This is a genomic window from Bacteroides muris (ex Afrizal et al. 2022) (assembly GCF_004793475.1).
Taxonomy (GTDB): domain Bacteria; phylum Bacteroidota; class Bacteroidia; order Bacteroidales; family Bacteroidaceae; genus Bacteroides; species Bacteroides muris.
In genome coordinates this window covers 57,672-115,239 of record NZ_SRYZ01000008.1, presented here as the reverse complement: position 1 = coordinate 115,239, position 57,568 = coordinate 57,672, and the positions used below count along the sequence as shown (strand labels likewise).

Annotated in this window: 55 protein-coding genes, 1 tRNA gene and 1 pseudogene (1 of these 57 running past the window's edge); 42 read left to right on the top strand and 15 right to left on the bottom strand. The window is 45.4% G+C overall.

All coding sequences use genetic code 11. The annotated features are described in order from the left end of the window. Positions 1–152: 152 nt before the first annotated feature. Positions 153–542: a MerR family transcriptional regulator gene (locus tag E5355_RS06025; protein WP_136009586.1), complete on the bottom strand. Its 390-nt coding sequence runs from the start codon at positions 540–542 to the stop codon at positions 153–155. A gap of 170 nt (positions 543–712) precedes the next feature. Between E5355_RS06025 and E5355_RS06020 the strand changes: the two genes are divergently transcribed. The 5 genes from E5355_RS06020 to E5355_RS06000 all read left to right on the top strand — a co-directional run bounded on the left by E5355_RS06020 (position 713) and on the right by E5355_RS06000 (position 4,612). Beyond that, entirely contained in the window at positions 713–1,624 is a 912-nt protein-coding gene (locus tag E5355_RS06020) for a helix-turn-helix transcriptional regulator (protein ID WP_136009585.1), read from the top strand. A 46-nt stretch (positions 1,625–1,670) separates the two neighbouring features. Continuing rightward, positions 1,671–2,072, top strand: a complete 402-nt coding sequence (locus E5355_RS06015; RefSeq protein WP_136009584.1) for a hypothetical protein — start codon at positions 1,671–1,673, stop codon at positions 2,070–2,072. 356 nt (positions 2,073–2,428) lie between these two features. Beyond that, positions 2,429–3,856, top strand: a complete 1,428-nt coding sequence (locus E5355_RS06010) for a leucine-rich repeat protein (RefSeq protein WP_136009583.1) — start codon at positions 2,429–2,431, stop codon at positions 3,854–3,856. Positions 3,857–3,876: 20 nt separating this feature from the next. After that, positions 3,877–4,365, top strand: coding sequence for a DNA-deoxyinosine glycosylase (locus E5355_RS06005; RefSeq protein ID WP_136009582.1), 489 nt, complete (start codon positions 3,877–3,879; stop codon positions 4,363–4,365). A gap of 16 nt (positions 4,366–4,381) precedes the next feature. Then, complete coding sequence (locus tag E5355_RS06000; RefSeq protein ID WP_136009581.1) at positions 4,382–4,612, top strand: hypothetical protein; 231 nt, start codon at positions 4,382–4,384, stop codon at positions 4,610–4,612. 264 nt (positions 4,613–4,876) lie between these two features. Here E5355_RS06000 and E5355_RS19365 read toward each other — a convergent pair whose 3' ends face one another. Beyond that, positions 4,877–5,086, bottom strand: coding sequence for a hypothetical protein (locus tag E5355_RS19365; protein ID WP_168354287.1), 210 nt, complete (start codon positions 5,084–5,086; stop codon positions 4,877–4,879). Positions 5,087–5,129: 43 nt separating this feature from the next. Here E5355_RS19365 and E5355_RS05995 point away from each other — a divergent pair. Beyond that, positions 5,130–6,086: pseudogene (locus tag E5355_RS05995) on the top strand (AAA family ATPase); the annotation flags it as partial. Here E5355_RS05995 and E5355_RS05990 read toward each other — a convergent pair. Further along, the gene (locus tag E5355_RS05990) at positions 6,083–7,051 is read right to left on the bottom strand and encodes a M23 family metallopeptidase (RefSeq protein ID WP_136009580.1); all 969 of its coding nucleotides are present in this window, start codon (positions 7,049–7,051) and stop codon (positions 6,083–6,085) included. The pseudogene E5355_RS05995 and the gene E5355_RS05990 overlap by 4 nt on opposite strands. Before the next feature lie 213 nt (positions 7,052–7,264). On the opposite strand from E5355_RS05990, the gene alaS reads away from it, so the two are divergent. Next, complete coding sequence (gene alaS / locus E5355_RS05985) at positions 7,265–9,883, top strand: alanine--tRNA ligase (protein WP_136009579.1); 2,619 nt, start codon at positions 7,265–7,267, stop codon at positions 9,881–9,883. A 452-nt stretch (positions 9,884–10,335) separates the two neighbouring features. Here alaS and E5355_RS05980 read toward each other — a convergent pair whose 3' ends face one another. Together E5355_RS05980 and E5355_RS05975 are read right to left on the bottom strand one after the other, a co-directional pair. Beyond that, the gene (locus tag E5355_RS05980; protein WP_136009578.1) at positions 10,336–11,145 is read right to left on the bottom strand and encodes a hypothetical protein; all 810 of its coding nucleotides are present in this window, start codon (positions 11,143–11,145) and stop codon (positions 10,336–10,338) included. Positions 11,146–11,225: 80 nt separating this feature from the next. Continuing rightward, complete coding sequence (locus E5355_RS05975; protein WP_136009577.1) at positions 11,226–12,644, bottom strand: ATP-dependent DNA helicase; 1,419 nt, start codon at positions 12,642–12,644, stop codon at positions 11,226–11,228. A 95-nt stretch (positions 12,645–12,739) separates the two neighbouring features. Between E5355_RS05975 and E5355_RS05970 the strand changes: the two genes are divergently transcribed. The 3 genes from E5355_RS05970 to rsmD are packed head-to-tail and all read left to right on the top strand — an operon-like array spanning position 12,740 to position 14,748. Continuing rightward, positions 12,740–13,426: a hypothetical protein gene (locus E5355_RS05970; protein ID WP_136009576.1), complete on the top strand. Its 687-nt coding sequence runs from the start codon at positions 12,740–12,742 to the stop codon at positions 13,424–13,426. Between the two features lie 18 nt (positions 13,427–13,444). After that, a complete protein-coding gene (locus E5355_RS05965; protein WP_136009575.1) occupies positions 13,445–14,224 on the top strand; it encodes a DUF3822 family protein in 780 nt (259 codons plus the stop codon). Then, on the top strand, positions 14,215–14,748 hold the full coding sequence (gene rsmD, locus E5355_RS05960) for a 16S rRNA (guanine(966)-N(2))-methyltransferase RsmD (protein WP_136009574.1): 534 nt from the start codon (positions 14,215–14,217) through the stop codon (positions 14,746–14,748). The genes E5355_RS05965 and rsmD overlap by 10 nt, the downstream gene beginning before the upstream one ends. A 70-nt stretch (positions 14,749–14,818) precedes the next feature. Here rsmD and cls read toward each other — a convergent pair whose 3' ends face one another. Next, positions 14,819–16,258, bottom strand: a complete 1,440-nt coding sequence (cls, locus tag E5355_RS05955) for a cardiolipin synthase (RefSeq protein ID WP_136009573.1) — start codon at positions 16,256–16,258, stop codon at positions 14,819–14,821. Between the two features lie 61 nt (positions 16,259–16,319). Between cls and E5355_RS20120 the strand changes: the two genes are divergently transcribed. Continuing rightward, positions 16,320–16,445, top strand: a complete 126-nt coding sequence (locus E5355_RS20120) for a hypothetical protein (RefSeq protein ID WP_256371988.1) — start codon at positions 16,320–16,322, stop codon at positions 16,443–16,445. Positions 16,446–16,697: 252 nt separating this feature from the next. Here the strand turns inward: E5355_RS20120 and E5355_RS05950 are convergent, their stop codons facing one another. Continuing rightward, a complete protein-coding gene (locus tag E5355_RS05950) occupies positions 16,698–19,622 on the bottom strand; it encodes a TonB-dependent receptor (protein ID WP_136009572.1) in 2,925 nt (974 codons plus the stop codon). A 109-nt stretch (positions 19,623–19,731) separates the two neighbouring features. Continuing rightward, positions 19,732–20,145, bottom strand: coding sequence for a hypothetical protein (locus tag E5355_RS05945; protein WP_136009571.1), 414 nt, complete (start codon positions 20,143–20,145; stop codon positions 19,732–19,734). 200 nt (positions 20,146–20,345) lie between these two features. On the opposite strand from E5355_RS05945, the gene aroB reads away from it, so the two are divergent. Continuing rightward, complete coding sequence (gene aroB / locus E5355_RS05940) at positions 20,346–21,407, top strand: 3-dehydroquinate synthase (protein WP_136009570.1); 1,062 nt, start codon at positions 20,346–20,348, stop codon at positions 21,405–21,407. Here aroB and E5355_RS05935 read toward each other — a convergent pair. Then, the gene (locus tag E5355_RS05935) at positions 21,383–21,766 is read right to left on the bottom strand and encodes an MmcQ/YjbR family DNA-binding protein (RefSeq protein WP_136009569.1); all 384 of its coding nucleotides are present in this window, start codon (positions 21,764–21,766) and stop codon (positions 21,383–21,385) included. The genes aroB and E5355_RS05935 overlap by 25 nt on opposite strands. A gap of 3 nt (positions 21,767–21,769) precedes the next feature. Next, positions 21,770–22,300, bottom strand: coding sequence for an HU family DNA-binding protein (locus tag E5355_RS05930; RefSeq protein ID WP_136009568.1), 531 nt, complete (start codon positions 22,298–22,300; stop codon positions 21,770–21,772). Between the two features lie 410 nt (positions 22,301–22,710). Here E5355_RS05930 and E5355_RS05920 point away from each other — a divergent pair, with 410 nt between their 5' ends. The 22 genes from E5355_RS05920 to E5355_RS05805 all read left to right on the top strand — a co-directional run bounded on the left by E5355_RS05920 (position 22,711) and on the right by E5355_RS05805 (position 45,910). Beyond that, entirely contained in the window at positions 22,711–23,460 is a 750-nt protein-coding gene (locus E5355_RS05920) for a NigD-like protein (protein ID WP_168354286.1), read from the top strand. Between the two features lie 183 nt (positions 23,461–23,643). Further along, positions 23,644–23,717, top strand: a tRNA-Pro gene (locus tag E5355_RS05915). A 140-nt stretch (positions 23,718–23,857) separates the two neighbouring features. Next, positions 23,858–25,078, top strand: coding sequence for a site-specific integrase (locus E5355_RS05910; protein ID WP_118223420.1), 1,221 nt, complete (start codon positions 23,858–23,860; stop codon positions 25,076–25,078). A gap of 76 nt (positions 25,079–25,154) precedes the next feature. Next, the gene (locus E5355_RS05905; RefSeq protein ID WP_136009566.1) at positions 25,155–26,156 is read left to right on the top strand and encodes a hypothetical protein; all 1,002 of its coding nucleotides are present in this window, start codon (positions 25,155–25,157) and stop codon (positions 26,154–26,156) included. A gap of 246 nt (positions 26,157–26,402) precedes the next feature. Then, positions 26,403–26,963: a hypothetical protein gene (locus tag E5355_RS05900; protein WP_136009565.1), complete on the top strand. Its 561-nt coding sequence runs from the start codon at positions 26,403–26,405 to the stop codon at positions 26,961–26,963. A gap of 68 nt (positions 26,964–27,031) precedes the next feature. After that, positions 27,032–27,463 carry a hypothetical protein gene (locus E5355_RS05895; RefSeq protein ID WP_136009564.1) on the top strand — a complete coding sequence of 144 codons (432 nt, stop codon included), beginning with the start codon at positions 27,032–27,034 and terminating at the stop codon, positions 27,461–27,463. After that, the gene (locus tag E5355_RS05890) at positions 27,460–29,190 is read left to right on the top strand and encodes a DEAD/DEAH box helicase family protein (protein WP_057088742.1); all 1,731 of its coding nucleotides are present in this window, start codon (positions 27,460–27,462) and stop codon (positions 29,188–29,190) included. The genes E5355_RS05895 and E5355_RS05890 overlap by 4 nt, the downstream gene beginning before the upstream one ends. 484 nt (positions 29,191–29,674) lie before the next feature. Then, positions 29,675–30,688: a DUF3871 family protein gene (locus tag E5355_RS05885; RefSeq protein ID WP_057088744.1), complete on the top strand. Its 1,014-nt coding sequence runs from the start codon at positions 29,675–29,677 to the stop codon at positions 30,686–30,688. Positions 30,689–30,746: 58 nt separating this feature from the next. Continuing rightward, positions 30,747–31,019, top strand: coding sequence for a hypothetical protein (locus E5355_RS05880; protein WP_057088745.1), 273 nt, complete (start codon positions 30,747–30,749; stop codon positions 31,017–31,019). Positions 31,020–31,532: 513 nt separating this feature from the next. Beyond that, entirely contained in the window at positions 31,533–31,805 is a 273-nt protein-coding gene (locus tag E5355_RS05875) for a hypothetical protein (RefSeq protein ID WP_057088747.1), read from the top strand. Between the two features lie 696 nt (positions 31,806–32,501). Then, positions 32,502–33,242, top strand: coding sequence for a DUF4595 domain-containing protein (locus E5355_RS05865; RefSeq protein WP_136009562.1), 741 nt, complete (start codon positions 32,502–32,504; stop codon positions 33,240–33,242). Positions 33,243–33,293: 51 nt separating this feature from the next. Continuing rightward, positions 33,294–33,710, top strand: a complete 417-nt coding sequence (locus tag E5355_RS05860) for a lipocalin family protein (protein WP_057088751.1) — start codon at positions 33,294–33,296, stop codon at positions 33,708–33,710. Between the two features lie 885 nt (positions 33,711–34,595). Then, on the top strand, positions 34,596–35,375 hold the full coding sequence (locus tag E5355_RS05855; RefSeq protein WP_136009561.1) for a DnaJ domain-containing protein: 780 nt from the start codon (positions 34,596–34,598) through the stop codon (positions 35,373–35,375). 76 nt (positions 35,376–35,451) lie between these two features. Continuing rightward, a complete protein-coding gene (locus tag E5355_RS05850) occupies positions 35,452–38,724 on the top strand; it encodes a S41 family peptidase (protein WP_136009560.1) in 3,273 nt (1,090 codons plus the stop codon). A gap of 170 nt (positions 38,725–38,894) precedes the next feature. Further along, positions 38,895–40,493, top strand: a complete 1,599-nt coding sequence (locus tag E5355_RS05845; protein WP_136009559.1) for an aspartate:alanine exchanger family transporter — start codon at positions 38,895–38,897, stop codon at positions 40,491–40,493. 3 nt (positions 40,494–40,496) lie between these two features. Continuing rightward, positions 40,497–41,504, top strand: coding sequence for an aminodeoxychorismate synthase component I (locus E5355_RS05840; protein ID WP_136009558.1), 1,008 nt, complete (start codon positions 40,497–40,499; stop codon positions 41,502–41,504). Further along, complete coding sequence (locus E5355_RS05835) at positions 41,488–42,081, top strand: aminotransferase class IV family protein (protein ID WP_136009557.1); 594 nt, start codon at positions 41,488–41,490, stop codon at positions 42,079–42,081. Before E5355_RS05840 ends, E5355_RS05835 begins: the two co-directional genes overlap by 17 nt. Positions 42,082–42,500: 419 nt before the next feature. Continuing rightward, entirely contained in the window at positions 42,501–43,805 is a 1,305-nt protein-coding gene (locus tag E5355_RS05825; RefSeq protein WP_136009556.1) for a 3-phosphoshikimate 1-carboxyvinyltransferase, read from the top strand. A 124-nt stretch (positions 43,806–43,929) separates the two neighbouring features. Further along, on the top strand, positions 43,930–44,358 hold the full coding sequence (locus tag E5355_RS05820) for a phospholipase (protein ID WP_136009555.1): 429 nt from the start codon (positions 43,930–43,932) through the stop codon (positions 44,356–44,358). 36 nt (positions 44,359–44,394) lie between these two features. Continuing rightward, entirely contained in the window at positions 44,395–45,207 is an 813-nt protein-coding gene (locus tag E5355_RS05815) for a metal ABC transporter permease (RefSeq protein ID WP_136009554.1), read from the top strand. A gap of 17 nt (positions 45,208–45,224) precedes the next feature. Beyond that, entirely contained in the window at positions 45,225–45,650 is a 426-nt protein-coding gene (tsaE, locus tag E5355_RS05810; protein ID WP_136009553.1) for a tRNA (adenosine(37)-N6)-threonylcarbamoyltransferase complex ATPase subunit type 1 TsaE, read from the top strand. 41 nt (positions 45,651–45,691) lie between these two features. Continuing rightward, entirely contained in the window at positions 45,692–45,910 is a 219-nt protein-coding gene (locus E5355_RS05805; RefSeq protein WP_136009552.1) for an immunity 17 family protein, read from the top strand. Positions 45,911–45,970: 60 nt separating this feature from the next. On the opposite strand, the gene E5355_RS05800 is transcribed toward E5355_RS05805, so the two are convergent. The 3 genes from E5355_RS05800 to dnaE all read right to left on the bottom strand — a co-directional run bounded on the left by E5355_RS05800 (position 45,971) and on the right by dnaE (position 50,693). After that, a complete protein-coding gene (locus E5355_RS05800; protein ID WP_136009551.1) occupies positions 45,971–46,303 on the bottom strand; it encodes a hypothetical protein in 333 nt (110 codons plus the stop codon). 111 nt (positions 46,304–46,414) lie between these two features. After that, positions 46,415–46,729 carry a thioredoxin gene (trxA, locus tag E5355_RS05795; protein ID WP_136009550.1) on the bottom strand — a complete coding sequence of 105 codons (315 nt, stop codon included), beginning with the start codon at positions 46,727–46,729 and terminating at the stop codon, positions 46,415–46,417. A 166-nt stretch (positions 46,730–46,895) separates the two neighbouring features. Further along, a complete protein-coding gene (dnaE, locus tag E5355_RS05790) occupies positions 46,896–50,693 on the bottom strand; it encodes a DNA polymerase III subunit alpha (RefSeq protein ID WP_136009549.1) in 3,798 nt (1,265 codons plus the stop codon). Between the two features lie 171 nt (positions 50,694–50,864). Between dnaE and E5355_RS05785 the strand changes: the two genes are divergently transcribed. From E5355_RS05785 to E5355_RS05775, 3 genes are all read left to right on the top strand, one after another. Beyond that, positions 50,865–51,551 (top strand): phosphatidylserine decarboxylase family protein, encoded by a 687-nt coding sequence (locus E5355_RS05785; RefSeq protein WP_136009548.1) that lies wholly within the window; start codon positions 50,865–50,867, stop codon positions 51,549–51,551. A 13-nt stretch (positions 51,552–51,564) separates the two neighbouring features. Beyond that, positions 51,565–52,272, top strand: coding sequence for a CDP-diacylglycerol--serine O-phosphatidyltransferase (gene pssA / locus E5355_RS05780; RefSeq protein WP_136009547.1), 708 nt, complete (start codon positions 51,565–51,567; stop codon positions 52,270–52,272). Between the two features lie 67 nt (positions 52,273–52,339). Next, positions 52,340–52,639, top strand: coding sequence for a DUF4834 family protein (locus E5355_RS05775; RefSeq protein ID WP_136009546.1), 300 nt, complete (start codon positions 52,340–52,342; stop codon positions 52,637–52,639). Between the two features lie 17 nt (positions 52,640–52,656). On the opposite strand, the gene E5355_RS05770 is transcribed toward E5355_RS05775, so the two are convergent. Both E5355_RS05770 and E5355_RS05765 read right to left on the bottom strand, forming a co-directional pair. Then, positions 52,657–53,091 carry a nucleoside deaminase gene (locus E5355_RS05770; RefSeq protein ID WP_136009589.1) on the bottom strand — a complete coding sequence of 145 codons (435 nt, stop codon included), beginning with the start codon at positions 53,089–53,091 and terminating at the stop codon, positions 52,657–52,659. A gap of 33 nt (positions 53,092–53,124) precedes the next feature. Then, positions 53,125–53,358 carry a hypothetical protein gene (locus E5355_RS05765; protein WP_136009545.1) on the bottom strand — a complete coding sequence of 78 codons (234 nt, stop codon included), beginning with the start codon at positions 53,356–53,358 and terminating at the stop codon, positions 53,125–53,127. Positions 53,359–53,655: 297 nt separating this feature from the next. On the opposite strand from E5355_RS05765, the gene E5355_RS05760 reads away from it, so the two are divergent. From E5355_RS05760 to E5355_RS05740, 5 genes are all read left to right on the top strand, one after another. Next, positions 53,656–55,479: a S41 family peptidase gene (locus tag E5355_RS05760; protein WP_136009544.1), complete on the top strand. Its 1,824-nt coding sequence runs from the start codon at positions 53,656–53,658 to the stop codon at positions 55,477–55,479. Further along, the gene (locus tag E5355_RS05755) at positions 55,479–55,844 is read left to right on the top strand and encodes a YraN family protein (RefSeq protein ID WP_136009543.1); all 366 of its coding nucleotides are present in this window, start codon (positions 55,479–55,481) and stop codon (positions 55,842–55,844) included. Before E5355_RS05760 ends, E5355_RS05755 begins: the two co-directional genes overlap by 1 nt. Before the next feature lie 61 nt (positions 55,845–55,905). Beyond that, positions 55,906–56,262 carry an MmcQ/YjbR family DNA-binding protein gene (locus tag E5355_RS05750; RefSeq protein WP_136009542.1) on the top strand — a complete coding sequence of 119 codons (357 nt, stop codon included), beginning with the start codon at positions 55,906–55,908 and terminating at the stop codon, positions 56,260–56,262. Continuing rightward, positions 56,246–57,019 carry a biotin--[acetyl-CoA-carboxylase] ligase gene (locus E5355_RS05745; protein WP_136009541.1) on the top strand — a complete coding sequence of 258 codons (774 nt, stop codon included), beginning with the start codon at positions 56,246–56,248 and terminating at the stop codon, positions 57,017–57,019. The genes E5355_RS05750 and E5355_RS05745 overlap by 17 nt, the downstream gene beginning before the upstream one ends. Before the next feature lie 533 nt (positions 57,020–57,552). Continuing rightward, a protein-coding gene (locus tag E5355_RS05740; protein ID WP_136009540.1) for a tetratricopeptide repeat protein crosses the window boundary here: on the top strand, positions 57,553–57,568 show its 5' end (the start). The gene runs 1,739 nt beyond the window's last position; the window shows 16 of its 1,755 coding nt (coding positions 1–16); its start codon is at positions 57,553–57,555; its stop codon lies beyond the right edge, outside the window.

The window sequence follows — 57,568 nt, the reverse complement described above, 5'->3', positions numbered from 1 at the left end:
CGTCTAAACTGACGGGCTAATTCTTCGTATCCTTTGTTCTCGCTGAATAGTTACCGTATTCAAATTAATTGCAAAATTTAGCTGCAAAATGAATAACAGTTCTGATATTGATTTTCCCAAATAGACACGCGCGGATTAGTCGAAGTAGATACTTACTTCATATTCTGAATATTTTCCTTCAGATTCTCCACATCGTCGTAGGTGAACGCGTCCAGCGCCAGCTTCATGCCCACCAGCTCTTCGCGGATAGCCTTCAGACGATCCACAATCTCGAAGTTACGGAGCGTGTTCTCTTTATTGTCCTTCATCCGCTGGCGGGCGCCGGGCAACGTCATGCCACGCTCCTTCACCAGATGGTAAATGAGCTTCACTGTCTCCACATCTTCCTTGCGGTATTGCCGCACGCCCCGTCCCGCCTTCTTCGGATTGAGTTGCGGAAACTCCTTTTCCCAGAAGCGGAGCAGCGATTCGTTGACACCAAACATGGTAGCCACCTCACTGATGGAGTAATATAACTTCAAATTCTTATCTGTATTCAGCATAGAGTACTTTTTAAAAGCACAAAAATATACCTCTTTTTTCAAACCTCCGTTCTTTTCCGGATTAAAATCTCTAAACCGGCGGTTTTAACCGTCACTTTTTTCTGCAGGCGACACGTTTTGTCGTCCAACCCTGTTATCTTTGTTCGCAAGAACGAAACAAGAAAAGATATATGGGCAGAAAGTTAGAAGGATTGCAGCGGATGCTGATTATTATCAACAAGCTGAAAGGATTGCAGCACTATGTATCGCGGGAGGAATTGGAAAATTATGTCGCGCTCCGCATGGAGGAACGCGACGGCACTCCCGTAGATTTGCGAACGCTGCAACGTGACTTCAATGAAATAGAGAGCCTCTTCGGCATACGCATCTGTTTTGACAAGAAACGGAACGGCTATTACATCAATGAGGAAGATGACTTGAAAAAAGAACAATATGAGCGCCTGCTGCTGAACTTCGACTTGCTGAACGCCATCGACAGTACCTCCAACCTGCATACATACGTACTGGCGGAACACCACCGCCCGATGGATTGCGAGTGTCTTCCACTATTGATAAAAGCTATCAAATTCTCCCATCCGGTGATTTTCAACTACATCTATGTACGCGAAGGAGGAAAAATACGTGAAAAGAAAGTCCTTCCCCATTACCTGAAAGAAGACCAGCAAAGATGGTATCTCCTCGCCTACGACAAAGGAATGCTGAAAACCTTCAGTGTAGATTGCATCCGAAACCTGAGCATTCTTTACGAAGAGACTTTCAAACGCAACATGAATATCAACGTGGAAGAACTGTTCAAAGACAGCTACGGCATCTGGAACCAGACCGACATCCCTGTGGAAGAAATCGAACTAAGTTACGATGCACTGGACGGCAGTTTCCTGAAATCCGTACCGCTGCACCATTCACAAGAAGTGCTGGTTGACAATGAAGAGGAATTCCGCATCCGCTTGCACCTGCGCATCACCAACGATTTTGTAATGGCACTGCTGGCACGTAGCCGTTCGCTGACAGTTGTCAAGCCGATGCACCTGCGCGAACGGGTGCGGAAGGTGTATGAAGAGGCGCTGAAAAGGAATGGATAATAGTCTATCGTCTTTCCAACATAATAAACGTCTAAAACAGAAAATCATGAGCAACCAGTCTTACCAAAGCAGAAAGAATATCCTGAAAGGAATAGGCGTACTTTGTTTCCTTAGTATCTTTGGATATTATTCTTATCAAGACAGTATGAACAAAATAATGTTAGAAAAGAGCCTGAATGAAAACGCCGCGCGACAACGTGCCTTCAGAAACAAATTTCACGATTCACATTCTTCCCCCTCCGAAAACGGGAACATAACTTATAAAAAAATATCGGAAGAAACATATCGCCTATCCCCCGAAAAACAAAGCGAAAGCGACATCTTCAACGAAAATTTAGATGAATATCTTGCAAATCCGGAAGATGAACTTACCTATCCGCCCGAAATCTATGATGCACAGATAGATGACGAAGAAGATGATTTGATAAAAAATAGAGTTTATTACTAAAAAACAGATGACAATATCCCCTTCTTTGAGTTTGATAATCAATAAACTTTTTGTAGTTTTGCAAAGTCCAAACATAACTGGTTAGGACATACATAGTTTATTGATGAAAGTGTAGCTTTTATCCTTCGTTAGAAAGTCTGGTAAATTTTCAATGAATGTAAGGAATAGCAATCACGCTCATCACTTGTTTGTATATGCTTACCTAAGCGATATACATTACAAGTGTGGGGGATATTGTCTATTTACATTCGGGTTTACCAGAGCCTCTAACGAGATAGATGATGTGACTCCACACTTTCTTTTATAGTAATAAGGCTATGATTCGGAGTCCACTATAGCCATAAGTTATTCTAATCATGAAAAAAATCAATCTGCAAATTTCCTTATGGTTTATCGCCATTTCATGTGTGCTTATTGTTTCATGCAGCAAAGAAGACGAACCACAACTCATTCTTTCACCGGAAAGTGAAATGCTATTTACTAATGGCATAATTTTCCCTGCAGAAGGAGGCGAACAATCCATGTCTTTTACTATCATGAACCAAACATGGTGGCATAGTCAGATAACCCCCACCAATAAGTGGTGCACAGTAGAGTATAAATATAATTTTGAACAATCAAATGAAGTCACAGCCTACATTCATGTTGCAGAAAATGCAGAACACAATGAAAGGAATGCACAGTTTGTAATAAAGGTGGGAGACACACAAAAGGAACTGAATATCAAGCAAAAATCGGTAAATTTTATCCAGCTTCCAGAAAAAAGGTATGAAATTCGTCATGTTAGTACAACATTTCAAATAGAAGTTCTGTCAAATTGTAACTATGCAATTGAAATTGACCCAGAGGGCCAATCATGGATTTACAACAAAGAAGGCAATCTTCAATATCAGCCTGGAAAACAAATCATTACATTTATTTCATCAGAGAATGAAAAAACATCTCCTCGCGAATGTAAAATTACATTTAAAGGTGAAAGCAACTCGGAACAAATAGAAATATACCAAGCTGCAAAACCTGCATTAACATTATCAGAGAATGGAACTAAAGCACGGATAGATATTCAAGAGCCAGGCAAATTACCTGAAATATTATCTACAACAGACTTAACTAAAATAAAAGATTTGACTCTTATAGGCTATATAAATGGGACTGATTTTGTTATCATGGAGAAAATGACCAATCTTATTCATTTAGATTTATCACATGCAAATATTAGATCTGGAGGAGATTCATATCAACGCATAAACAATGACATGGACTATTTCACGAAAGACAATGAAATTACTGATTATCTATTTCTCAATTGGGAAAAATTGGAACATATACTTTTACCAGAACAAGCTAAATCCATTGGTGAATGCGCTTTTAATCATTGTAAAAATCTAAAAAACATAAACATTCCCAATAGAGTAAAAACCATAGGAGCTTATGCGTTCTTAGGTTGTATCGCACTTGAAGATATTCATTTGCCTGAAACCTTAACAAAAATAGAGGATAGCACATTTGGACTTTGTAAAAATTTATCCATTATAACTATTCCTCAAAACGTAACATATATAGGACGTTGGGCATTTGGAAACTGTTCCAGATTACAAAACGTTATCATTAAAGGAAAAATAACGCCGACAATAACTCCAACTAGTTTTGTTGAAGAAACGGGAGCTTCTATAGAAGATATAGCTCCTTTACGCTTCGTTTTATATATTCCCAAAGGCTGTAAAGAAGATTATCAAAACAATTCTATATGGATGGCACATGCTATTGCAATTTTTGAAGAATAACATTAACATATCACAGAACGATGAAAAAAGATGAATTACTAAACAACAGGGTACAATCATTACCGCCTATTATTGATGAAAGTTCCGAAATCCTAATATTGGGAACCATGCCCGGTAAAGAATCACTGAGAAGCAAAGAATACTACGCTTCACCCAATAATAGTTTCTGGAAAATAATGAAGAGATTGTTCAATTCCAATATGGAATTCAAAGATTACGAGGAAAAAATTTCGTGTTTAAAGAAACACCACATTGCATTATGGGATACGTTACAGTCTTGTGAACGTGAAAGCAGCCTGGATAGCAATATAAAAGAAGAAGAATATAATGACATTGACGGCTTGCTGAATCGTTACCCAAAAATAAAAAAAGTTGTATTTAATGGAAAGAAAGCTGCCAACTATTACAAAACTCGATTGCCGTCCAGTATAGCTTATTCTACCAGTAATGCTTGTGCTAAAAAGATAGGAGAAAAGATAAAAAATTGGGAAAATGCCCTAACATACTAAACATTAAAGAATAATTATGAAAGGTAAGAAAATATTCACTTCAGAAGAAGTTTTCAAAATTAAAGAGTTAATCAGACTGAAACTGCAATCTTCCAATAATGAACAAAAAGGCATCAGAGCCAAGATCCGAAGAATTGGCTTCTATTGGGAAGATTTTCATCAAAAAACAGAGATACCTAAAGTGGAGTATAATATTGAAAACTTTGAAGAGTTGATAAGAAACAGAAATATCACCATTCAAAATTAATGTTTATTCAGTACAAATCTATAAACCTCTTATTACCCAATATTCTTTTATGATACTGGCATTAGCTGACGAACCGAATTAATTTTTCCACATGATTACTTGTATAGAGAATTCACACAGAAAGTCGATTTCTACGGATAACGGTTACCAGGGGTAGATAGAACTCATTTCTGAAAAAGAGGGTGATAAATTTTAGAAAAGCGGCGGCAGATTCTGAAAACTACGTGATGTTTTCAGAATCTGCCGCCGCTTTTTTATGACCTCTCAGAAAAAACATCCGTGAATAATGGTGCCGCAATACGTTGATGCCGTTTCATGAGCATAGTCCGATTGACAGTCTGCTTGTTCTGCGGCAAAGTCATCTGTATTGTCACTAGCTTCAAGTTTGGCGTAATTGATGGATACTTTAACGCCACCCTCCATTTTAAGGAGCTTATAAATGACCTGCAAAAGCAGAAAAAGTACTCTTCTCATTCCGAACTCTTTGCACTATATTTGTGTTGACAAAAGGAAAAGGATGGATGACCTGACAAGCGGCTTCAATATCGGAACCAATTACTCGCTGTCTGCCGAGTTCAATGAACTAACCGGATTTACGGAAGAGGATGTGCGCCAAATGTTAAACTATTATGCCACTACCTGCGAGTTCCACCATACTACGGATGAATTAGCAGTATTGATGAAACCATGATACGACAACTACCGCTTTTCAGAAGACAGCTATGGGCGCACCACGATGTACAACTCCAATATGGTGCTTTACTTTGTGGATAACTACGTACGCAATGGAGGCAAACCGCCGAAGAACATGGTGGAAGAGAATATCCGCGTGGACTACAACAAACTACGTATGCTTATCCGCAAAGACAAGGAGTTTGCCCACGACGCTTCGGTCATACAGAAACCGGTGGAACAAGGATTCGTGACAGGAGAACTGAAAGCGGGATTCCCAGCCGAGAAGATTACCCATCCTGACAATTTCATCAGTTTGTTGTTTCATTTCAGCATGCTCACCATTGGCGGCACGCACAAAGGTGCTACAAAGCTAACCATCCCCAACCAAGTAGTGCGTGAACAGCTGTACAACTGCCTGCACCGCTACTCCTCCCAGCGCGACAAGCAGAAGGGCGAAGCCTACGTGCACGGCTTCACTCTCGCCATGACGTCGCAGAACCGCTTCTACCATCCGATTTTGGAACAGGACACACAAGCAGGCTATGCAGACATCTTCCTTCTTCCGCTGACCGAAATCTACAAGGACATGGAGCACAGCTACATCATCGAACTGAAATATGCCAAAGGAAAAGACAGCAACGAACGGGTGGAACAACTACGCTGTGAAGCCATTAAGCAAGACAATCGCTATGCTGCCAGCAAAACTGTCCGAAACAACATAGGTAATACTACGCTACAACGGATAGTAGTGGTATACCGAGGCACGGAAATGGCAGTCTGCGAAGAAGTGATAGATTAGTCAAGCACCTTCCCGTGGTTTGCCGCAATCTGTATCATGCGGTCATAATCCTCGGCACTCAAATCCATGAAGTAGTAATTCACCGGATTCACGACTTTCCCTTTAACGTGCACCTCGTAGTGCAAATGCGGACCGGTGCTCTTGCCCGTACTGCCTACTCCGCCGATGACTTCACCACGCACCACCTTCTTACCCGGTTTTGTACGGAAATCGCGCAGGTGGGCATACCATGTCTGATAGCCGAAACCATGGTCGATAATGACCGTATTACCATACCCGGTTTCCCATCCCATCTTGATAACCGTGCCGTCTCCTGTGGCATAGACATCAGTACCCGGATTGGCAGAGAAGTCCATACCGGCATGGAATTTCGGAGTGCCATAGATGGGGTCTATACGCGTACCGTAGCCTGAAGCAGTCTTCTTGAGGTCTTTATTCGAAATCGGTTGGATGGCCGGAATGCAACGCAACATCTCGTCGTGGCTTTTGCACATATCCACCACGTCATCAAAAGAGTTCGACTGGATATAAAGCTGCTTACTGAGCATGTCCATCTTTTGAGTGGTATTGATAACCAAATCGGAGTTTGCCATATCCATCAGATGTTCATAGCGGTTGGTGCCGCCATATCCTGCCTGACGAATGGCAGTAGGAATAGGGTCGGCCATGAAAATCACCCGGTACAGGTTGTCGTCACGCTGCCGTATGTCCTGCAACACTCCCATCGCCTCGTCCAGTCGGCGAGAGAGCACGTTGTACTGCGCCTGGAGTTGGCTGTTTTCTTTCCGCAACTCTTTCTCTGACGGGGAGCCGAAGATTAACAGCAGCACGATGAAACTGCCCGCACCCAGCCCCATACCGATGAACAAACGGCGGAGAATACTCAGCGCCCGCTGCCTCACGGTAGGATAAATACGGTCGTACGTCTGCGTCTGTGGATTATAAATGTAGTAAACTTTGCGCATCTTAGGAAATATTTCGCTTGTCAATGCGGCAAAAGTAATAAAAACAAGCTATCTTTGCACGGTTTTTTCAAGAATTATAAGATTTATGATTTATAAGAGTGATAATAGTGGGGAATTACCTACAAGGCTGATAGCTTTTTCCTTTAAAATCATAAATTGTACAAGTCATGAGTCGCAAGCTATAAATAAAAATCATAAATCATAAATAGACGTATGTTGACTGCAAACGAAATCAGAGACTCTTTCAAGAGTTTCTTCGAAAGTAAAGGTCACCAGATAGTGCCTTCGGCTCCGATGGTGATTAAGGATGACCCCACGTTGATGTTCACCAACGCAGGAATGAACCAGTTCAAAGATATTATTCTGGGCAACCACCCGGCGAAATACAAAAGAGTTGCGGACTCACAGAAATGCCTTCGCGTAAGCGGAAAGCATAATGACTTGGAAGAAGTGGGGCACGATACCTACCACCACACCATGTTTGAGATGCTGGGCAACTGGTCATTCGGTGATTACTTCAAGAAAGAAGCTATCTCCTGGGCATGGGAGTATCTGGTGGATGTGCTGAAGATAGACCCGAAAGACCTCTATGCCACTGTGTTCGAAGGTAACGCTGAAGAAGGTTTGGAACGCGACAACGAAGCTGCCTCCTACTGGGAACAGTTCTTGCCGAAAGACCATATCCTGAACGGAAACAAGCACGACAACTTCTGGGAAATGGGTGATACGGGTCCCTGCGGTCCGTGTTCCGAAATACACATCGACTCACGTCCCGAAGAAGAAAAGGCACAGATTCCGGGCAGCCAACTGGTGAACAAAGACCATCCGCAGGTGATTGAAATCTGGAACCTCGTGTTCATGCAATTCAACCGCAAGGCAGACGGCAGTCTGGAGGGGCTTCCTGCCAAAGTTATCGATACCGGTATGGGCTTCGAGCGACTGGTGCGCACGCTGCAGGGAAAGACTTCCAACTACGATACGGACGTGTTCCAACCGATACTGAAAGCCATCGGCGACATGGCAGGCAAGAAGTACGGCGAAGATGAGAAATCGGACATCGCCATGCGCGTGATTGCCGACCATATCCGTACCATAGCTTTCTCCATCACCGACGGACAGCTACCGAGCAATGCCAAAGCAGGTTATGTCATCCGCCGTATCCTGCGACGTGCCGTACGCTACGGTTATACGTTCCTCGGACAGAAGCAGGCATTCATGTACAAGCTGCTTCCCGTGCTCATCGAGAATATGGGTGGCGCTTACCCCGAACTGAATGCACAGAAGGACTTGATTGCAAAAGTTATCAAAGAAGAAGAAGACTCTTTCCTCCGCACATTGGAGACGGGTATCCGCCTGCTGGAAAAGACCATGACAGACGCCAAAGCCGCGGGCAAGAACGAAATCAGCGGAAAGGATGCCTTCACCTTATATGATACTTTCGGTTTCCCGCTCGACCTGACGGAGCTGATTCTCCGCGAAAACGGCATGACTGCCGACATCAAGGAATTCGATGCCGAAATGCAACAGCAGAAACAGCGTGCCCGCAATGCCGCTGCCATAGAAACCGGTGACTGGATTACGCTAAAAGAAGGTACTACCGAATTCGTGGGATATGACTATACGGAATATGAAACATCCATTCTGCGCTACCGCCAAGTGAAGCAAAAGAACCAGACCTTGTATCAGATTGTGCTGGACAAGACTCCATTCTACGCTGAAAGCGGCGGTCAGGTAGGTGATACCGGTGTATTGGTGAACGAGTTCGAAACCATCGAAGTAATAGACACCAAGAAGGAAAACAACTTGCCCATCCACATCGCCAAGAAGCTGCCCCAACACCTGGAAGCTCCAATGATGGCATGCGTGGATACCGACAAGCGTGCCGCTTGTGCCGCCAACCACTCTGCCACCCACTTGCTGGATGCCGCACTGCGCGAAGTGCTTGGTGAGCATGTTGAGCAGAAGGGTTCTTTGGTTACACCGGACTCCCTGCGTTTCGACTTCTCACACTTCCAGAAGGTGACGGACGAGGAAATCCGCAAGGTAGAACACATCGTTAATGCAAAGATTCGGGCCAACATACCTTTGAAGGAATACCGCAACATTCCTATCGAAGAAGCTAAGGAGCTGGGGGCCATCGCTCTGTTCGGTGAGAAGTACGGCGACCATGTACGCGTCATTCAGTTCGGTTCTTCCGTAGAGTTCTGTGGCGGTACGCACGTAGCCGCTACCGGCAACATCGGTATGGTGAAGATTGTTTCCGAAAGCTCCGTAGCTGCCGGTGTACGCCGTATCGAAGCCTACACAGGTGCACGCGTGGAAGAAATGCTGAATACCATCGAGGACACGCTACGCGACTTGAAGGCGCTCTTCAACAATGCTCCCGACCTTGCCGGAACCATCCGTAAGTATATCGACGAGAATGCCGGACTGAAGAAACAGGTAGAAGACTTCATGAAGGAGAAGGAAGCACAGTTGAAAGAAAAGCTTTTGAAGAACGTGCAGGAAGTCAATGGCGTTAAAGTTATCAAGTTCTGTGCTCCGCTACCGGCGGAAACGGTGAAAAACATCGCCTTCCAGCTACGCGGCCAGATTACAGAGAACCTGTTCTTCGTGGCCGGAACTGAAGCCGAAGGCAAGCCGATGCTGACCGTCATGCTGAGCGACAACCTCGTGGCAGGCGGACTGAAAGCCGGAAACCTGGTGAAAGAAGCTGCCAAACTTATCCAAGGCGGTGGCGGTGGCCAGCCCCACTTTGCAACTGCCGGCGGTAAGAATGCTGACGGACTGAACGCTGCCATTGACAAAGTATTGGAATTGGCAGGATTATAATCGAAAATGATTGGCGAAACACTTGACATCGCCTCTGCGATGTTGTATATTTGTAACGTCATTTTTTAGATATTTCAAAATTAAACTACCGGGAAAGGAGGAGCATTGCTTCTCCTTTTCTTTTTACCTTCCACGGTATTCCATTTGAAATGCCACATGCCGGCTCCCAAAACTCTACACCTTACCATCCTAAATGCCACACCTTAGCAAGTAAAATGGCTGGCATTTACCCTCCAAAGCCCTGGGGTTTCCGTGAAAAACCCTGAGGTTTGGGACAGTGAAGTGAAGGGACGGATGATTAGTCCAGAACAAACAGACAATACATTCGAAGCAAACGAATGATGCATACAGAACAGACAGATGATGCGCAACAGAAACAAAAACGGGAAGCCCAAGCCTCCCGTCTGTTAATCTTTCGTAAATCTGCTCTTGACAAGATTTCTACTAAAACCTCATTCCATCCGAAGTAGAAACATTTCGCGATAAACCACCAGTGCACCTTCGGGCAACAAACCGAAAGGACAGAAAGGAGTTACATTTTCCGCAAGAACACATTTACCATTTCCCGAAACCGTCCGCGTAAAGAGCCTCTTCTCTCCATTATAAGTAAACTGCCACAGTGCATATGTATCCCCGCTCTCATCTTCCACTGGAACTGTCTCGTATATTCCCATTAGCGGTTCCTCCTCTTTCCCCGTTGGATAGATTTCCAATATACCTTTCCACATACTATTGGAGAAATCTTCGGGCACCAGCACATAATACCCACCATCCTTCACCCAAGGACGCTCGGCAAGTTCCTTAGAAACATCCCCCAGCAGTTCCGTCGGTGCACCACTACTGATACCATACTCGAAGCCCATCTTCGTCAACGTATATTGCCTACGACCTTTCACCGTGATGCGCAGTTGTGTTTCCTCACCGGAACCATCCATCACCTTCACAATCGTCTCCCCCTCTGCCAACGGATGAATCTTGATACGCTGATACCCGTTGACATCATCGGTAAAAGTCACGGAAGCCACTGATTCATGCTCGTTAATCACATTATAGGAACCGTCGCCACCGTCAATGCCCAGCACTGTATCTTCATTTGTTTCAGAAAGATAATAAGAAAGGTTAGACACCAGATTATTACATGTCCCAATCTGATAAATAGGCTCCACACCTTCGAAAAGCACCATGCTCCGATAATCGTCCTGGCAACCGGAAGCGATAAACAGCACCACTATGAAAGCAAAGAAAGAGTATAACTTCTTCATAATATTATTCAGTTATAGTTGTTCTATCTACAAAAATAAAAAAAATACCGGAATACTGCGTCAGTACCCCTCTCTATTTTTCAAACAATTTGTTCTATCGGATAGTTCACTAAATAAAGCGTTCCTGTGGCACGGGTAAAGGCCGTATAGAGCCAACGGAAATAATCGGGTGTCAGATACTCGTCCGTCATATAGCCCTGGTCAAGGAATACATTCTTCCACTGCCCTCCCTGCGCCTTGTGGCAAGTCACGGCGTAGGCATACTTCACCTGCAGAGCGTTATAGTACGGGTCTGCTTTCATCTTCTTCATCCGCTCGCGCTTCACGGTAATGTCGGCATAGTCCTCAAGGACGGAATAGAAAAGCCGGTCATGCTCCGCCTTTGGCAGTGCGGGAGAGTCGGTATGCAAGGTATCGAGCAGCATGTTCACCTCCAATTCGAAGTCGTCGTAATCGGGAAAAGACAGCGTCACGTCCGCAAAACGGAAGCCATACAGTTCACGCGTATGGCGCACGCGACGCACCACGGCAATCTCACCGTTGGCAATGAAGTCCATCTCCTTCTCTTTTTCCGTCCAAAAGTAGTTATTTTTCGCCACCATCAACAAATCACCGGTGTTCAGCTCATCCTCACGCCAGAGAATCTGTGCACGGATGCCCTTGTTGTAGATGTTCGCCCGCTTGTTGGAACGGCACACCACGATGGTTTCATCCAGCCCGTCATGGTCGTAGCAAGAGCTCAACGTCTCTATCAGCTCATTGCCGGGCAGCACCTTGATGTCGGCAAATCCCGAGACTTTTATCTTGGGCAGACTATAGCAATCATCTTCCGCTATCAACCGCCGCAGGAGGGTAGCATTCCACAAAATACCCGACTGTTGTTCCTGACGTACTACCTGCGTCAAATCCACTTCCAATACCTCCAGACCATAGCCTTTCAAAGCATCGGCAAAGAGGGCGGGACTCTGTTCCTCTCCCACCGGCGGAAGCTGCGCCGTATCGCCCATCAGCAACAAACGGCACCCCTGACCGGAATAGACAAACTGCACCAAGTCATCCAGCAGCCTGCCCGTACCAAACATGGAACCGGACAGTCCCTCATTGGAAATCATCGAAGCCTCATCCACTATATAGAGAGTGTGAGTTGTCAAATTATCGTTCACAGAGAAATTACTCAACTCATTAGAGAAAGATTGCTGTCTATAGATTTTTTTATGAATTGTAAATGCCGGATGTCCCGCATAGGCCGAAAAAACCTTTGCTGCCCGCCCGGTCGGTGCCAGCAATACCGACTTCTGTTTCAGCTTATCCAACGTCCTCACCAAAGCACCGACCAGCGAAGTTTTGCCCGTTCCAGCATAACCACGAAGCATAAAAACCACCTTGTTACGGGATGAGAGAAGGAACTCCGATAAATATTTCACAGCAATTTCTTGCTCTGGAGTTGGTTGATAAGGAAAATTTTCCTTAATTTGCCTTTCTAAATAGTTATTTATCATTTTTGTAACAGAAAAAAGTAAGGGGAACTATCGTTTTTAAATTAATTTCTTTTATTTTTGCGGTGCGAATATAACAACTAAAAAACATATTTATCATGAAAACAGTATTTAATGTCATTTTAGGCTTATGTGCTTTGGTGCTAATTTATATTTGTTACGCCAGCATTATGGGTCCTATCAACTTTGAAAAAGCAAAGAAGCACAGAGACGCAGCTGTCATCGCACGTCTGATTGACATCCGTAAAGCACAATTGGAATATCGTACTTTACACAACCAGCAATATACTGAAAGCTTCGACTCTCTGATTGACTTTGTCAAGCATCAGAAACTTCCGTTCATCTTCAAGCAAGGTGAATTGGATGACAAACAGTTGGAAGACGGTCTGACTGAAAAGAAAGCCATCAACATTATCAATAAAGCCAAGAAGACAGGCAACTATGCCGATGTCAAGAAATGGGGATTGGAAAACTTCAAGCGTGATACTCTGTGGGTAGCCGTATTGGACACTATCTTCCCGAAAGGTTTTAATGCTGACTCCATGAGATATGTTCCCTTCGGAAACGGCGCACAGTTCGAAATGGCTATCAAGAATGATACAGCTAAATCCGGTGCTCCTTTCTGTCTGCTCGAAGTGAAGACTCCGTACGAGGTTTATTTGAATGGTCTGGATCAGCAGGAAATTGCCAACATCAAGGACGTACAAACCAAACTTGGCAAGTACTGCGGTCTGATGATTGGTAGTCTGGAAACAGCCAACAACAATGCCGGTAACTGGGAATAATCTCATCCCGATAAACGTATGATAGAAACGACTGATTTTAATAAATCGGAACAATATACATTATCCATCCGTCTCAGTACGGATGGATTTTCTTTTTCTGTGTTCAACCCTCTGGCGAACGATGAATTTTCTTACTACAATAGGAAAGTGGACGAGTCCCTCTCCCTCACTGCCAATCTGAAACAGACCTTCCGCGAACTGGAATGGCTGGAGCTCCCCTTCCACCGTGTCAATGTACTCATGGCAGACAAGCGCTTCACGTTCATTCCCCTGGAGTTCTTCGAGGACGAACAAACGGAAATTATCTTCTATCACAACCACCCTAAACGGGAAAACGAAACCGTACTATACAACATACTGCATAAAAACAACACTGTCGTACTGTTTGGCATGGACAAAAGCGCCTACTCCTTTCTCCGCGAACGGCATCCCGATATAAAATTCTATTCCCAAGCCAGCCCTTTCATCGAGTTCTTCTCCTCGAAGAGCCGCCTGGGCAACAATCGGAAAATGTATGTATACTTGCAAAAAGATGCCGTAGACGTATACAGCTACGAACGCGGGCACCTGCTTCTTGCCAATTCCTTTAAATGCAAAAGTACATCCGACTGCGTCTATTACCTATTATATATATGGAAACAACTTGGCTTCGAGCAGGAGCGCGATGAGTTACACCTCACCGGTGACCTGAACGACAAAGAGCTATTGTTGTCCGAACTGCGAAAATTCATCCGGCAGGTGTTCATCATGAATCCCGCCACTAATCTTGACCTGCAAGCCATAACCCTATGCGAATAATCAGCGGAATATACAAAAGAAGACGTTTCGACGTCCCCCACTCATTCAAGGCACGCCCTACTACCGACTTTGCCAAAGAGAATCTATTCAATGTGCTTTCCAACTACATGGACTTTGAGGACGGTGTACATGCCCTCGACCTTTTTGCTGGTACGGGCAGCATCAGCATCGAGCTGGTATCCAGAGGCTGCAACCAAGTAATCAGCGTGGAAAAAGACCGTGACCACTACGCCTTCATCTGCAAAATTCTGCAAGAACTAAAGACAGACAAGTGCCTGCCCATACGGGGTGACGTATTCAAATACATCAAGAGCGGACGCGAGCAGTTCGACTTTATCTTTGCCGATCCTCCCTACGAGCTTGCCGGGCTGGAAACCCTGCCCGACCTCATCTTCGAAAACAATCTGCTGAAAAAAGACGGCCTCTTTGTTCTGGAACACGGAAAGAAAAACAGTTTCGAGGGACATCCGCACTTTGTGGAGAGAAGGGTGTACGGTAGCGTGAACTTCACGTTCTTTAATTGAGAATAGATAATAGATAATTGACTGCATAACAAACACGGTCAATTATCCATTATCAATTATCAATCATCAATTACAAAAGCGGCGCCATCAGCCTCACCACGCTCTCTGCCGCCTTACAATACCAAGGGCGCTTCACCCAGTTTTTCAGAAATACCTGTACGCAGTCACGCTGGTCTTGAAGGAAGATTTCGCGCATCTGAAGCGCTGTTTCCGTGTCATAGATGAAGGCATTCACCTCAAAGTTATGTTCAAAACTACGGAAATCCACATTCGTGGAGCCTACCGTAGACAGTTCATCATCCGAAACCATCAGTTTAGAGTGCAAGAATCCTTTCTTATAGAAATAGACCTTGACTCCCGAATAGAGCACATCTGCCAGATAAGAGCAGGAACCCAGATGCGTCAAGCGGTTATCAGCACGCATAGGCAGCATCAGACGCACATCGACACCTGACAAGGCGGCGGTCTGCATGGCAACAAGTACGGCTTCGGTGGGCAGGAAGTAGGGAGTCTGGATATAGAAGTATTTCTTTGCGCTGGAAATGGACATGACGAGACCCTGCATAATGTCTTTCCACGGGCCTACAGGCTCACTCGTTACAATCTGCGCCAAGGAAGTGCCGCAATTTTCTATTCTTGGGAAATAGCGGGTAGAAGTAATCAGAGTGCGGTCCACAAAGTACCAATCGAGCAGGAAGGCGGTCTGCAGTCCGTGAACAGCCTTGCCCTCCAGCAGCAGATGTGTGTCTCGCCAGATGCCCCATGAGAATCCGCGCATATAGCGTTCGGCAAGATTCATGCCCCCCACAAAGCCGATACGTCCGTCAATGACAACTATTTTCCGATGATTACGATAGTTCACCTTACTGGTGAAAAGCGGAAAACGTACCTTCAGGAAACTGCGTACCTCAATACCGGCCTCACGCATCTCTTCAAAAAAACTATTGGGAACGTGCCAGCAACCCACATCATCATAAATCACACGTACCTCTACCCCGGCACGCGCCTTTTCCATCAAGACATCGCGCACCAAGCGTCCGATGGCATCATCCTCGAAGATATAGAATTCCATGTGGATATGCTTCGTTGCTTTCCCCAGTTCGCGTAGCAGGGATTGCAGCATGAAAAGCCCCAGGGTATAGGCTTCCACCCGGTTTCCATCGAAGGGAAAAGCCTGGTTGATATTGCGGAACAAGGATATGAGACGGCTGTAATTGATGGGAAGTACACATGAATTCTGGGCCAGATATTCCGCCATAGGTTTCTTCAACAAGCGGCTGTAACTCTTCTTCCCTATCATACGCATGCGGCGCTGACTACGCCCGAAGAAGAAGTAAAACACCAGTCCCACGATGGGAAGAAACATCAATATCAGTATCCATGCCATGGTTTTCACCGGATTGCGGTTGTCGAGGATAATAACGACAATCGTTCCGATAATGGCCCCGAAATAAACAACGTCGAAGGCAATCGCAGCAATCTGGCTGGCTATGAAGTTCCAATCAAGCATGTTCACAGACGATTAAGTGCGAAACAAATGTAGGAAAAAGAAATGAAGTACGAAAAATGAAATGAAAGAAAAAGAAAAACACAGAGACACAGAGGACACAACTCTTTCATTTAAAGCAGCCAGAGGGAGTCGGAGGAGGTTAAGGGAAGGGGTAGAGAGAGCTAAAAGGAAGCCCAAAGAAGACTAAAAGGAAGCCAAAGAGAGCTGAAAGGAAGCCAAAGAGGGCTGAAAGGAAGCCAAAGAGAGCAAAAAAGCCAGAGGAGGGGTAAAGGAAGCCAAAGAGAGCAAAAAAGCCAGAGGAGGGGTAAAGGAAGCTAAAGCCGACAGTATCGCTCTGCATCCACAGGGCTATCGGCTTTAACTCCTAAGCCCGAAGGGCGATAACTCCCTTCCCCCCCTCTGACTCCCTCCAATGAGAGAGCCGTGGCAGAGAGGTATTTTAGAACGGCCTGCGTCCTCCGAAACCGCCAGGACCACCCGGACCAAATCCCGGACCGCCGAAGCCGCGTCTGCCCTGCATTCTCTCGCGGGCAGCCTTGCTGCCGAAAATATTCAGACGATAGATGAAGTGAAGCATGCAGTAGCTGTTCACGCCATTATATTCGTACACCGAACGACCGCTTGCAGTCAGCGAACGGCTGATGTTACTCTGCTTCTTCAAAATGTCGTACATCTCAAAGCTGACAGTAGCATTCCCTTTCAGGAAAGTCTGCGACAACTGTGCATTCCAGATAAGCTCGTTACGGTTCATGCTGCTGTCCGTATATCCGCGGCGGCTCTGGTTGGCTATGTTGGTAGAGAGCGTCATGTTCCATGGCATGGAAATCTGCGTGTTGGCACCGTAGGAGAAGGTATAAGGCTCCTGGTTATTGTCAGGCGTCAGTTTATCTTTTTCTATTGAATAGGAGATGCTTCCGTTCAAACCGAATTCAAACCAGTCGTTACGATAGGCGGCATTCAGACGTTCGCCCAGTGTCAGGTTGGTGGTCGTATTCTTCCGTTCCACGGCATCTGCTCCCTTACCGGACGTCAGATAAGCCACATAGTTCTGATAGTTGGCATTGGAGAAGGAATTGATGGTATACTTCTTATTGGGTAGTGCCGTATTGAAACCGAACATGCCGAACGCATTCCAATTACCGTTGATATTCTTCGGGGTCGTGGTCCATCCGCCGGTCTCCGAATTGTACACACGACTGTTGCTGATGCTATTCTGCGTTGCCGAGAAATTGACGTGCGACATAATGCCGCGCTGCTTTTCGGCATTATACGTATTATAGAAGAATCGCATGTTGTGCGTGAAGGAAGGCTTCAAGCCCGGATTACCGATACGTACATTCTGCGGATTGGAGTTATCCACAATCGGCAACAGATTCTCCATGCTGGGCTGACTGCTGCGGCCGCGATATGTCATACGCAGCTGGCTCACCTTGGAGAAACGGATGCGCAAGTCCAGATTCGGAGCGAAGTTGAACACATTGCGGGTGGTATCAATCATATAGTCGCCGCGCTTATAGGACAACACGGAATGCTGCGGCTGGAACGACATGCCTGCGCTCAGCTGATACTTCTCGCGGATGAAGCGCAAGGACACGGATGCATCGTGGTTGTAGTAGCGGTATTCTGCATACTTGCCCAGACTGTCCACCACATGCTCTTCATATCCCGTGGGAAGCAGGGTTGACAATCCCCAATCCGGAAAGCCTTGCAAATCGTACGTCGTCTTGTCGCTCTCGCTATACTTGTACTGAAACTGATAACTGAATTGCAGGAAAGTGGCACGGGCTATCGGTTCGCTGTAAGTCAGCTGTGCACTGTAATTGTAGTTCTTGGTCGGAGTGGCTATATATTGGTTACGAATCAGTACGGAGTCTCCCGTCTGCAAGTAGTTCATCAATTTGAAGTAATGCGTTTCCGACTCCGTATACTGGTTGTTGTCATTATTGGTATAACCGAACCTTCCACGGAACGTGACATTACGTCCTTTGTCATTCAGCTTTCTGTTCAACTGCAAGGTTGCATCCGTAGACACACTCTTGTTGTCGCTCAGCGAACCGCTGTTGGTGGCATTTATACGGACACTCCTCAACAGGTCATCGTCCGGATTGAGAATCTTCTCCAGATTCAGCCAGTTATTGGGGTCGGTCACCAGACTGTAAGGGTCGGCATTGAACGTGCCGCTCTCCGAACCGGAAAGATTGTCCGTCTTGCCATACGAGAAGTTGGGACGGAAGATGATGTTCGTCATTGAGTCCGGCTTCCACTCCATACGGAAATCGGCATTGAAATTCTTGTTTTTGTTGCGTTGTTTGCTGTTCGAGTTGGAGTAAGAATTGCCGTCCGGCAGAAAGTCCTCGGTAGAACCGATACTTGCAATATCCCCATCCTGATAGTTGTAGCGTGCACTACCACCCAGTTCCAGCTTATCGGTCTGGGTAGCGAAGTTCACACCCAGCATTTTCGCCGCGGTAAGTCCGTTGTTTCTGCGCCAGCGCGGACCGCCGCCACCGCCTGAAAAGCCTTGGTTGTTCACGTTATTGGCAGAGCCCACTATCGACACCTGGGTTTTGTCCACGAAGCGGTTCAGCATGAAGCGGCCCATATAGCGGTCTTCCGTACCTCCGGCAAGGTCGGCATTACCGAACCACCCTTGGTTCATGCCTTTCTTTACGGTCAGGTCGAGCACCGTCTCCTCCTCACCGTCGTCAATACCGGTGATACGTGCCAAATCGGACTTCTTGTCGTAGGTTTTCAGCTTCTCTATCATATCTACCGGCAGGTTCTTCAGACCGGTCTTTACGTCTCCACCGAAGAACTCCTTTCCGTCGACCATAATCTTCGACAAGTCCTTACCGTTGATTTTCACATTACCCTCGTCGTCAATCTCCGCACCGGGCAGCTTCTTCACCAACTCCTCGAGCATGGCTCCCTCGGGGGTACGATAGGCGGATGAGTTGTAGACCAGCGTGTCTTCCACCACCTGCACCTGCGGCGCTTCGGCCGTGACCACAGCCTCGACCAGCATCACGGCGTCCGTCTCCAGCGTCAGGGTACCCACGTTCTTGGCTGTCGTCGTGGCATAGAGATGCATGGGCAGGTACTGGTTCTTGAATCCGATATAGGAAACCTTCAGCACGTATTTGCCCGCACTGACTTTGGGAAGAGTGAAATAACCTTGTGCCGTAGTGGCCGTACCCGATGCCTGGGCACTGTCCGGCAATGAAAGCAACTGCACGGTAGCTTGTATCGCAGGCTCCTTGGTGTCCTCCACGACACGGCCCGATACCGTAATGTTTTTGGTCTGTGAGAATGCAGACAGCGTTGTTACCAACAGCAACGCCATCCCCGTGATAATTTTCTTCATGTGTCTATTCTTTGTCTATTCTTTAAATGAACAATGCCTTTTATTCACTGTTCCATTTGACAGACTTCCGGGCAAAAGGTTTAATGCCCCACATGACGATTTGCTTCATTTATCGACCATTCCGCTTAAATAATCTATCAACCGTCGCTTTCTTTATACCAAATTCCAGGCAAAGTACGTCCAATATGAGAAATATGAGAAAAGAAGAAGAATCGACCGAAAGGAGGTCACCCTGCGCCACCCGGTAGAGCATACCGCCGAAGATAAAAAGAACGGTCAGAAAGATGGCATTGCGCGTGGCCTTGTTACGCACCTGCTCTATCTCCTTATTCTCGTTCTTCGACAAGGCAAAGATTATCATCAACGCTCCCATCATCATCAGGAGTTTGGAGCATTCCTTGTAAAACAACAAGTTGGCATCTGTCACTTTTCCCCACAATAGGAATATGAAAGGAAGGAACAACGCCAGAGCTATGATGAAATAGCCCAGCGGACGGCAATAAACGGGAAGTAATGCTCTCATTTCTATCAATCAATTACAAATTACTAATTACAAACAGCAGGAGGCAGATGGCGGAAACGCCTTGCTCCCATAGAATTTCACGGGACAAAGATAACGTTTTATTGCCAAAAGAGCTATCTTTGCACCATAATATAATGAAGAAGGCCCCCCTTTCCTTCATAATCCGTAACATCAGTAATTGGTAATTTGTAATTAACAAGATGAGTAAACAAGAAGTAATCCTTTGCGAAGGACTGGCAAACAGCCTGACGCATGCCATAGAGAAGTGCCCCCACGACAAGCTTTTCATCCTTACCGACGAGCATACCCACCGCCTCTGCCGCCCGCATCTGGACGGCATCCCCGCGCTGGAAGGAGCGGAAGAGATTGTTATCGGGGCGGAAGACGTGCACAAGAATCTGGAAACTCTGGCTGCCGTATGGCAAGCCTTGAGTGAGAAAGGGGCCAGCCGCCACTCCCTGCTCATCAACCTGGGCGGGGGCATGGTGACCGACCTCGGCGGTTTTGCCGCTTCCACCTTCAAGCGGGGAATCGCCTACATCAACGTTCCCACTACGCTGCTCGCCATGGTCGACGCTTCCGTGGGAGGCAAGACGGGCATCAACTTCAACGGTCTGAAGAATGAAATCGGCGTCTTTGCTCCCGCCGCCTGCGTTCTGCTGGAAACCGAATTCCTGCGCAGCCTCGATGCCCATAACTTCTTCTCCGGCTATGCCGAGATGCTGAAGCACGGCCTCATCAGTACTCCGAAACATCTGGCGGAACTGCTGGCCTTTGATACGGAGAAGACAGACTACGCCCTGCTGAAATCCATGGTAGGACGTTCCGTGCAGGTAAAGGAACACATCGTAGAAGAAGACCCGCTGGAACACGGCATCCGCAAAGCCTTGAACCTGGGGCACACCGTGGGACACGCCTTCGAAAGCCTTGCCCTTGCCGAAAGCCGTCCGGTGCTGCACGGTTATGCAGTGGCATGGGGGCTGGTCTGCGAACTATACCTTTCTTATATAAAGACCGGATTTCCGAAGGACAAGATGCGCCAGACCATCCAGTTCGTCAAAGAGAATTATGGCAGCTTCGCCTTCAACTGCAAACAGTATGACCAGCTCTACGAACTGATGAAGCATGACAAGAAGAATACCGCCGGAGTCATCAACTTCACCTTATTGAAAGAAGTGGGCGACATCTGCCTCAACCAGACGGCAGACAAGGAGACAATCTTCGAGATGTTCGACTTTTATAGAGAGTGTATGGGAGTATAGCGCTCCCTGTCTCTCTTCGGCAGGCTCTCCACAACCAGCCGATAGGAGCGTTCCACCAGTTCCCGGATAATGCCGTCCGGTACATCGTAGTTGAAATACACACTGTTCCAATACTTCTTGTTCATGTGCCACCCCGGCTTCACTCCCTCGTACCTCACCCGCAGTTCCGCCGATTCCTCCGGACGGCACTTGAGGCAGCAAAAATCGAACACTTCGATATTGACAAAGCAAAACCACTTGTCGCCCACATAAAAGCAAAGCACATCACGACTGTATCTGTCGGCCACATTAAGGAAAGGCATCTTCTCGCTCACTCCCGGCAAGGAGAGACAGTATTCTCTGAATTCTTCCACATTCATCGCTCACTCCTCCCCCGAAAAGTCCGCCGCATCATTTTCCATCCCAACCAAACCCTCATCCGGAATTCCCGTCTTTCCCTCGGCCCGCTCCTTTCTCAGTGTTTCCGGCCGCAACATATCGTGAGGGAAATATCGGCTAAGTGGATAACGGTAGAAATCCATCCCGCTGTTCAGCCTCGCCACCAGCGACCTGTCCGGACGAAAATAGACGCGGGATAAGCGTACCTTGCCCGGCATCACATCGTCGGGATGCTCAAACCCGTCACTCGTCACCGCCACATGGAAGGAACCCAGCCCCTTAATGGTCACCGACTCTCCCTCCATCAGCGCTTCCTCTACAAATTTCGGCAAATCTATCAATACACCCTGCACATCTCCCGGGCTCATGCCTTTTCTGGATGCCATACGCTGCGCCAGCAACTCCGCCGTCACACCTCCACGCTGTTGCAGCACACGCTGCACTGCATAATAAAGTTGCTTCACCCCTTCCGCCGTGCGGAAAACCTTCTTTCGAACCAAATAGACTATACTCATACTCTTTTCACAATAAACATAATGTTTCTTACTGCAACCAGGCTGTAAGCAATCCGCCCGAAGGTTACTTCCTCTCAACAGAAAGACAGCTTCCGCACGGCAGGAAGACTATTCCCCAAGATGCACGAGATGTACATCTCATGCTGTTCGAGATGCACATCACAATACACACGAGATGTACATCTCATACAGCAAAGGTAGTCATATTCCGGCTGATATACAAATATCTTTCATGTATCGGGGAATAATGTTCTGCACAGCCTGCAGAGACACTCAAAAAGAGAATACCCGACAACGGGCCTCCACTGCTTTTATCATTAATTAACAATGATACATGCAGGGTTTTCGCAAATATGCTATTCTTACAAGAGTAAGACCTATTCCGAATGTTTAATTTTAAAGAGCACCCTATGAAAATGAAGTCAATCTTTAACAAGAAAACTCTAATCGCCATTGCAACCATCGGCACCTTGAGCTTCCAATCATGCCTGGACGATGGTGACAATTATGCCGTGAGATTCCCCAATGCCCTGGTAACGGTAAAGACCGATGCAGACCAGACAGTCTTTCTGCAACTGGACGACAAGACCACTCTGCTGCCCACCAACATGCCGAAATCTCCCTATGGCGAGAAGGAAGTCCGCGCCCTGATAAACTACAAGGAAGTGGACGAGCCCGGCGATATCTACACCCAAGCTGTATATATAAACTGGATAGACAGTATCCTTACCAAGCCCGTCGCCCCGGATTTGGGCGAAGAGAACGATGCCGTATACGGTACCGATCCGGTGGAAATAGTAAACGATTGGGTGACCATTGCAGAAGACGGTTATCTGACCCTCCGCTTCAGAACCCGACGAGGAGACTATCACACCAAGCACTTTGTCAATCTGCTGCTGAGCCAGAATCCGGAAAACCCGTATGAAGCAGAGTTCCGCCACAATGCCAAGGGCGATATTTACGGCAAGTATGCGGACGGATTGGTTGCTTTCAAGCTGGATGCCCTGCCCGATACAGAAGGCAAGACCGTCAAATTGAAACTGAAATGGAAATCATACAGCGGCGAAAAGTCTGTGGAATTCGACTATTGTACCCGGAAATCCGTAACGCCCGAGAGTCCGGCTGTCACTTCCGTAAGAAATAGCCTAAACTTGCAATAACTTCATTCAAAGTATGCCTGCCCGCTCAAGGCCATTGCCTGTCAAGGCAGGCATACGAGTAAAAAAAGAGCAGGACACGTTGGCCGAAAGCCTTGAAACTGCAAAATATAGGTTCATTCAATAAAAAAAGCACTATAAATATTTGCTATTTTAAAATAAAGCCGTACATTTGCACCCGCAATTCGGGATGTAGCTCAGCCCGGTAGAGTACGCGTCTGGGGGGCGTGTGGTCGCAAGTTCGAATCTTGTCATCCCGACTACCGATAAAGCATTGATAATCGCAAGGTTATCGATGCTTTTTTCTTTTAATGGCAATACCCTGTTTACCTTAGTTTAATGGTCGAAATTAAACCAGCAATTAAACCAGCAATTAAACCAAGAATTAAACCAAATTCTTATGGATGCTATAATTTCGGTTATCTGCTACAAAAGTAAAACCTTAGCAAATGGAGAACATCCTTTAATGCTAAGAATTGCACAAAATGGAAAAAGCACATATAAAAGCCTTAAAATTTCCGTTGCTGCAAAGCATTGGGATTTTGATAAGAATGTGCCCAAACCAAACAATCCACATAAAGACTTAATTCAAAAAATCATTCTAAAAACAAAATTAGATTACCAACAACGGATTTTAGAAAAGAAAGCCAACAAAGAAGAATTTACGGCTTCTTCATTGATAAATGAACAGAAAGAAATAACAAAGACGCAAACAGTGGAAGAGTTCTATCTATTCATTATTGAAGAACTGAAACAAAAAGGGCAAATCGGGACAAGTTATGCTTACCTAAATTCTTATAATACGCTTAGGAACTTCAATAAAGGTAAGAAGCTGAATTACACTTTCAGTCATATTGATGTGTCTTTTTGCAAAAAGTACGAAGATTGGATGCGCAGTAAAGGCAACAAAGATACCACACTTAGTTATCAGTTCCGTACTTTGCGTGCTGCATACAATCGTGCCATTGATGCAAAAATAGTATGCAGAGAAAAGAACCCTTTCATTGAATACAAATTAAGCCATCTCAATACGAAAACCATGAAAAGAGCATTATCTAAAGCGGACATTCTAAAAATCATCAATGCTGATTGCAACGGTCAAAGTAATCTTCGGAAACTGACACATGACATATTTACTTTCTCTTATCTATGCGGAGGAATATCTTTTGTGGATATAGCTAATCTGACACCTAACAATATTATAGAGAATAGACTTATATACCAAAGGCAAAAGACACATGGCAGCATCAATCTTGTCTTATCCGAACAAGCCAAGCAGATAATATATCAATATTCAGACTACCAACAAGAAGCAGAATATTTATTTCCTATTCTACATTGCAAACGTCATATAACACCCATGCAAAAAAGTAATCGGGTACATAAAATCTGCCATCAAGTCAATACAGAACTTAGAGTATTCGCACAAGAGTTAGGAATAACAGCCGAAGTAACGACATACGTTGCCCGACATTCATTCGCAACGATTCTAAAGAAATCGGGAGTGAACATAGGCATCATATCGCAAGCATTGGGACACCAAGACATAAAAACCACGCAGATATATTTAAGTAAATTCGATAATGAGCAAGTGGATGAAGCCATGAAGAACCTACTATAACCAAAAGAAGTCTGTAATCCGGCAAAGATTGCAGACTTTTCTTTTATTTTGCAGTATAACTAATATGAATATACTTATGTATCAGATAGAAGAACTGCCCGATTTAAAAGTGGCTTGGCATGAAAGCTACAAATGTCTAAATGAACCACTTTTAGAATATGTATGGGAAGTAGCCAACCACTTCCTGCCCGATTATGCAGAAACAGATATGGGAATGATACCCGTAGAATCTTCCGCACCTGCCATATTCGCCAACAGATATTTTGAGAGAAACTTATCCGTTGAAGAAAGATACGAGAGAAGCAAAGAAATGAAAACATTCAAAGGAACTTTGGAAGAATACAAGAAACGGGAATACAGAAAGCTGGATGATTCTTTCAAAGAGAAGTTTCTAACTAATGAAGACTTACAGAATACCATTGAAGCGTATAAGTTAGACATTAGCAAGTTTTGGTATCTACTTCTATTCGTATATGACTTTATAGAGGATATTGGTACAAACGCACCTACATTGAACAAGTCCGTATTGGAGGACTTTAGCCATTTTCATGCTACCCTATTGGAAGCTACCAGTATCACCTTAAAGAAGAACAACAAGAAAAGCTATATTGTTGAAAGAGAGGACACAATCAGAATCATTCAAGCAGCCTTGCAGCATTTTGTCAATACATATAGCGATATTATACATAGCGAACAAGATAGAGAAACTATGATTAAACAATTAAAGGACATAGGTTTGGAGGGGTTTATCAGAAACGACTTATCGTCAAAAATCAGCTTTACGGACAAGTTCAGTCTTGACATATCTTATAAGAAGTGGAAGTTTACGGATATGTTTCTGTTCTTCATTGAAAGAAGAAAGGCTACCACCATACCCAATAAAAAGGTAAAGGTATCTAAAGACAAGATGATGCTTGTTTCAAGGCTTATCTATACAGTGGGCTATGATGGCAAAAGGTATAATGAAGAATACGATTCGGAGGGCAACAAGAACAGAATGTTATCCAATCTCCTTAGGAGATACAAGAACGAGAAATTTCCGTCTGTTATAGCTAATAACTACATGGTAGTTTCATAAACGACATACATAAAAACAATAGCAGAAATGCGTACTGAAAGGCTTATTCTTTTCGGTACGCATTTTTTTTGCGTACTGGAATGGACACGTTTTCTACACACATGGGCATTAGGCAAAATGCTTTGTTACCCCTTATTTCTGCCCTAATTTTGCAATGTCAAAAGGAACAAATAAGCAAGTGCGCATAGCTTTAGTAGTGACCGATTGAACTGATAATTAATGTGTAAAACTTTAAAATTTAGATTTATGAAATCAATAGATTTTGCTGTTAGTGAAAACATAGTAGAGAATACCAAAGTGAGTGCAACTTTCGTTCAAGAACTGCAAGAAGCATTCTCCATGTCTCCCACCCAAACAGATATGCGTTTCAAACAATCTTCAAAAGGTCAACTGATTATTTCTGTTACATTCGCTTACGATACTGGTATGAAACAACATCTTGAGGGTGCAGGAGATTCAGACCTTATTACTGCAATAAATTTCTGTATGGCAAAAATTACAAAGCTCTTGGATGGTTACAAAGCGGAAGAACATGAGGTAGATACTGCCAAAGAGGGCGAAAACTTGGTAATGGAACTATTCAAACAGCATATAAATTCTCCCATATATGGGTATGTTGAAAAGGATTGGTATAACAATTATGGAGAGCGTTACCGTTGTGTGAGATTTTCTCCCACCCCCAAAGGAAATGTAAAGTTTTGTATAAAAGCAACGCTTGAAGTGAACAACCTTATCAGCGAAGCCTGCAAGCCCGAATCAACAAGGAGAGACAAATTACAAGTTCCCGAACAGAATGAAGTAGCCTAAACAGTCAGCTTGGAAGAAAGTCGAGGGAACAACCTCTCTCGGCTTTCTTTTTAATCGGAACAGAGAAAATGAAACAGATACAGTTTGCCCAAACATATAACAATGAAGCCGCACACAGACAAGTGAAGCTACTGATGAAGCAGCACAAGCAGCTTTATATCCAAGTGAACGGTGAAGCATGGATAAGCAGTCAAGGAGTAACGGGTATAAGATACCAACTCAACGCACAAGGCTGGCAGTGGATTCTTAACTATCTGCAAACGGGAGATTATGAGGATTTTGGAGTATTCCCGTCCAGACTATCCAAGCTATGCAGCGAGTTCCAAGAGGATGTGGTAAAAGGACTGATAGAACAGAAATACAATATTGCAAGAATCCCTTTTTTACGGGAAACCGAAGCCTATATAAAACTCAGGGGACTGTTCCGTTTCGGAAAACTCTTTTTCAGCATAAGGAGAAGCGATGAATTTATAGATTATCTAAACAGCAAAGGATTATGATTACTCTAAATAAAGGTCAATACCTGTCTGACGTAATGAATGAGATTCCGTCAAACTGCATACTTTCCAAAAGAATACCCGGTTGCGGTGCTACCACTTTGGAGCTTGAAACCCAAAGGAATTCCATTATCGTAGTTCCCAATGTGCCCGTTATCAAAAGCAAGTGCGGCAAATACAGCAATCTGTTAGGCGTTTATGAAGATGTCACAACAGATAAGATTCGCAATTATCTGACTAATAACAGACTACATAAGATAATGACTACTCCCGAAAGTTTCGGTAAGGTAAAAACAGCTTGCAGCGGCATTGACATTTATAATCATTTCTTCCTGTTGATGGATGAATGCCACCAATTAATCAAGGATGTGGATTACAGAACAGACATAGTGCTGCCCATGAATGACTTTTTCCGCTTCAAAGGCAAGGCACTTGTTTCCGCCACTCCTATCGGATTCAGTGACCCAAGATTTAAAGAGTTTGAAACAGTGGAAGTAAGTGCCGATTATGACTACAGACAAGAAATTACGGCTACACATACTTATAATACCAACAAGGCAATAAGTGAATATTTAGAAAAGCACAAGGAGGGAACTGTCTGTTTTTTCGTCAATTCTGTGGTAATGATTTACTCCATAATGAAACAGTTTGACATATTGGAGGATTCTACCGTTTACTGTGCGCCAAAAAGCCGTTTGAAACTGAAAAATGAATGCTCCTTTGATAATGCTTATAATGATTGGAGCGCAGATACCATGAAGAAATATAATTTCTTCACTGGCAGATTCTTTACGGCATTCGACTTGGACTTGCCTTATCAGCCCGATTTGGTAATGGTTACAGACCCTTATATTTCCGAATATACCATACTTGACATAGATACGGACTGCATACAGATTTGCGGAAGATTCCGTAATGGCATAAAATCGGCAACACATATCTATAGGGTGAATCCCGAAATGGTAATTCAATCCAAAGAGCAAATAGAAAAGCAAATTTCAGAACAAGAATTTGCCTACAACTTAATTCAGACATTATATAATAGTGCTGATTACAAAGAATACAGAAATGCTTTCGGTGAGATTCTTGAAACTGCACCGTTCCGCAAATACCTATATCCCGACTTTACAAAGAACTGGTTTGCCATAGACAATGAGATTAATTCCATATTGGTGAACAACAGATACCAATCAAGACAAGAAATAAAGAACTGGTACAATGACTGCCATTTCTTCAATCCCACATTTGAGAATTGCGAATATAATGAGAATGACGATAAATTAAAGATTATCAAGGCTGCACGCTCGGTAAAGGACAAGCGCAGAAAAATAGTACAGCAACTTGGTGAAATGGAAACTCCCTATTCAGAATATGCCTTAGACTATATCAATGATATGCGGAAGATTGACCCGTTCATTGTGGAAGCGTTTGAAACTTTAGGTAAAGAGAGAATAGAAGAACTTAATTATATTGATAGGAAAATCAGAGAGGAAATGATTCTCACACAGCGTAAAGGAAATAAGGTTATCAAACTGATTAAGAATATATTCAAGGTTGGCAATAGATATTCCAATGAGAAAATAGTTAATGAATTAACGAGAATATTCGAGATGTTGAATATTCACCCCGAAGAAGATATAGAACCTAAACTTATCAGTCTCTATTACCAAGCTATCCCTTGTTGGGTTGGTAAAAAGAGAGGTTATCAATTAATTAGTGAGATAGTCTGACTATTACCAACAAAACTTGAAAATCTTGTCTTTCTATACCCGATACAGAAATTGAAAGAAATGTTGGTAACTACCTTAATAACTAATGAAACAGAGTAATTTTCGTACTAACTAATAAGATACAGTCGCAGGAAATTCTTGCGGCTTTTATTTTTGGCGCAGAACCACAGCCCCACATTTTCCCCGATTCCGATTTTCTGAATATTTCCACGTTAGGAAGAGTTATATAGCACATACTTTATAATATGCCACATACAGCTAATGACATTAAAAAGACTATCTAACTAAAGAATCACCTATATGCAGTTTAGCTAAAAGTCAAGAAAACAGACATATAAGGTACTTCATATAAGAATCCCCCTCCCTATTCGGTCAGTAACCTTAAATATATAAGAGTGCCTGCCTCTACAGTGTACTACCCCCTTAGTCCCCCTCTGTATATTGATATAAAAAAGAATTATTAATCATTTAAACTTTTATCAATATGAATAATTTAGTTATCATGCCAACAGAGAAAAGAACTTTGAATTTAGGTGAGTATGCAGAAGAAGCTACTATAATTGTGGAAGAAACTGCAAAACCTAGTATTACTTTCTTGGAAGCCAATACAGATTCTATCACACTGGAAGAACTTGCAAACAAATGTGTTGTGCCTACTTGGGCTAACTTGGAATCAACCATTTCACACCAAGACTTTATTTCTTGTGTGCATGAGGCTGCAAGTTCATTCTATGCAGGTGAAAAGGTGAGCTTTCCGGAAATACGAGTTTCACACATAGTACGTGGCAGAATACCGTCCGCACTTGGTAAGAAAGCAAGTGAACTGTTAGAATGTGAAAAGACACAATTCTATCAAAGACTTGCATTTGCTTTTACTGTTCCCACCATTTTTGAAACAATAAGAGGGCAAAAACTTGAATTGTGCATAGGTGGGGTAAGAAATTACAGTGACTTGAATCTATACCGTTCTTCCAGAGGCTTAGAAAAGTTTTCCGTCTTTATTGGCTGGAGAATGAGAATTTGCTCTAATCAGATTCTTACTGGTGAGGGGGTGAGGTTCAACATGGAAGTAACCAATATCAATGAACTTTACAGAAATGTACTGGAATTGCTTAACGGCTTCAATGCTGCCAAAGAAATACATTTGATGCAGACATTATCAGATACTTATCTATCTGAAACGCAGTTTGCACAAGTGGTAGGCAGAATGAGAATGTACCAGGCACTTTCACCCACAAGACAGAAAACAATACCAAGACTTTTAATCACTGACAGCCAAATAAATAGTGTGTGTCGTGATTATTACACCAATGAAGTTTTTGGAATGAAAGACAATGCCATATCTCTTTTTGATTTTCACAATTTACTCACACAATCAAACAAGAACAGCTACATAGACAGCTATTTACAACGTGGGGTAAATGCTACAGAGGTAAGTGTTGGACTGAACAATGTATTACAAGGACTGGATAATAAATATTCTTGGTTCTTGGGCTAAACTAATCAATGAGAGGACATCTATTTATTAGGTGTCCTTTCTTATTTTTTATAAAACTATGGATAAACAGATAGATAATGTAATACAACACATTAAAGATTTGGAAAACAGATTGGGTTATGTGGATAATAATCTCCGATACATCAAAGTGATACAAGCCTTAAAATACTGGTTGGATAAATTTGATAATCAGTTATCAGAAGAAGAAAGAATTAAAGGAGAATTTGCAGCCATTTATGAAAGTTACTTCTGTTCCGGTGGTGGATTTTCCTTTTATGATAGGGTATGTAATTCCATATTAGAATATAAATATGGGAATAGACCTTTCTAATAACTTAAAAATACTACAATATGGAAAATGATGGGAAATTAATACTATGGGGGACATTGGTAGTCCTACTACTGATAATAATTGGTATTGCCAATCCTTTTTTGCTGATACTGATTTTATCAATCTTTATTTATGTGCAATCTTAGTTACACTTTTTTATTGGAATGGGACAAAGTTTGAAATTTCTGTTATTATCATACCATTTTCAGAAATAAAGAATTTTGTCCCGTTCTCTAATATACAGTAACTTTCAAAAACTGCAATGTAAGAGAAACTACAAATAATGGATATATATAAATCTGATGGGACATGATTCCAAGCAAAACAGATTGCGATAACGTAGCTAATTCCGCATTGGTGCAAGCGTAAGAAAATAATCTTTTTAAAAAGGCATGGTACGGCTTATAGCTTATAGTATGTGTGATTTTGGAGCAAATTTACCCTCACATATACCGCTATAATTGCAAATGAATCATTAATTTTGTGGACTAATTAACTAAAAGTGTAATAAATATGGAAGATACATTCTCTTTAGGTAACGTATTATTATACGGTGAGTTTCCAAGTAAAGGCAAAGAAAACAGTCTTACGGGAGAAATGGCAGAGTTGTTTATCTCAAAGATTTTCGGAGTTACAGTCCTCAAGTTGAAATATGAAGATGTCTTATATCCAGTTCTAACCACAAAAGACTGCTACATTTATAGGGCACAAACCATAAAAGGAGAAAAATATTTCAAGCATGAAGACCTTGATGAATTGATACAAGCCATTAAAAAGGCAAAGTAGTAAACTGATTATTAAAGGATTCGTAGTATTTACGAACTCTTTTTTTATGTCTGCTATGGAGATTAGATACTTCTTTCATTCATTACTTAGTTAGACTGCAAACCTATATACTTTATTATATATAATAGAGATTCATCTTTCAATCCGCAGAATCTACGGGTACTTTTTTCGGGAAGAAATCTTCTTATAGTCCCCGTTCAAAAAAAGTACCTGCTTATGCAATTACAAAGAAAAGAAGCTAATACTATCTAATTACTTACTACAGATATGTTTTGAAACACTTGGAACTGCATTTATCAGCGTTTTATCTTTAGCTATTCAAAACCTTTCGCTAACTTTGCAGCAATTTCAGAGGTCTTAATGCGTTAAGACACTGAAAGGACATATTTAACGAAAGGTGTTATTGAAATTATCTTCTTTTCTCAAATTCTCGCAAAATTTGAAGTTCCGTGAAGATGATAGCAATAGCACCACACCATTTGATATATACCTACCTTATATCCATAAGGCTCTTAGATATTGTCAAAACTGGTGTGGGTTGCTATTGTTTTATCCACGGAATAGGCAATGCGAGAAGCCAGAGAAAAGGATAAAGCAAATATGTACCCACACCTTTTCTATTTAATATAACTGCTTTTTGAGGGTACTGAAAAGCACAAATAGAAAATAGAGATGAAAACGTTTTGATTAATTGGAATGGCTTTATTAGCCGTAGTAATGTGTGTGAATTTTGCTTCTTGCAGTGATGATGAAGATGAGAATAATGATGGAGGCACCGTTGTATCTGGCAAGTTATTACGTTCAATGTCAGAAGATGATAACAATAATTATCTATTTAGTTATAATGAAAAAAAGCAATTAATATCTGCTACTCTTGGTGGAGATAAAATTAATGTCAAATGGTCTGATTCTGATATTATTGTGGAAACTATAAGTACAAGTTTTAAAGAAGAACCAGCAAATTTTATAATTAAAAACGGTATTATAACTTCTACTGTTTGGGATAAAGAAACAGAAACTTTAACCTATGACAATAACAAACATCTGATAAAAATAAGTGGAGACAAAACTTGTATGTGGTCTTGGGGAAATGACAATATCAGCAAGTTTAGCTATTATGATGGAAGAGAAACAATCACATGCACTTGCACATATTATGCAGATAAAGAAAATAAGCATTCAACCATTGATATTAATGCTTTAAGACTTTACCATATATGCGGTATAGAATATGCAGACCTTTTACTTATGGCTCATCCTAATCTTTTGGGAACGACCAACAAGAATTTATTGAAAAGCGTAACAAGTAGTGATGGCTGGACTGAAAACTACTCTTATGAAATTGATAAAGAGGGATACCCAACTAAAATAATAGTAACAGAAACAAACGAATATGGCAGTAGTTATAATGATACTTACACATTAATATGGCAATAATCAGCTACTTTTAGTTAGTCCTTTTTTTAATTTTATATCAGAAAAACAGAGATGAAAACATTCAGATTAATTGGAATAGCTATCATGGCAATTCTTATCAGTGTAAATTTTGCTTCTTGCAGTAGTGATGATGATGAAGAAGAAACAAACAGTGAATACAAAGCACTTTTGGGCAGTTGGCAAATGAGTGAACAAGACGGTGATATTTTAGTTACAAGTTCTTTTATTTTCAACTCAAACGGGACTTATAGCTTCACTTATGCAGAAAATGGCGATAGTGATGAAGTTTATACGGGTAAGTTTACCTATGATGCTAATTCTCATAAAATAACCCGTTATGAAGGTAATTCTAATATAATATATGAAGAATACTTTATTGCAGAGGTTAATTCAACCACATTAAGGCTACAGAAATGGTCTTGGCATGAAAATAATAGAAATATCTATTGGACTTATACCAAGAAATAAGTAACAAATAAAAATAGCAAAAGCCAACCTACCCATTATAAACAAATGGATAAGTTGGCTTTTTCAGTTCTGAACAAATTATTAACGCTTTCTCCTTTTGAACTTCATGGATGGGGTAAGTCCATACGCACTTTCAGGAAAATATGTGCGGAGAAATTTATCACTTGCTAATCTATAAGTGGTAATAGTGTGCGTTTCCATATAATCGGGTATAAGGCATACCCTTGCATCTTTTCTTATCTAATTTTTCATAGCTATAAAATTTTGAGTTTCACATATACAATAGTATTCATGATTGCGGAGAATACCAAATAATAGGAACAGATTTTCAGCAGGTAGATTTTTAAGAAGATATAGCTTTATATACCCACTACTGATTTCTATACCACTACTATATTATATAATGGAAATACAGTATATGAATACTTTTTAAGCAAAGAGAAAGCTACACTATACTATTATATACCATATCATTAGATAGATAAAAAACTGATAGTCAAAAGCAAAACTATAAGAAAGAATCATTGCATAACAGCGCAATATTGACTAACTTTGTGATGCAGTTCAATGCTGCAAAGAGATTAATTAATTTATTGTTGAATTATCTTGGTTCATTACTGGATTAAACCATAAATTAAACTATGGTGCAGAAATAAAGCATAAGATATTAATAATCAAGATTATCATAGCTATAATAATAAACGTCTGGGGGGCGTGTGGTCGCAAGTTCGAATCTTGTCATCCCGACTGGTGAGCATTAAGGAGTTAAGTGATAAACTTAGCTCCTTATTTTTTATAGCATTTCTTAATGATAGAACTTGCTGCCATGAATTACTGGAATTCTCGTAAGAAATCTCTATTTTTGCATTTTAAACAAGAAAAATTATGGGAGCAGCTAAATGGATAGGCGGCATCATCGGTTTCATGGCCGGAGGACCGCTGGGAGCCTTGGCAGGTTTTGTATTCGGTTCATTATTCGACACCGATTCAAATGATGCAGGCGGTTATTATAGAGAAGAACCAACGCATGGTACTACCTATGCCGGGCAACGGAACAGTTTTCTCTTCTCCATGCTCGTAATGGCTTCGTACATAATCCGTGCAGACGGGCGCATCATGCATAGTGAAATGGAATTCGTCCGCCGCTTTCTGAGAAGCACGTTCGGCGAGGCTGCCGTGGGCGAAGGAGAACGAATATTGCTCAACCTCTTCGAGCAGCGCAAGCAGATGGACAGACAAAACCCACTGGCATTTAGAAATACCATCCGTGACTGCGGAACGCAGATTGCCGCCAACCTGACATACGAGGAACGCCTGCAACTGCTGGTATTCTTGGTAGAAATTGCCAAAAGCGACGGACACGTCTGCAACGAGGAGATAGAAGCCCTGAAAGAAGTGGCCATATACATGGGACTATCCGTCAAGGAAGTGGAATCCATGCTCAACCTAGGCAGTAACTCACTGAGCGAGGCCTACAAAGTGCTTGAAATTGAGCCCACCGCCACCAATGACGAAGTGCGTGCCGCTTACCGCCGCCTGGCCCTGAAACACCATCCCGACCGGGTGGCAACGCTGGGCGAAGACATCAAGAAAGCCGCAGAAGAGAAGTTCCAAAGTATCAACAATGCCAAGGAACAGATATACAAGGCACGAGATATGAAATGACGTACCTCGCTCCTTGCATTGTGGACAGAATCACTACGTTTATAAACATTCTATATTAACATCAACCCACACACTTATGAAGAAAACCTTTGCAATCCTCGCACTAGGCCTTACTGCAATTGCCGGACATGCCGCCACGCCGCTCTGGATGCGTGATGTACAAATCTCTCCCGACGGTACGGAAATCGCATTCTGTTACAAAGGAGACATCTACAAGGTGCCCGTCAAGGGTGGAACCGCCACACAGCTTACTACCCAAGAAAGCTACGAATGTATCCCCATATGGTCGCCGGACGGTAAACAGATTGCCTTTGCCAGCGACAGATACGGCAACTTCGACGTATTCGTGATGCCAGCAGACGGCGGAACCGCCCGGCGGCTCACTACCCACTCCACCGGTGAACTTCCTTCTGCATTCACTCCGGATGGAAAGTATATCTTGTTTTCCGCATCCATCCAGGACCCGGCAAGCAGCGCTCTTTTCCCCACTTCGGCCATGACCGAACTTTACAAAGTACCTGCAACGGGAGGGCGTACGGAGCAAGTGCTGGGTACACCTGCCGAAGCGGTCTGCTTCGACAAGGCGGGCCAGCAGTTCCTCTACCAAGACCGCAAGGGATTTGAAGATGAATGGAGAAAGCACCACACCTCCTCCATTACCCGCGACATCTGGCTGTATGATGCAAAGACGGGTATCCATACCAACCTCACCAACCGTGAAGGTGAAGACCGCAACCCGGTGTTGTCACCCGATGGAAGAACGGTTTACTTTCTGAGTGAGAGAAACGGCGGCTCATTCAACGTGTATGCCTTCCCGCTGGCACAGCCCCGAGAGGTGAAGCCCATCACCAGCTTCAAGACACATCCCGTGCGCTTCCTCTCCATGAGTGACGGCGGGACGTTGTGCTATGGTTACGACGGCGAAATCTATACCCAGCAGCCGGATGCCACCCCGAAGAAAGTCGCTATAGAGATTGTGCGCGATGACCAGCCGCAATTCGCCAACCTGCAACCTTCCGACGGAGCCACCTCTGCCACCGTATCCCCGGACGGAAAGCAGATTGCCTTCACACTGCGCGGTGAAGTCTTTGTCACTTCGGCAGACTATGCCACTACCAAGCAGATTACACATACACCGGCACGCGAAGCTGGTCTCTCCTTTGCGCCGGACAACCGCACCCTGGCCTACGCCAGCGAGCGAGGCGGCAACTGGCAACTCTACCTTGCCAAGATAGCCCGCAAGGAAGATCCCAACTTCCCGAACGCCACGCTGATTGAAGAAGAAGTGCTGCTGCCCTCCACCACCGTGGAACGTGCCTATCCGCAATTCTCACCCGACGGCAAAGAACTCGCTTTCATCGAAGACCGCATCCGGTTGATGGTGCTCAATCTGGAGACGAAGAAGGTGCGCCAGATTACGGACGGCTCCACCTGGTACAGCACCAGCGGAGGATTTGACTATTCATGGTCGCCGGACGGCAAGTGGTTTACACTTGAATTCACCGGCAACAAGCACGACCCCTACTCCGACATCGGCCTGGTCAGCGCGCAGGGAGGCGGAAAAATCACGAACCTCACCAACAGCGGCTACATGAGCGGCTATCCCCGCTTCGCGCTGGACGGCAACGCCATCCTCTTCACCACCGAACGTTATGGCATGCGTGCCCACGCCTCATGGGGTTCGCTAAACGACGCAATGCTCGTCTTCCTCAACCAAGATGCATACGACAAATACTGCCTGAGCAAGGAAGACTACGAACTGCGCAAGGAGTTGGAGAAGGAGCAGAAGAAGTCTGCCGAAAAAGATACCCCCAAAGACGAAAACAAGGATAAAAAAAAGAAAGACGACAAGAAAGACAGCAATACTGACGAAAAAGATGACCAGCCGAAAGACATCGTCGTAGAATTGAAAGGCATCGAAGACCGTGTGGTGCGCCTCACCCCGAATTCTTCCGACATGGGCAGTACCATCATCTCCAAGGATGGCGAAACACTCTACTATCTGGCTGCCTTCGAAGGCGGATACGACCTCTGGAAGATGAACCTGCGCAAGAAAGAGACTCGCCTGCTGCACAAGATGAACGCCGGATGGGCGGACATGCAGCTGGACAAGAACGGCAAAAACCTCTTCCTGCTGGGCAGCCGCAAGATGCAGAAAATGGACACTTCATCCGACGCGCTGACTCCCATCGCCTTCCAGGTAAATGCCAAGATGGACTTGGCTGCGGAGCGCGAATACATGTTCGACCACGTGTACCGCCAGCAGCAGAAGCGGTTCTACAACACCTCGATGCACGGAGTAGACTGGGACAAGATGACCGCCGCCTATCGCCGCTTCCTGCCCCATATCGACAACAATTATGACTTTGCAGAGCTGCTGAGCGAATGGCTGGGCGAGCTGAACGTATCTCACACCGGCGGCCGTTTCTATCCCAAAGGGCAGTCCGAGCCCACTGCCAGCCTGGGACTGTTCTTCGACTGGAACTACACGGGCAAGGGCATGCTCATTGCCGAAGTGGTGGAGAAAGGTCCTTTCGACACTGCCAACACCCGAGTGAAAGCCGGCACGGTCATCGAAAAGATTGACGGTGTGGAAATCACCCCCGACGCGGACTATTACACGCTGCTCAACAATAAAGCACGAAGAAAAACACTTGTTTCTCTCTTTAACCCGCAGACCAAAGAACGCTGGGAAGAAGTCATTATCCCCATCACAAACGGTGCGTTCAGCAATTTACTCTATGCCCGCTGGGTGAAACAGCGTGCGGCAGACGTTGACCGATGGTCGGGCGGACGTTTGGGCTACGTACACATCGAGTCTATGGGAGACGACAGTTTCCGTTCCGTCTACTCGGACATCCTGGGAAAATACAACCACTGCGAAGGCATCGTCATAGATACCCGCTTCAACGGTGGCGGACGCCTGCACGAGGATATAGAAATACTTTTCAGCGGACAGAAATACTTCACGCAGGTGGTGCGCGGCCGCGAGGCGTGCGACATGCCCAGCCGCCGCTGGAACAAGCCGTCCATTATGGTGATGTGCGAGGCCAACTATTCCAATGCGCACGGTACGCCGTGGGTATACAGCCATCGGGGTATCGGCAAGCTGGTAGGCATGCCTGTGCCGGGAACCATGACTAGTGTTTCTTGGGAGCGTCTGCAAGACCCGTCGCTCGTATTCGGTATCCCCGTCATTGGCTACCGCCTGCCTGACGGCAGCTATCTGGAGAACTCGCAGCTGAAACCGGACATCAAGGTTGCCAATTCACCCGAGACCATCGTGAAGGGAGAAGACACACAGCTGAAAGTCGCCGTAGAGGAGCTGATGAAGGAACTCAAAAAATAAGTACCGCCCTGCCCCACGCAGGAATACCGGCCATACAGGCCCTATATATAAAAAAGGAGTTAAACCGCAGTTTAGCTCCTTTTTTATATGCCACAAGGAAACAATGCTTTTTTCTATCTCATTTTTTTGCACTACCTTTGCGGCGCAAACCCCTAACTCTTTAACCTATTATGTTTACTGACTTGTTAAACTCCTCTTATTTCGCCCTCTTCCTCATTGTGGCTTTAGGCTTCATGCTGGGAAGGATAAAAATCAAAGGACTCTCGCTCGACGTTTCCGCCGTTATTTTCATCGCCTTGTTGTTCGGACACTTCGGAGTTATCATTCCCAAAGAGCTGGGAAACTTCGGATTGGTACTGTTCATCTTCACCATCGGCATTCAGGCCGGACCCGGATTTTTCGATTCCTTCCGAAGCAAAGGCAAGACGCTCATCATCATCACCATGCTGATTATCTGCTCTGCCGCCCTGACGGCAGTAGGACTGAAATATGCCTTCGACATAGACACTCCCAGTGTCGTGGGACTGATTGCCGGTGCCCTGACCAGTACGCCGGGACTTGCCGTAGCCATCGACAGCACTCATTCCCCACTGGCATCCATCGCTTACGGTATTGCCTATCCTTTCGGCGTTATCGGCGTGATTCTCTTTGTAAAACTGCTGCCCCGTATCATGCGCATCGACCTCGACAAGGAGGCGCGCCGACTGGAGAAGGAACGCCGCAGCCAGTTCCCGGAACTGACGACCTGCCTGTTCCGTGTAACCAACCCTGCCGTCTTTGAGCGAAGCCTGATGCAAATCAATGCGCGTGCCATGACCGGAGCCGTCATCTCACGCCATAAGCACAATGAGCAGATAGCCATACCTACCGCCCAGACCATACTTCACGAAGGCGACTACATACAAGCCGTGGGCAGCGAAGATGCCTTGAACCAGCTTGCCGTCCTTGTAGGCAAACGCGAAGAAGGCGAACTGCCACTTGTTGACATGCAAGAGATTGAATCTCTGTTGCTCACCAAAAAGGATATGATAAACAAACAGTTGGGAGACCTCAATCTGATGAAGAACTTCGGCTGCACCGTCACCCGCATCCGCCGAAGCGGTATTGATTTGTCACCTTCGCCTGACCTCGCCCTAAAATTCGGCGACAAGCTGATGGTGGTGGGAGAAAAGGACGGCATCAAGGGAGTGGCACGCCTGCTGGGCAATGACACCAAGCAGTTGTCTGATACGGACTTCTTCCCCATCGCATTAGGTATTGTACTGGGGGTACTGTTCGGCAAGCTCAACGTTTCCTTCTCGGACAGTCTGTCATTCTCTCCGGGACTGACGGGAGGCATTCTGATGGTTGCCTTGTTCCTGAGCGCCATCGGAAAGACGGGACCGATTCTATGGTCTATGTCCGGCCCTGCCAACCAATTGCTGCGCCAATTGGGACTGCTGCTCTTCCTGGCCGAAGTGGGAACCTCGGCAGGACGGAATCTGGTAGCCACATTCCAGGAAAGCGGCTGGCTCTTGTTCGGCGTAGGTGCCACCATCACGCTGGTGCCCATGTTGGTAGCAGTATGCGTAGGCTTGTTTGTGTTCAAGATAAACATACTCGACTTGCTGGGTACCATCACCGGTGGCATGACCAGCACACCGGGACTTGCCGCCGCCGACTCCATGACGGACAGCAACATTCCAAGTGTGGCATACGCCACGGTATATCCCATTGCCATGGTGTTCCTCATTCTGTTTATCCAGATTATCGCCTCCGCGGTCTATTGAGAAATGGAAAAGTACCGCAGGAAAGAAGCCATCGCCAGAATGAACGGCCTGGCAGAAGCCAATGTGCCCTTCCTCTTCATCATAGACTATGCACAAGAAGTGTCACACATCGAGCCCCTCGACAAGATAGACGCCTCCACCTGCCTTTTCCGGTTTCGGAAGGCAGGCAACGTGGCGGCATCTGCCACGGCCGATTCCGGAAGCGGCTCATGCCGATATACCTGCCCGATAGAGTGGCAAGTCACTCCACCCGCCCCTGCCGCATACCAGCAATCGTTCGACCTCGTGAAACAAAACCTGCTGGCAGGCAACAGCTACCTGACAAACCTCACCTGCAAAGTACCCGTCACCACCAACCTGACTCTGAAAGAAATATTCCTGCATTCGGAAGCCTTGTACAAACTATGGCTGAAGGACAAATTCGCCTGCTTCTCCCCCGAAATATTTGTCCGCATAGAGGAAGGCAAGATAAAGTCCTTCCCCATGAAAGGCACTATCGACGCTACCCTGCCTGATGCGGAACAGCTTTTGATGCAGGATGCCAAAGAGGCAGCCGAACATGCCACCATCGTAGATTTGATACGCAACGACCTCAGCATGGTTTCGGAGCACGTCGAAGTGACCTCCTACCGATATGTCGAGCACCTGCAAACCAATAAGGGCCCCATTCTCCAGACCAGCTCCGAGATATGCGGGACTCTCCCCGAAGATTATACCGCACATATCGGTGACATCCTCTTCAGCCTGCTTCCAGCCGGTTCCATCACCGGTGCACCCAAGCCCAAAACCATGGAAATCATTGCAGAGGCAGAAGACTACGAACGGGGATTCTATACCGGCATTATGGGGCATTATGCAGACGGGCAACTGGACAGCGCCGTCATGATACGCTTCATCGAGCAAGAAAACGACCGTCTCTACTTCAAGGCAGGAGGTGGCATCACCGCCAAAAGTCGGTGGGAAAGCGAATACAAGGAAGTAATACAGAAAATATATGTGCCGATTTATTGAGACCATACGCATTGACAACGGAAGGGTCTGCAACCTGCCTTATCACAACCGGAGGCTGAACGACACCCGTGCCCACTTCTGGCCGGAAAGCACACCTCTACAACTGTCCGACCATCTCTTTCCCGGCTGCAAGGCAGGCATCGTCAAGGCACGCGTAGTGTATGGTGAGAAAGGTATTGAAGACGCCAGCTATTCCTCCTACGTCATGCGGCACGTGCATTCGCTGGCACTGATACAGGCAGATGACATTGACTACACCTACAAAAGCACCGGACGCGAACCTCTGAACCGCCTTTTCGCACTTCGCGGAGTGTGCGACGACATTCTGATTGTAAAACAAGGGCTACTGACAGATACCTCCATTGCCAACATCGCCTTTTACAACGGCACCCACTGGTACACACCGGCACACCCCCTGCTGAAAGGGACCAAACGGGCAGCCTTACTGGAAGAAGGAATCTTGCAGGAAAAAGACATCAGACCGGAAAACTTATCCTCATTCTCCACGGTCAGACTGTTCAATGCTATGATTGATTGGGGAGAACTGGAACTCCCCGTACGGAACATTATCCCATAGAGCCTCTACTCGTGCATATCGTCGGGATGTATCTCCAAGAAGCTCACCGATATATATTTCGCACCCCGATATAGTCAGCGAAATAATCAGCAATATCAGCTCCAAGCCGAAGATGGGTTCTTCATGTACTGTTCCTTCAAAATGCACACTAGAGTTGGGCATAGAACAAGGAACGGTTGGTATAGGCCAGCATAAAGAGATATGGCCGAAAACAACAAAGCGAGAGGGGAGCAAATCTATTTCCATAAGAATAATATTTATTATATCTGTCTGTCCCAACATCGGGACTTACCCCCACAAAGGCAAGCGAAAGACTGAAACCACAGAAACAAGTTACCTTTTTTCCATTTCTTAAAGATTTATCCTACTTTTGCAGTGACAATAAAAAAACTTACCACCGTAACTTAACAAATACAACCATGCAATATACCGTTTCCGCTCCTGCCTCGCTGCACGCAACCATACAGCTACCGGCATCCAAAAGCATCAGTAACCGGGCACTCATCCTCCACTCCTTAGCCCATGGCAACATCCTTCCCTGCAATCTGAGCGATTGTGACGACACCATGGTGATGACCCGCGCCCTCGACGGAAATCCCGGACATATAGATATTCTTGCCGCCGGTACCGCCATGCGTTTCCTCACCGCCTACCTCAGCGTAACTCCGGGCACCCGCATCATCACCGGTACGCAACGCATGCAGCAACGCCCCATCCGCATACTGGTAGACGCCCTACGAGAGCTCGGCGCCCGGATCGAATACGTCAGGAACGAGGGTTTTCCCCCCTTGCACATCACCGGAACTGAACTGAAGGGCGAAGAAATATCCCTCGCCGGTAACGTCAGCTCACAATACATATCTGCCCTGCTGATGATTGGTGCCGTCCTCCCCAAAGGCTTGCGCCTGCACTTGACGGGTGACATCATCTCCCGCCCCTACATCAACCTGACCCTGCAACTGATGCGCGACTTCGGCGCCCAGGCCGACTGGACCTCCAAAGATTGCATCACCGTCAGCCCCGGCGGATACACGGATACTCCTTTTACTGTGGAAAGCGATTGGAGCGCCGCATCTTACTGGTATCAGATGATGGCAATAGAAGGAATCAAAAATGAAATATTAAAAATGAAAGGGGAAGATGGAAGTAGCGCGAAAGAAAGTGAAAACAGTGCGAAGGAAAAAACACACCCTGCAGAAATCGAACTGCTCGGACTCTTCGCCCACAGCTATCAAGGCGACAGCCGCGGTGCAGAAGTCTTTGCCCGCCTTGGTGTCCATACCGAATATACAAACCGGGGAGTAAAACTGACCCGGAAGGGCATTCCCGCCGCCCGTCTCGACGAAGACATGGTGGACATCCCCGATCTGGCACAGACCTTTGTCGTCACCTGCTGCCTGATGAACATTCCTTTCCGCTTCACCGGCCTGCAAAGCCTCAAAATAAAGGAGACTGACCGTATCACCGCCCTCATTACGGAACTGCGCAAACTGGGTTACGTTATACGCTCCGAGCAAGACAGCATCTTGTTGTGGGACGGCGAACGTTGCCCGGAAGACGCCGCCCCCGTTATTGCCACCTACGAAGACCACCGCATGGCCATGGCATTTGCCCCAACCTGCCTCGCCCTGCCACACATCCAGATAGACGAGCCGCAAGTAGTCTCCAAATCCTATCCAGCCTACTGGAATGATTTGCAAAAAGCAGGATTCAAAGTGGAATAAACAGCCAGACGACATGCCTTGCACTCTATCTATTCAATCCGAAGCATAATTTTGCCGTGTGCAAAACAATATGTATCTTTGTCCGTTCTATTAATAGAACATGTTTTTCAAGAAAAGGAAGCCCATGTGGATATTGATTATTAGCCTGATTGTACTTGCCCTCGTGGCAGCCACGGCCGGAATTATACGCAACCGGAAACTACAGAAGAAGATAGACCGCGGCGAACTGGACGCCATGCCCGAAGTGCAAGAAGTAAATGCCGAATGCTGCGGACAGCATGAAACCTGCGAACGTGACAGCCTACTGGCAGCCGTCAGCAAACAAATAGAATATTACGATGATGAAGAACTGGACAAATACATCGGCACCGCTCCCGATGTCTATACTCCCGAGCAGGAAGACGAGTTCCGCGACGTGTTCTATACGATGCAAGACACGGACGTAGCCGGATGGGTGCGCAGCCTGCAACTGCGCGGCATAGCCCTGCCGAACAACATTAAAGATGAAGTGTTCCTCATTATCGGCGAACGCCGTCTCACTCCCCATTCCTAACACTCCACATCGAACCTTTAATTTTTAATTGAATAAATGGAGCTACTGCAATACACCTTTTTCCAACATGCACTCATCGGCAGTCTGCTGGCAAGTATCGCTTGCGGGCTCATAGGCACGTACATCGTCACCCGGAGACTGGTGTTCATCAGCGGTGGATTGACACATGCCTCCTTCGGCGGGATAGGCATAGGGCTGTATACCGGCATCTCCCCCATTCTGTCGGCAGCCTTGTTTGCAGTCTTGTCCGCTTTCGGTGTAGAGTGGCTCAGCAAACGGAAGGACATGCGGGAAGACTCTGCCATTGCCGTATTCTGGACATTGGGTATGGCACTGGGCATCATGTTCACTTTCCTTTCACCGGGATTCGCCCCCGACTTGTCTGCCTATCTCTTCGGCAACATTCTCACGATTACCTGGAGCGACATTGCTCTATTGGGAGGGCTTGCCGCCCTGCTGGCACTGTTCTTCGCACTATATCTCCATCCTATCATCTACGTAGCTTTCGACCGGGAGTTTGCCCGCTCGCAAGGTATTCCGGTGCAGGTATTCGAATATGTACTGATGATGTTCATTGCGCTTACCATCGTGGCATGCCTGCGCATGGTGGGCATCGTACTGGTCATCTCCCTACTCACTGTTCCCCAGATGACCGCCAACTTGTTCTCGCACCGGTTCCACCGCATCATCTGGCTTTCCATCGGCATCGGTTATCTCAGTTGCCTGGGCGGGCTGATGATTTCTTTCTACTTGAATGTCCCCTCGGGTGCATCCATCATATTCTTTTCCATCATTATCTATGCCATTTGCAAGACAGGAAAAAGTTTTTGGCTATATTTGCAACGCTAAAGAAATCTATAAACACAATGGAAATCAAAATTCAGTCATTAGACCAGATTCACGAAGCCGCCCGCCAGTTCATCGCTGAAATGGGTGACAATACAGTCTTCGCCCTCTATGGAAAAATGGGGGCGGGCAAGACGACTTTCATCAAAGCCGTTTGCGAGGAGTTAGGCGTTTCCGACGTCATAACCTCCCCCACCTTCGCCATTGTCAACGAATACCGTTCCGACACTGCCGGTGAACTGATTTACCATTTTGACTTCTACCGCATCAAGAAGCTGGAAGAAGTGTATGACATGGGGTATGAAGATTACTTCTACAGCGGTGCCCTCTGTTTCATAGAATGGCCGGAGCTGGTAGAGGAACTTCTGCCGGGCAAGACTATCAAAGTGACCATAGAGGAAATAGAAAACGGAGAGCGGAAAGTCACCCTGGAAAACTTTGAATAACCCTCCCCCCCTTAATTTTTAATTTTTAATTGTCAATTCCCATGAGCCAATACATCGTTCAAGGAATTTTTGCCGTCGCGGGCATCATCGCCTTGCTGGCAGCCATATTGAACTGGAACTGGTTCTTTACTGCCCGAAACACCCAATTTATCGTGCAAAATGTAGGGCGGCGGCAAGCCCGTTGGTTCTACGGTGTATTGGGTGTCATCCTCATCGGAACATCCATCTTCTTTTTTCTGAATACGCCATCGGCTACATAAAAACAAAAATCGCGGATAAAGCCACGCTTATCCGCGATTTTCCTATACTTTTGATACAGACTATTCTTCGTCCAAAGATTCCGCATACTCCATTTCACCTTGCACGATGAAAAGGATTTCTTCCGAATCATAGTCACCCATCCCATCTTTATGGGCTTCCTTGACAATATAGTCCACGATTTTCTCCAAATCAATCTCGATGTACCCATCTGTATCCGGATGCGCATCAAGGATGCCGCTCTCGGAATAATACTCGTCAATCAAATCGAGAAAATAATAGAACTCGTCGTCAGAGAACTTCTCTTTCAACTCCTGCGGCAAATAATTCTTGATGTACTCGATAGTCTTTTCATCATCGACATCATTCTGCAAAAAATCGTCTTCCATTCCCATACTTACTATTGCTTAAAGGGTTAATGTTATTGACTATTTGACAATTTACTATTTGGCTGTGCCATGATGCCGAAAGGGTAAATCGTAAATAGCAAATCGTCAAATAGTACCTTATAATATCGCTTCTATCTTGGCCACGTAAGCAGATTTCGGAGCCGAACCTACCTGCTTATCCACCAGTTCTCCATTCTTGAAGAACAAGACTGTAGGGATGTTGCGTATACCATATTCGGCAGCTACGTCACCGTTCTCATCCACGTCGCATTTGCCAATAATCACTTTTCCTTCATATTCAGTAGCCAATTCATCGATGATTGGTCCCACCATCTTACAAGGGCCGCACCAAGGCGCCCAGAAATCCATAACTACTGGTTTTCCCTCTGCCAAGATTTCTTGAAAATTGTTGTCTGTAATTTCTAAAGCCATTTCTTTTAATATTAAATGTCAACTATAATTATTAATTTTCTGTCAATTGCATTTTATCAGTCTTCGCTTCCGAAACAAAGATAGTGCAAACTGAATGCAAAACAAAATGAACTTGTTCATTTTTTATGCTGAGGTGCAGCCTATCTTCGTTTTCTAACCAAGAAAACTAATTAATCCTGAACTCAAGGTCCGGACGTTCTTTTAAATAAGTAATTAGTTCACGCCCCACGGAAAGCTTCACGGGACGGGAAATCAAATCGACCGTCATCTTACTATCCTCATCTCTGACTTTGAAATAAAGCTCCGTGCTACCCGGACGTTCCTTGGTCAGTTCTGCCAGTTCAGTTATCAAAGCCTTATTCAGTACACTCAACGGAATGAGAATAGTTATCTTCTCGATCAGTTTTTCCTTGACGTCAGGCAACAATTCCATGGAGGTTATCTTCAGTTCCAGTTCATCCTGCCGCCATTGCTTAGGCTGGCAACGGGCTTTGATGAATAAGAAGGTACGCTCGCCCAGATACCCCTGATAAGTCACCCAATCATTTCCGAAGAAAGGAAGTTCTGCCGAACCGGAATAGTCTTCAATCTTGGCTATGCCGTAAGGATTGCCGTTCTTGCTGATACCGCGACGCACGGCAGTCACGATGCCACCCATTGTTATTTCGCGTCCCACAAGCACCGTCTTATCTTCCAGCTCTGCCATGTGAGTGTTGCAAACATGCTCCAGAACCACAGAATATTCATCCAACGGATGTGCGGATAGATAGATACCTACCAAATCACGCTCCCGATTCAAACGGTCGAGGTCACTCCAACGTTCCGCTACCGGTATCTCCGGAGTGGCGATATCCACCACATTCTCACCACCAAATAGGGAATTTACAGCCGCTGCCTTGTCAGCTTGGTAACGGTTACCATAACGCACCAAGGTTTCGAGGAAGACCTCGTTCTTGGAGTTTACGGCAAAAAACTGCTCTCGCTTCAACTCAGGGAAGCCGTCGAACCCGCCCGCCAAGGCAAGGCATTCCAGATTCTTCTTGTTGCAGGCTGTCAGATTGACACGCTGCACAAAATCAAATATCCCTTTGAAAGGACCATTCTTTTCGCGTTCCTCCATAATGCTCTGCACAGCACCCTCGCCTACCCCTTTCACCGCACCAAGGCCAAAACGGATATTGCCTTCCTTGTTCACGGTGAACTTCAGGTTACTTTCATTCACATCCGGTCCCAATGTATTGATGCCCATTGCCTTGCATTCGTCCATCAGCTTGGTTATATCGGTAATATTCGCCAAACTTCGGCTCATGACCGCCGCCATGTATTCGGCCGGATAGTTGGCCTTGAGGAAAGCCGTCTGATAGGCCACCCACGAATAGCAAGTGGCATGTGACTTGTTGAAGGCATAGGACGCAAACTTTTCCCAGTCGGCCCAGATTTTCTCAAGCACTTTCGGGTCGTGGCCGTTCTTTTGTCCACCCGAAATGAATTTCGGCTTCATGTGGTCCAGCTTGTCACGCAGTTTCTTACCCATCGCCTTACGCAAGGCATCGGACTCACCACGGGTGAAGTCCGCCAGCAAACGCGACAGAAGCATGACCTGCTCCTGGTAGACCGTAATGCCGTAGGTATCCTTCAGATACTTCTCCATGATGGGGATGTCATACTCGATGGGCTTGCGTCCCCACTTACGGTCGATGAAGTCGGGGATATAATCCATAGGCCCCGGACGGTAGAGGGCGTTCATGGCAATCAAATCCTCGAAAGTGCTCGGTTGCAACTCGCGCAGATACTTCTGCATGCCAGCCGATTCAAACTGAAACGTACCGATGGTACGGCCGTCGCAATAGAGTTTATAGGTAGCAGGGTCGGAAATGGATATCTTGTCGATGTCGAGTTCCAAGCCGCGGTGCAGACGTACATTGGCAACGGCTTCCTTAATGATGGACAAGGTTTTCAGTCCGAGGAAGTCCATCTTGATAAGTCCCGTATCTTCGATGACGGAACCTTCGTATTGGGTTACGAGCATCTTCTCGCCCGTCTCCTTATCATCCGCCGTGCTGACAGGTACCCAATCCGTGATGTCGTCACGGCAAATAATAGTACCGCAGGCATGCACACCCGTACCGCGTACATTACCTTCCAGCATCTTGGCATATTTCATCGTATCGCGCACCAGTGGATCGGGCGAAGCCTCCGCAGCCTGCAATTCGGGCACGTAGGCAATGGCATTGGGCAAATTGAGTTTCTTGTCGGGAATCTTATCCGGCACAAGCTTGCACAGACGGTCTGATTCGCTCAAAGGCAGTTTCTGTACGCGTGCCACATCCTTGATGGCCATCTTGGTCGCCATCGTGCCGTATGTAATGATGTGCGCCACCTTCTCTTGCCCGTACTTATCCGTCACCCAGCGGAGCACTTCTCCACGCCCGTCATCATCGAAGTCCACATCGATATCAGGCAAAGAGATACGGTCGGGATTCAAGAAACGCTCGAACAGAAGGTCGTATTGAATCGGGTCTATTTTCGTGATGCCCAAGCAATAGGCCACCGCCGAACCGGCAGCCGAACCACGTCCCGGTCCCACCGAGACTCCCAGCTGTGTACGGGCGGCATTGATAAAGTCCTGCACAATCAAGAAGTATCCCGGGAAACCCATCGTCTTCATGATGTACAGCTCAAAGACCAGACGTTCCTTCACCTCGTCGGACAAGGGGTCACCGTACAACTTCTTGGCACCGTCGAATGCCAACTTTGCCAGATAGTCGGCTTCCAGCTTGATACGGTACAGTTTGTCGTACCCCCCCAGACGCTTTATCTTGGCATTGGCAGCATCCTCATCCAGCACCACCTTGCCGTTCTCATCCTGAGTGAACTCATCAAACAAGTCCTTTTCGGTATACTTCTGACGATAGCCTTCTTCCGTCCCGAAATCTTCAGGAATAGCAAACGTAGGCATAATAGGAGCATGGTCGATAGAATAATACTCCACCTTGTCCAAAATCTCCAAGGTATTGGACAAGGCTTCGGGCACATCTTCAAACAAGGCGTTCATTTCAGCCTTTGTCTTCATCCATTCCTGCTTAGTATAGAGCATTCGGGTAGGGTCATCCAGATCCTTACCCGTACTCAGACAAATCAGGCGATCGTGCGCTTCCGCATTCTCTTCATCCACAAAGTGGACGTCATTGGAACAGATAACCTTAATGTCATATTTCCGGGCAAACTCCAACAACTTGGCATTCGCCTTCTGCTGAAGCGGATAAGCTTCGTGATTGGCACGGGGAACAGTGGCTTTATGGCGCTGAAGTTCCAGATAATAATCATCGCCAAACAGATTCTTATACCAGCGTACAGCTTCTTCCGCCTCTTCCAGCTGGTCATTGATAATCTTCTTAGGAACCTCGCCACCGATACAAGCCGAGCAGACAATCAGCCCTTCATGATACTTTTCCAGTTCACTGCGATCTGTACGCGGACGCATATAGTATCCCCTTGTCCAAGCATGCGATACAAGTTTTATCAGATTGTGATACCCCTTCTCATTCTTTGCCAGCACAATCAGGTGATAACCACTCTGGTCCGGCTTCCCCTCCTTCTTATCCATGGTTCGGCGGGCCACATACATTTCACAGCCCACAATCGGCTTGAACAACTTGCTTTCCGCTTCTGCCATCTTGGTACGGCAATCGGCAATCTCCGCTTCCTTGTCTTCACACTCTATCTCACCACTTTCAATACCGGCAATCCTTTTCTTGAGGTCCTTTATCTCCCCCTTCGGCCCGCTGTTCTTCTTGTTGACATAGTTGGTGAACTCCTTGATACCGAACATATTTCCATGGTCGGTCACGGCAATGCCTTTCATACCATCCCTCATAGCCTTGTCAACCAGCCTGCTGACACTTGCCTGACCATCCAGAAGAGAGTATTGGGTATGGACATGTAAATGAACAAAATCTTGCATATATATCCTTATCTATTGAGAGCCTAAAATTACAACCTCTATCACAGCTAACAAAAATATTTCCCAAAAAGTTATCAACACGCACATTTCTCTCTCCAAATCCTTGTTAGATTTTCAAAATAAGCCTATTTTTGCAAATAATTTCTATCTAAAATAGCAAATACTATATACATGAGTCGATTAAAAAGATTAAAAAAGATACGTATACACCGTGAAGGAACACATACATTAGCAGGCAGCTTGGCTCTGATTCTGACTGTCAACACTGCCCTTTACTTCGGATTGGAATGCAAAGTTCCTTTTTACGTAGTAGCGGTCATTAGCCTCATTGTATATGGCATACTAGTGAACTTCTTCCGCTGTCCCATCCGTTTGTTCGGACAGGAAACAGAGAAAGTCGTGATAGCTCCTGCCGACGGTAAAATCGTAGTGGTGGAAGAAGTAGAAGAAAACGAATACTTCCACGACCGCCGTATCATGGTATCTATATTCATGAGCCTGGTCAATGTACACGCCAACTGGTATCCGGTAGACGGTACGGTAAAGAAAGTGTGGCACAAAAACGGAAAGTTCATGAAAGCCTGGCTGCCCAAAGCCAGCACCGACAACGAGTGTTCCACTGTAGTAATAGAAACTCCGGAAGGCGTGGAAATTATGGCACGACAGATAGCCGGAGCCATGGCGCGCCGTATCGTAACCTATGCCGAACCGGGCGAGGAATGCTATATCGACGAGCATATGGGTTTCATCAAATTCGGTTCCCGCGTGGACGTCTTTCTGCCGTTGGGCACCGAAGTATTCGTTAAACTAGGACAACAGACTACCGGTAATCAGACTGTGATAGCCAAACTTAAATAATAAAAGAACAACAATGGCAAACTGCATTACCCGCCATATTCCAAATATTCTGACCTGCCTGAACCTATTCTCCGGGTGCATTGCCTGTGTCATGGCATCCGAAGCCAAATATGAATGGGCACTCGCTTTCATTATCTTCAGTGCCGTATTCGATTTCTTCGACGGCATGATGGCACGTGCACTGGACGCACATTCCATTATCGGCAAGGATTTGGATTCTCTGGCAGATGATGTCAGTTTCGGAGTGGCCCCTTCCCTGATTGTATTTTCCTTGTTCAAGGAAATGAACTATCCAAGCACAATGGAAAGCATGGCCGACGTTTTCCCCTATCTCGCATTTCTTTTGTCCGTGTTCTCTGCACTACGGCTTGCCAAATTCAACAATGACACCCGCCAGACAAGCTCTTTCGTAGGACTTCCCGTCCCGGCAAATGCCTTGTTCTGGGCTTCATTGGTGACGGGCGCTCACGACTGTTTGGTGAGCAACAGCTTCCATCCGGTTTATCTGTTGCTGCTGGTCTGCCTTTTCTCATGGTTGCTTGTATCGGAGATTCCAATGTTCTCACTCAAATTCAAGAATCTGTCATGGAAGGACAATAAAACAAGCTTCATTTTCCTACTTGTCTGCATTCCGTTCCTTATCTTCTTGGGAATCTGCAGCTTTGCTGCAATTATCGTGTGGTATATACTACTTTCGCTTATTACAAGGAAAAGTAAATAAACATTTTTCCGGCACAATTGTTGTATTGAAGTTCGCAGAAAACGAACACATAAAAAGACATTAGCCCATGTTTCATATTTTAGGATTTTTATTTATCATCATAATTGCCATTCTGCTCATTGGTCTTAGCATTATCGGTAGTGTCATCCGAACCATATTCGGATTGGGTGGACGCCGTACTTCCTCCAACTCCGGTCCCTACCAAAAAGGAAATGGTAATTACCAGCCGGGAGGGTATTCCTACAATGATAATAAACAATCGCCTGAGGAGGCACAAGCCGAAGAGGGTGAAATACGTCCCCGCCACAAGAAACTGTTCTCCAAAGACGAAGGAGAATATGTGGATTTTGAAGAAATTAAAGAGTAGGAATTAAGGATAAAGGATTATTTGCGCCTGGCGGCAAAGAACTCCTTCATTAGGACGGCACATTCATCTGCCAGGATTCCTTTTACTACTTCTGTTTTGGGATGCAATGCCTGCGAGGCATAGCGCTGATACCCTCTTTTCTCATCTTCGGCGCCAAACACCAGGCGCCCCATCTGTGCCCAAGCAATGGCACCGGCACACATCACGCAAGGTTCCACTGTGACATAGAGAGTACATTCATTCAGATATTTGCCACCAAGGGTTGCGGCGGCAGCGGTAATGGCCTGCATCTCGGCATGGGCGGTGACATCTGTCAAGGTCTCTGTCAGATTATGGGCACGGGCTATGATACGGTCCCTACAAACCACAACCGCACCTACGGGAACTTCTCCCCGTTCACCTGCCTTATGCGCCTCCAAAAGCGCCTGTTTCATATAATAGCTATCGTCCAACGCCACTCCGTTTCAATTTTTAATTCTTAATTTTCACCTCCTCATATCGTGCTCACCGAACAAAGTAGGATAATCTTCTTCCATATTCTTATGGATAAACATGAGAATAGTCTCCCGCAGCCAGCGCGACTTGTTCGTTATCTTGTATTTATCCAGATAACGGTCTACAATCCGCAGTTCTTCCTCGCTCATCAGGCATACCATGCGCTGCTCGCGTCTTGGTTCTTCGGGCGTTGCTTTCGCACACGTTTTATCTCTCTTTCTCATATTTCCTGCAAAATTACTTTTACTTCTGTAAAAACAAAACGAATCAATGTATTTTTCTTTCCAAAGCAGAGGACATCTGCCCGGCAATAGCGACATTTGTCAAACAGACATCAAACCTAAAACGAAGAGGCATCGAATCCATAAAAAAGAAAGTCTATGAAAGAGGTTGAAAGGAAAAGGAAACTGCAAGACGACAAAAAAGGAGTTTTTGAAGACCAGATGAAAAGAATATCCCCAAAACTCTTCTGCCGAATCAATTAAAAAAGTACTTTTGAGACGTTTAAAAAATGCATCAATATGAACCGAATCAATTATCTTGCTTTCTTCCTTCTGGCAATAGTCATGATAACAACATCATGCAACGATGACAAGGAAGACCGACCATCCGGCATTGCCAACCAAAGTTGGAAAGAAGGAGAAGTGTTAACAATCAGTACAGAAAAGGATTTAACCATACGCTTTACCACATACGGCAAGTGGGTGGCCACTGTAGCAGGCGGTGCGGATTGGTGCAAATTGTCCCAAACATCGGGCAACAAAGGTTCCCACAGTTTCATGGTATCGGCAAACGGAGCAACAACCAAGGACCGAACAGCTACCATTACTGTCAATGCGGAAGGAAGCCGACCAAGCAGTTTCAAAGTGACACAAAAGGCCGGTAGCCTTCCCGAAGATACCGGAGATGCGATAGTGAACCGAGAAGTGAACAAATACCTAGATGAAATGTACTTGTGGAACGAGGAATACAAGAGCTTGAAGAAAAATTTCAGTCAGGGATATGAAGACTTTTTCTATAATAACCTATATGGTATGACCACCAACACCTTGGACAAGAAAGCTGACGGAAATGGCAACTACCACCTCTTCTCGTATATTGTAAAGAAAAAGACAATCGGCACCACACGCGCCGCAACCCAAATAGAAAGAGAGCTGGAATACAGTTTCGGATTCACCGGAATGATAGCCGTAGAAATAAGTAATACACAAATAGTCCTCTGCCCGCAAGGAATCTATCCGGATTCACCAGCTTCCGAGAACGGAATAAATCGTGGTGCTTTCCTTTATAAGATGAATGGAAAAGATATAACTAAAAGCAATATGAATCAGGTGTTCATGCAACTGATGTATCCGGAGTCTTCCGTCGCTGCCACTCTGACCGAAATAGAAACTGACGAAAACGGAAACTTCAAATACGATGAAAGCGGCAATCTGTGTACCCGCGAGAGCGCACTTTCTGCTCGTGCCATGTACAAGAATCCTATACTGCACCACGAAGTGATAACGAGCAACAACGGACATAAGACAGGCTACTTGGTATATGAGAACTTCGATGCCGGATTTGACGATGTACTGTTTGACGTATTTAAGGAATTCAAGCGCGAAGGCATACAAGACCTAGTGCTCGACCTACGCTACAACGGCGGCGGACATGTTACAACGGCCAACCTGATAGCTTCGTGTCTGGCCGGAAGCAACTGCCGGGACAAAGTGTTTGCCAAATACAGATACAATGAAGAGCGAATGAAAAAATACTCCAATTCCCGCTTGGAAGAGAATTTTTCCTATGGCTGGTATGCCAACCTGAAAACATCGCTCACCGCAGCCGCCCTCGGCCTAAACCGCCTCTACTGTCTGGTGGGTAGCGGCACAGCTTCAGCCAGCGAACTGGTAATCAATGCACTGAGGGGTATTGGCATTGATGTGGTGCTCATCGGAAAACGGACCACTGGAAAGAACGTGGGCATGGAACCCAAAGAAATCACCGTGGAAAAAGATACTTACGAAGTGGTTCCAATCACTTTCCAAACCTACAATGCCAAGGGATTCGGAGAGTACGAGAACGGATTCCTGCCTGACATTGAGTTAGATGAGACAGATGCCGACGGCGACGGTTACTTTAACACCTACTTTCACTTCGGGCATCCGGATGAACCACTACTGGCACGCGCCATCCGTGAAATCACCGGCGAACAGCCGATTGGCACACGCAGCCTGATGCGGGCACCCGCCAACGGCAAAGCATTCGCCCTGCCCACTGTTCAACGCCCAGGACACTACGGCATGATAAAAACAAGCGAATTGCCTGCCGAGAACGCACTAACCGGTATTGCAATACAGTAATGGCCAACCACAATGTCCTCGGAAAAGCCGGTGAAGACGCCGCTGCCAAATATCTGGAACAGAACGGTTACACCATACGCGACCGTAATTGGCGAAAGAATCACCTGGAGCTAGATATAGTGGCTGCCAAAGACGAAGAACTGATAATAGTGGAAGTAAAAACCCGTAGCAATACGGACTACATCGAGCCGCAGGATGCCGTGAACTGGCAGAAAATACGCCGTATTGTCGTAGCGGCCGATGCCTATGTCAAGCTCTTCTGCCTGGATGTACCCGTTCGCTTCGACATCATAACAGCCGTAGGCGAACCGGGAGCATTCAGGATAGAGCACATGAAGGATGCCTTCTATCCGCCCATGTTTTGATAACTGACAAATGAGAGTTATTGTAATCGTAAATCATAAATTGTAAACCGTAAATACCATCATGGACATAGAAACCGCCCGCGAATATTGCCTCAGCAAAAAGGCCGTCATGGAATGCCTTCCGTTCGACGAATACTCGCTCGTAATGAAGGTCATGGGTAAAATGTTTGCACTCATCGACCTGGAAAGTGCCAATAAGATTTGTCTGAAATGCGATCCAGAGTATGCACTCGAACTGCGAGAGCACTATGCAGCCATCGAAGGTGCCTATCACTTCAACAAAAAATACTGGAACCAAGTGCTTCTGGACGGTGACGTCGACGACAAATTGTTGAAACAACTGATAGACCACTCTCTTGAAGAAGTATTAAAGAAATTCACAAAAAAAATGCGTACCGAATATGAAGCCCTGCCCTGACACATTCCCGTTCCCGCTGGTGGCATTGGACGAAACGGCATCAACCAATCAATACCTCAGCCAGCTTTGCAACCGGTTGCAAGAATCCGTTGCCGAACTGACGACCGTGACTGCCGAGTTCCAAACCGCCGGTAAAGGCCAGCGCGGCAACACCTGGGAAGCCGAAGAAGGCAAGAACCTGCTTTTCAGCGTTGTACTCTACCCTTCTTTTCTGGAAGCCCGCCGGCAGTTCATCCTTTCACAAATCGTCTCCCTCACTATTAAGGAAGAACTGAGCAGATGGTCTGATGAAATCACCATCAAATGGCCGAACGACATCTATTGGAAAGACCGGAAAATCTGCGGCATACTGATAGAGAACGACCTTTCCGGACACCATATCAAGCGTAGCATTGCCGGAATCGGCATCAACATCAACCAGGAAGTCTTCAACAGTGATGCTCCCAACCCCGTCTCACTGAAACAAATCACCGGAAAGGAGCACGACCGTTATGAAATCCTTGCCCATATCCTGAGACGTATACAAATCTACTACAACAGCCTCCAAATGGAGGACTTCGCTGCCTACTCCGACGAGATATCCACACGGTATGCCCGCTCCCTTTTCCGTCGCCGGGGATTGCATCCTTATGAAGACGCCGACGGCAAGTTCCTTGCCCGGTTGCTGCGTGTAGAGCAAGACGGACGTTTTATACTGGAAGACGAAAACGGCAAAGAACGGGAATATCTCTTCAAGGAAGTACAATACATATTGTAAAGCCATAGGCTGTCCCGGCTCAGCCGCACCGCTACATAGAGTTTTTTTCTCATTTTATCTGCCATCTGCAAGGTTTCGGCACTTACTTCACTGCAAGACAATTAGTTGCAGGCTTGCAGATACCCCTTGCAGACAAAGTATCTGCAAGCCTCGGAATTGGGTATAAAGACACCTATCGTCTTCATGTTCAAAATACAGATAACATATTAGTTCACAATGGTGAACACTTTGTTTATATGGCATGAAACAAAGTGCTCAATCAATATGAAACAAAGTGTTCTCTATAATGGAACAAAGTGTTCTCCCTAATGGAACAAAGTGTTCTCCCTAATGGAACAAAGTGTTCTCCCTAATGGAACAGTTTGTTTCACACGTTGAAACAAGCTGTCCTATGTGTCGAAATAAACTGTTTTGTGTGTAGTTTAACGCTTTAGTGCGTTGAAGTATCTTACCTGCGCAATCTATGTTTCAAAAAGAGTATTAAGCCAACGTGAATTCCAAGACTTATAAAATAAAACGCTATATTTGCCGATATGAAAATAATAATAC

What these genes read in the sequence shown, in the direction of transcription:
- E5355_RS06025 (WP_136009586.1), bottom strand. Translation starts at nt 542, where the DNA reads ATGCTGAATACAGATAAGAATTTGAAGTTATATTACTCCATCAGTGAG.
- E5355_RS06020 (WP_136009585.1), top strand. Translation starts at nt 713, where the DNA reads ATGGGCAGAAAGTTAGAAGGATTGCAGCGGATGCTGATTATTATCAAC.
- E5355_RS06015 (WP_136009584.1), top strand. Translation starts at nt 1,671, where the DNA reads ATGAGCAACCAGTCTTACCAAAGCAGAAAGAATATCCTGAAAGGAATA.
- E5355_RS06010 (WP_136009583.1), top strand. Translation starts at nt 2,429, where the DNA reads ATGAAAAAAATCAATCTGCAAATTTCCTTATGGTTTATCGCCATTTCA.
- E5355_RS06005 (WP_136009582.1), top strand. Translation starts at nt 3,877, where the DNA reads ATGAAAAAAGATGAATTACTAAACAACAGGGTACAATCATTACCGCCT.
- E5355_RS06000 (WP_136009581.1), top strand. Translation starts at nt 4,382, where the DNA reads ATGAAAGGTAAGAAAATATTCACTTCAGAAGAAGTTTTCAAAATTAAA.
- E5355_RS19365 (WP_168354287.1), bottom strand. Translation starts at nt 5,086, where the DNA reads ATGAGAAGAGTACTTTTTCTGCTTTTGCAGGTCATTTATAAGCTCCTT.
- E5355_RS05990 (WP_136009580.1), bottom strand. Translation starts at nt 7,051, where the DNA reads ATGCGCAAAGTTTACTACATTTATAATCCACAGACGCAGACGTACGAC.
- alaS (WP_136009579.1), top strand. Translation starts at nt 7,265, where the DNA reads ATGTTGACTGCAAACGAAATCAGAGACTCTTTCAAGAGTTTCTTCGAA.
- E5355_RS05980 (WP_136009578.1), bottom strand. Translation starts at nt 11,145, where the DNA reads ATGAAGAAGTTATACTCTTTCTTTGCTTTCATAGTGGTGCTGTTTATC.
- E5355_RS05975 (WP_136009577.1), bottom strand. Translation starts at nt 12,644, where the DNA reads ATGATAAATAACTATTTAGAAAGGCAAATTAAGGAAAATTTTCCTTAT.
- E5355_RS05970 (WP_136009576.1), top strand. Translation starts at nt 12,740, where the DNA reads ATGAAAACAGTATTTAATGTCATTTTAGGCTTATGTGCTTTGGTGCTA.
- E5355_RS05965 (WP_136009575.1), top strand. Translation starts at nt 13,445, where the DNA reads ATGATAGAAACGACTGATTTTAATAAATCGGAACAATATACATTATCC.
- rsmD (WP_136009574.1), top strand. Translation starts at nt 14,215, where the DNA reads ATGCGAATAATCAGCGGAATATACAAAAGAAGACGTTTCGACGTCCCC.
- cls (WP_136009573.1), bottom strand. Translation starts at nt 16,258, where the DNA reads ATGCTTGATTGGAACTTCATAGCCAGCCAGATTGCTGCGATTGCCTTC.
- E5355_RS20120 (WP_256371988.1), top strand. Translation starts at nt 16,320, where the DNA reads ATGAAAGAAAAAGAAAAACACAGAGACACAGAGGACACAACTCTTTCA.
- E5355_RS05950 (WP_136009572.1), bottom strand. Translation starts at nt 19,622, where the DNA reads ATGAAGAAAATTATCACGGGGATGGCGTTGCTGTTGGTAACAACGCTG.
- E5355_RS05945 (WP_136009571.1), bottom strand. Translation starts at nt 20,145, where the DNA reads ATGAGAGCATTACTTCCCGTTTATTGCCGTCCGCTGGGCTATTTCATC.
- aroB (WP_136009570.1), top strand. Translation starts at nt 20,346, where the DNA reads ATGAGTAAACAAGAAGTAATCCTTTGCGAAGGACTGGCAAACAGCCTG.
- E5355_RS05935 (WP_136009569.1), bottom strand. Translation starts at nt 21,766, where the DNA reads ATGAATGTGGAAGAATTCAGAGAATACTGTCTCTCCTTGCCGGGAGTG.
- E5355_RS05930 (WP_136009568.1), bottom strand. Translation starts at nt 22,300, where the DNA reads ATGAGTATAGTCTATTTGGTTCGAAAGAAGGTTTTCCGCACGGCGGAA.
- E5355_RS05920 (WP_168354286.1), top strand. Translation starts at nt 22,711, where the DNA reads ATGAAAATGAAGTCAATCTTTAACAAGAAAACTCTAATCGCCATTGCA.
- E5355_RS05910 (WP_118223420.1), top strand. Translation starts at nt 23,858, where the DNA reads ATGGATGCTATAATTTCGGTTATCTGCTACAAAAGTAAAACCTTAGCA.
- E5355_RS05905 (WP_136009566.1), top strand. Translation starts at nt 25,155, where the DNA reads ATGTATCAGATAGAAGAACTGCCCGATTTAAAAGTGGCTTGGCATGAA.
- E5355_RS05900 (WP_136009565.1), top strand. Translation starts at nt 26,403, where the DNA reads ATGAAATCAATAGATTTTGCTGTTAGTGAAAACATAGTAGAGAATACC.
- E5355_RS05895 (WP_136009564.1), top strand. Translation starts at nt 27,032, where the DNA reads ATGAAACAGATACAGTTTGCCCAAACATATAACAATGAAGCCGCACAC.
- E5355_RS05890 (WP_057088742.1), top strand. Translation starts at nt 27,460, where the DNA reads ATGATTACTCTAAATAAAGGTCAATACCTGTCTGACGTAATGAATGAG.
- E5355_RS05885 (WP_057088744.1), top strand. Translation starts at nt 29,675, where the DNA reads ATGAATAATTTAGTTATCATGCCAACAGAGAAAAGAACTTTGAATTTA.
- E5355_RS05880 (WP_057088745.1), top strand. Translation starts at nt 30,747, where the DNA reads ATGGATAAACAGATAGATAATGTAATACAACACATTAAAGATTTGGAA.
- E5355_RS05875 (WP_057088747.1), top strand. Translation starts at nt 31,533, where the DNA reads ATGGAAGATACATTCTCTTTAGGTAACGTATTATTATACGGTGAGTTT.
- E5355_RS05865 (WP_136009562.1), top strand. Translation starts at nt 32,502, where the DNA reads ATGGCTTTATTAGCCGTAGTAATGTGTGTGAATTTTGCTTCTTGCAGT.
- E5355_RS05860 (WP_057088751.1), top strand. Translation starts at nt 33,294, where the DNA reads ATGAAAACATTCAGATTAATTGGAATAGCTATCATGGCAATTCTTATC.
- E5355_RS05855 (WP_136009561.1), top strand. Translation starts at nt 34,596, where the DNA reads ATGGGAGCAGCTAAATGGATAGGCGGCATCATCGGTTTCATGGCCGGA.
- E5355_RS05850 (WP_136009560.1), top strand. Translation starts at nt 35,452, where the DNA reads ATGAAGAAAACCTTTGCAATCCTCGCACTAGGCCTTACTGCAATTGCC.
- E5355_RS05845 (WP_136009559.1), top strand. Translation starts at nt 38,895, where the DNA reads ATGTTTACTGACTTGTTAAACTCCTCTTATTTCGCCCTCTTCCTCATT.
- E5355_RS05840 (WP_136009558.1), top strand. Translation starts at nt 40,497, where the DNA reads ATGGAAAAGTACCGCAGGAAAGAAGCCATCGCCAGAATGAACGGCCTG.
- E5355_RS05835 (WP_136009557.1), top strand. Translation starts at nt 41,488, where the DNA reads ATGTGCCGATTTATTGAGACCATACGCATTGACAACGGAAGGGTCTGC.
- E5355_RS05825 (WP_136009556.1), top strand. Translation starts at nt 42,501, where the DNA reads ATGCAATATACCGTTTCCGCTCCTGCCTCGCTGCACGCAACCATACAG.
- E5355_RS05820 (WP_136009555.1), top strand. Translation starts at nt 43,930, where the DNA reads ATGTGGATATTGATTATTAGCCTGATTGTACTTGCCCTCGTGGCAGCC.
- E5355_RS05815 (WP_136009554.1), top strand. Translation starts at nt 44,395, where the DNA reads ATGGAGCTACTGCAATACACCTTTTTCCAACATGCACTCATCGGCAGT.
- tsaE (WP_136009553.1), top strand. Translation starts at nt 45,225, where the DNA reads ATGGAAATCAAAATTCAGTCATTAGACCAGATTCACGAAGCCGCCCGC.
- E5355_RS05805 (WP_136009552.1), top strand. Translation starts at nt 45,692, where the DNA reads ATGAGCCAATACATCGTTCAAGGAATTTTTGCCGTCGCGGGCATCATC.
- E5355_RS05800 (WP_136009551.1), bottom strand. Translation starts at nt 46,303, where the DNA reads ATGGGAATGGAAGACGATTTTTTGCAGAATGATGTCGATGATGAAAAG.
- trxA (WP_136009550.1), bottom strand. Translation starts at nt 46,729, where the DNA reads ATGGCTTTAGAAATTACAGACAACAATTTTCAAGAAATCTTGGCAGAG.
- dnaE (WP_136009549.1), bottom strand. Translation starts at nt 50,693, where the DNA reads ATGCAAGATTTTGTTCATTTACATGTCCATACCCAATACTCTCTTCTG.
- E5355_RS05785 (WP_136009548.1), top strand. Translation starts at nt 50,865, where the DNA reads ATGAGTCGATTAAAAAGATTAAAAAAGATACGTATACACCGTGAAGGA.
- pssA (WP_136009547.1), top strand. Translation starts at nt 51,565, where the DNA reads ATGGCAAACTGCATTACCCGCCATATTCCAAATATTCTGACCTGCCTG.
- E5355_RS05775 (WP_136009546.1), top strand. Translation starts at nt 52,340, where the DNA reads ATGTTTCATATTTTAGGATTTTTATTTATCATCATAATTGCCATTCTG.
- E5355_RS05765 (WP_136009545.1), bottom strand. Translation starts at nt 53,358, where the DNA reads ATGAGAAAGAGAGATAAAACGTGTGCGAAAGCAACGCCCGAAGAACCA.
- E5355_RS05760 (WP_136009544.1), top strand. Translation starts at nt 53,656, where the DNA reads ATGAACCGAATCAATTATCTTGCTTTCTTCCTTCTGGCAATAGTCATG.
- E5355_RS05755 (WP_136009543.1), top strand. Translation starts at nt 55,479, where the DNA reads ATGGCCAACCACAATGTCCTCGGAAAAGCCGGTGAAGACGCCGCTGCC.
- E5355_RS05750 (WP_136009542.1), top strand. Translation starts at nt 55,906, where the DNA reads ATGGACATAGAAACCGCCCGCGAATATTGCCTCAGCAAAAAGGCCGTC.
- E5355_RS05745 (WP_136009541.1), top strand. Translation starts at nt 56,246, where the DNA reads ATGAAGCCCTGCCCTGACACATTCCCGTTCCCGCTGGTGGCATTGGAC.